We start from the raw sequence: 56404 nt of genomic DNA on the forward strand, positions 1-56404 counted from the left end.
TGCTGGATGATGCCGAAGACCACCCGTCGGTCGAGGTCGTGTATGACCGCGCCCGCGCCATCGACCCGTCGATCAGCATGGCCACCGTGTACCGCACGCTGAACCTGCTGGACGAGCTGGAGCTGGTCACGCGCCACGACTTCAACGAAAAATTCTCCCGCTACGAAGTCAATATGGACCACCACCACCATTTGATCGATATCGAAAGCGGTGAAGTGATTGAGTTCCAGAACGACGAAATCGAAGCCATGAAACGCGATATCGCTGAGAAACTGGGCTATGAACTGGTTGAATGCCGGTTGGAGCTGTATGGCCGGAAACTCAAAAAAACCGGGTCCATGAACTAAGCATGGCCGACGACCGCCTTCCCACCTGGCTCTATCTCGAAGGCCATTTGAAAACGCTGGACCAGCAGGCGGTCTATTACTACATCCACCAGCGTGGTGCCCCGGCTTCGGGGCTGATCCTCTTGAAAATCAATCCTTTGGACGGCACGGCCCTGTTGATGACCCAGCAACGGGATCTGGACGGGGTCATGGGCTGGATGCGCCTGATGAAGGGCGAAGCCGTGCCGGATGCCGAGGCCGACGCCTATATCCGCCGGGCCATGGACCGCGACCCTGACCTCTGGGTCATTGAAATTGAGGACAAAAACAAGAAAAATCCCTTTGAAGGAAAGGTCTTTTGAGGGTATTGTGCCGTTCGCCGCAACGCACAATAACTTGATTAAGAGGTTCCGTTTCCATGTTCCTGTCTAAAATCTCCGTTGGTCCCAACGCCCCGGAAGAAATCCATGTCGTTATCGAAAACCCGCTGGGCGGCGTTCCGGTGAAATACGAACTGGATAAGGAAAGCGGCATGATGTTCGTGGACCGCTTCCTGCACACGGCCATGTATTACCCGGGCAACTACGGTTTTATCCCGCACACGCTGTCGGGCGATGGTGACCCGGTCGATGTGATGGTCATTGGCCGCACACCGGTTATGCCGGGCGCGGTCATGGTGTGCCGTCCGGTTGGCGTGATGCTGATGGAAGACAATAACGGTCAGGATGAAAAAATCATCGCCGTGCCGGTGCCGAAACTGCACCCGTATCACGACAACATCGAAGACCTCACCGACATCCGCCCGATCCTGCGCGAACAGATCGAACATTTCTTCGCGCACTACAAGGATCTGGAACCCGGCAAATGGGTGAAAACCAATGGTTGGGGCGATGCTGAAATGGCGAAGAAAATGATCGTCGAAGGCATCGAGCGCGCGAAGAAAGACAAAGCCGCTTAATTAAACGAACAGCAGGACTGCCAGCGTCACAAGCGCGGGCAGTCCCTGAATAAAGAAGATTCTCCGGTTCACCGAATACCCGCCATACGCACCCGCCACGGCCACGCAAGCCAGGAAGAACAGGGCGATTTGATGCCCGGTTTCCGGTACGGGATGCACCACCGCCCAGATCAGCCCAGCCGCCAGAAACGCATTATACAGCCCCTGATTGGCGGCCAGCGTTGCGGTTTTGGCCGCAAAATCCGCATCCATCCGAAATGTTTTCCGCCCCAGCGGTTTGGTCCATAGGACCATTTCCAGCACGCAGAAATAAACGTGCAGGGCGGCAATCATCAGGATGAGGATGGTCGCGATCATAGTTTCGGATATTCCTGACGCAGAAGTTTAAACGCCTGATCACAATTGCGCGCTTTGTCGGCGATGGGGCGCAGGTCAATTGTTGCGTTCGTATGCGGGCGTTTAAATGTCTGGCTTAACTTCTCTTGAATAAGCGATCCATCGCTGCTGTATCCATCGAATGGAATGCGCGAAAGTGTGACGTACGATCCCTTGGCAACACAATGGAATTGGCCTGAAATGTGCGGTGTCTCAGGCGCTGCAACGTCTTTGCTGGACGAGGACCCGCCCGTTTTTGCATCGTAGACCAAGACGCCAATGAACGCGCAGAAAGCCAGAAATTTGAAGAAGCCGTTGCCGCTGTCTGTTTTCCCCTCTTTCTCGGGAATAAACACGGGGTCGGGTTTCTTCTTCGCTTTGGGCATGCTGTTGCGGATGGTTCTCTCGAGGGCTTCCTGATCTCTTCTCGCCTGATCAGCGCCCCCGCGTTGCGCCGTTGTGGATGGGGCGCCGAGGCCCGTTTGGTGATCGCGGTAGCCTTTGTTAAAATCGCCTGACATGATAAATCTTGTCCCTAACAAACTTTTTAGTTGTTCTGAAAAACGATGCAATTTTTAGCAGAAATTTTACAGAACAGCAAATTAGCGCCGCCAAGGCGCAGAAACCTTGGCTTTTCAGTTTTCAAATGATACAAACCCCGCCATGAGCGCCTTAAACGAACAGATTGATAAACGCCGCACTTTCGCGATCATCGCGCACCCGGACGCCGGTAAAACGACGTTGACGGAAAAATTGCTGTTGTTCGGGGGCGCCATTCAGATGGCCGGCATGGTCAAGGCCAAGGGCGACCGTCGTCGCGCACGATCCGACTGGATGAAAGTGGAACAGGAACGCGGTATTTCCGTCGCGTCATCCGTGATGACGTTCGACTATGCGGGCCAGACGTTCAACCTGCTGGATACGCCGGGCCACGAAGATTTCTCCGAAGATACATACCGCACGCTCTCGGCTGTCGATTCCGCCATTATGGTGCTGGACGCCGCCAAGGGTATTGAATCGCAGACATTGAAATTGTTCGAAGTCTGCCGCATGCGCGACATTCCCATCATCACCTTCATCAACAAGCTGGACCGTGACGGGCAAGACCCGTTCGACCTGCTGGACGAAGTTGAAAACCGCTTGGCGCTGGATGTTGTTCCGGCCAGCTGGCCGATCGGCATGGGCCGTGATTTCAAGGGCTGCTACGATCTGTTCAATGACACGCTGGTGCTGTTTGATCGCAGCAAGGGCGAGGAATTGCTGTCCAGCGTTGAATGCTCGGGCCTTGATGATCCGAAGCTGGATCAATTGCTGCCCGCCGACCAATTGGCGAAATTGCGCGAAGATGTTGAGATGATCCGTGGCGTGTACCCGGAATTCAACCATCAATCCTATCTCGAAGGGCACATGACGCCGGTGTTCTTTGGCTCCGCCGTCAATAACTTCGGTGTGCGCGAATTGTTGCAGGGCATTGGCCGTTACGCACCGAAACCGCGGTCCACCAAGGCTGTTCAACGTGAAATCCAGCCGGATGAAAACAAGGTCACGGCCTTCGTTTTCAAAATTCAGGCGAACATGGACCCGAAACACCGCGACCGCATCGCCTTTGCCCGTATCTGCTCCGGCAAGTTTAAAAAGGGCATGAAGCTTCTGCACGTGCGCCACGGCAAGCAACTGGTCATCCATAACCCGCTGATGTTCTTTGCCCAGGACCGCGAAACGGTGGAAGAGGCCTTCGCCGGCGACATTATTGGCATTCCGAACCACGGCAATATGCGCATTGGTGATGCCTTGACCGAAGGCGAAACGCTGACATTTACCGGCATTCCCAGCTTCGCGCCGGAATTGCTGCAACGGGCGCGGGCCGATGATCCGCTGAAGGCGAAACATTTGTCCGCCGCACTGGAACAATTGGCGGAAGAGGGCGTGGCCCGTATTTTCAAACCCTCCATCGACCCGAACTGGATCGTTGGCGTTGTAGGGTCGTTGCAGTTTGACGTTCTGATGGACCGCATCCGCAGCGAATACAACATCCCGGTGAAATTCGAACAGGTCGAAGTCTACGCCGCCCGCTGGGTCAGTTGTGACGATCCGGCCGAAATGAAAAAATTCGTCGATGCGATGGGCAGCGCCGTGGCCAACGACCATGACGGCGACCCGGTCTTCCTGGCCCGCAATTCATGGCATCTGAACGATACGAAGGACAAGTTCCCGAAGATCAATTTCAGCGCGACGAAATAAAGATGCAAAAAACCCCGCCGAAGCGGGGTTTTTTATGAATTACGCCGGGTTCATGCCAAAGCGCAAAGCTTTATAAACCTTGGCAATCGTCGGGTGATTGTTCATGAACGCGATCTTGCGATCTTGGTCGCAATACGCAAACCCGTAATATGCGTGTTTGATAATGTCGTTCAGGTTATGGCGCGTGGCATTCGGTGCCGCGTGCGGCAGGATGTGGATTTCACGGTCAACGACGGATACGCCGCTGATCAATCCGCAATCCATAAAAATCGAAAACCCTTGCGCGGATGTTGCGGCGGATAATACGCCGCGGATCTGGCTTTGCAGGGCCCACATTTCCTGTTCGTCTTGTTCGCGCCAGCATCCGGTGAATCCGGCCTGTCCGGTGCTGGTAATCACCATGTGATTGGGCACAATCGCATCTTCGGCGGCTTCGCGGAAGCATTGTGCATGCTGGCCAAAGGTGAACATCAATTCACGTTCCTTGTTTCCGGGAATAAAACCTTTCAATTGGCCGTACATATCGGCCTTCACCGCATCAACAAACGTCGTGCCGGGCAAACGTTTGTTCATGTCGACGACGTTCACGCGCACTTGTTGATCGGTCTGGCCAGCGGCGGCACCGTCAACGGCGGAAATCAGAATGCGGGAGGACTCGCCCTCGAAATACATATCGTCGCGGATTTTCATGGCCTGCGCCCACAGTTTGGCCTCGGCCTGCGTGGATGCCTGATCCAGACGTGTGATCTTCGGGTTCGCAATGGTCACCAAAGAATGACCATTGAAGTGTTTGTTGAGTGTGCCCATGCCCGTTGTCCTGTTCTTGGTGATTTGAATTGCGGGGTGGTTATAGCGCGGAGAGGGTGGGGTCGTCAAAATTCACATATTGCGCCGCAGCAATGTTCGTGCATGCCGCAAAAAAAGCCCCGGATTTCCCGGGGCTTTTGCCGTCTCATGGAAAATATTACGGTTGGTGGATGTTGACGAGCGAAAGAACCTTGTTCTTCTGTTCTTCGGCTTGGGCGCGCAACGCCACTACCTTTTCCCATTCTGTAACGATCTCTTTTTGGTTGGTCATCAGCACCCGTCCATAAACCGGGTGTGCTGTCACCGCTGTATAGGGGGTGGCCTCTGTGGCGGCCCTGAACAGGTCAGACAAAACGCCGCCTTGTTTGTACGGCTGATTGCCAACGATTTCTGTATTCGCTGTGACGAATATTGGTCGGACGGCAGTTTTTATTTCTACCCAGTTCCGGCTTTTTACGGCCTCGACCAATGCATTATCCATGATCTTATCTATATTTTGTGGATCAAGGCATTCGAGAATGTGCTGTTCACCAGAGGATGATGGGCGATAAGTGGGTGGCACGATATCCGCAATACGGCGCGCAATAATAGATTCTGCGCCTGTTTGCGTGATGGGAAGCCGCTTTTTGCTTGGATCAATCGCGTGGTAAAACGTGGACAGGAAATGATCTTGAATGCTCTCAAAGGCAACCTGTTTTCGTAAATTTGTTTTTGTATCCCAGATATCATTGATCTGTTGGATCAGGTCGCATTGCTCCAGATAGGCAATCGTTAGAATGGCCGTGTCCTGACAAAGGGCGGGAGTTGCTTCTTTTAATAAATGATTGCCGATGGCTCTTGCTGAAATTACAGGAAGATTAGAGCGTGCGATCACATCCCCTTCATAAACATCCTTAAGGGGAACGATCAGCCCACGAAGCGTGTCACGGGTCGTTCGTGACGATCTGTCCTGCGCAACAATCAAGGCCGCACGACCCTGGTCTTTCAGCAAGCCATGGGTGGCCACACCTCGCTCTGGTTTAAGAAGTGTGGCACGAACCAAAAAGGCCTTTGCCGCGCTGTTCAGGATATCCTGCCGTTGTCTAGGGGTGAGGAGATGCATCGCATTACGTCCAATGTTATGTTAACCAATGCGGACAATTCCATAATATTGATGGTTGTGTCAATAAAAAACGGCCTGACAAAAAGCCTTGGTTCGGGGTAGTGTTTTCGCAAAATAACGCAAAAATAGGGGGCTTTATGCTGCCAGTCATTCCAATTATCCGCGATGCTGATACGCCGCTGGATCTATTCCACCGGGAATGGCCGCGCGCGGAATCCGCCGTGCGGATTGGTCAGAAATTTTATGGCGGCACCATGTTGGACGCGGCGGGCATTATCTCGCGTGCGTGGCTGCACCGGAATGATCACATTCCCTATGCCAAGGAAATCGATGCCATCGCCACGGCGTTGGGCAGCCGCGCGGTCTATACCCTGAACCTGTCCTATGAATGGGGCTGCACCACGGCGTTTAACGAAAGCGCATCCGGCAAGGACGGCGTGCGCATGTTCCGCGCCATGGATTGGCCGCTGGATGGGTTGGGCGATCATCTGGTGCTTGCGCGGCAGGTGGGCCCGGCGGGAATTTATTGGGCGATGACCTATCCGGGTTTTGTCGGTGTGTTACAGGGCATGGCCCCGAAACGTTTCACATTGGCGATCAATCAGGCCCCGAACCCCGACCGGGGGTTGGGGCATGCGGGCAACTGGTTGTCCGCAAAAATCGCAATGAACCGCAGCAACGGCCTGCCACCGCCGTTCCTGCTGCGCCGTGTGTTTGAACACTGCGCCACCTTTAACGATGCTGTTTCCATGATCCGCGATACGCCCTTGTGCGCGCCTGCCATTATTTCCGTGGCCGGGGTGAATGCGAGCGAACATTGCATTGTTGAGCGCAGCCGCAACCGCGCCATTGTGCACAAGGATGCGATGTATGTCGGCAATGAATGGATGAACACGCGGTGGAAGGGCGCACCCAGCCAGACCAGCAGCAAAGAACGCGTGGCGCAAATGGCATCGGGCATTGAAACCTATCAAGGCAATTTCGATTGGCTGAAGGGCGCAATTCTGTGCCCGCGCACGCGCCTGGCATTTGAAGCCAACGCCAAAACCGGACAATTGATGGTGCAGGGGTTTGAAGGCGAGAAACCCGCGACGCAAATCCAGTATCTGCACTGTATGTTGTAAGCAGCAAAAAGGGCCGGAAAAACCGACCCTTTTCTATCTGTTCATCATCTCGGCCTTAGTGACGGGCCGGAAACCCGAAACGGTTGCGCGGGGTGGATTCCGTGGCTGATGCTTCCACTGTTGCGCGCGGCGGGGCGTACCCACGGGCGGCCAGTTCCAGAACTTCCAGTTCTTTCAGGCGTTGGCGGTCGGATCGGCTAAGGCTGTTAAATTCGCTGGTTGGCATGGTTGTGGTTCCCTTGTGAAATCGTCGTTTTTTGTGAAACGGTATTCTTATTGTTTATTCTCTATTAATGACGCCGAAATGGTTAAAACGGGCTTAAGGCGAGGCCATTTCGCGTCAAAATTATGACGGCAGATCAAAATCTTATGCCGCGCCGCAAAATAATCCTATATAATTAGTACTGAAACAGTCCTGTATTGAGGGAAAAACCTTGAAAAACGGGACAAAGACTGGCATTGAATGCGGACCTTATCAGTCCGATTTAGGGTTTTGGGAAATGATCCGTCTGTCGCGCTTTACCGATTATGCCGTTTTGATGCTGGCCGAACTGGCCCGCACCGAAACCGTGCGCGCGTCCGCCGCCGATCTGGCCACGCGCACCAATCTGGCCGAACCGACCGTGGCGAAGATTTTGAAAATTCTGAACCGTGCCGGACTGGTCGTGTCCACACGCGGCGCCACGGGCGGATACATGATCGCCCGTCCCGCACATGAAATGACCGTATCGGATATTATTACGGCCGTGGAAGGGCCGGTGGCCATTACCGCCTGCGCCGATGGGCATGATGATGATTGTTCATTGTCGGGCGTGTGCGCCATGAATGGCCGTTGGGGCGAGGTGAACGCCGCCGTGCGTGGTGCGTTGGAATCCGTCACGCTGGCCGACATGATGAATAAGAAAATTGTTGCGCAGGCCGCAATGCCCGCCCGCGAACAGGTTATGGAGTAAGTAACAATGTCATCCATCACACAAGACACCATCGATACCGTCAAATCCCTGAGCCACCAGTACGAAGCCGGGTTCGTGACGGATATTGAATCGGAAAAGGCCCCGAAGGGCCTGAGCGAAGACACCGTGCGCTTTATCAGCGCGAAGAAGGGTGAGCCCGAATGGTTGCTGGAATGGCGTTTGAAGGCTTTCCGTCACTGGCTGAAAATGCCGGAACCAAAATGGGCGAAGGTGCATTTCCCTGAATTTGATTATCAGGATGCGTATTATTATTCCGCGCCAAAAACCGCCGATGATCGCCCGAAATCGCTGGACGAAGTTGACCCGAAATTGCTGGAAACCTATGCGAAGCTGGGCATTCCACTGCGCGAACAGGAAATGCTGGCCGGGGTCGCGGTGGACGCCGTGTTCGACTCAGTATCCGTGGCCACCACGTTCCGCGGCAAGTTGAAGGAAGTGGGCGTTATTTTCTGCTCCATCTCCGAAGCGGTGAAGGAATATCCGGAACTGGTGCAAAAATATATGGGATCGGTGGTGCCGGTTTCCGACAACAAACACGCCTGTTTGAACTCCGCCGTGTTTACGGATGGATCGTTCGTGTATATTCCGCCCGGCGTGCGGTGCCCGATGGAACTCTCCACCTATTTCCGCATCAACGAAATGAACACGGGGCAATTTGAACGCACTTTGATTATTGCCGATAAAGGCGCGTATGTGAGCTATCTCGAGGGCTGCACCGCTCCGATGCGCGACACCAACCAATTGCACGCCGCCGTGGTCGAATTGATCGCGCACGAAGATGCCGAAATTAAATACTCCACGGTGCAAAACTGGTACCCGGGCGATGAAGACGGCAAAGGCGGCATTTACAACTTCGTCACCAAACGCGGCCTGTGCGAAGGGGCCAATTCCAAAATTTCATGGACCCAAGTGGAAACGGGTTCCGCCATCACATGGAAATACCCGTCTTGCGTTTTGAAGGGTGACAACAGCCAAGGCGAATTTTATTCCGTTGCCATCACCAACAATTACCAGCAAGCCGACACCGGCACCAAAATGATCCATATTGGTCGCAACACAAAAAGCCGCATCATCGCCAAAACCATTTCGGCGGGTAAATCGGATTCCACCTATCGCGGCTTGGTCAAAGTGATGCCAAAAGCCGAAGGCGCCCGCAACTTCACCCAGTGCGACAGCCTCCTGATCGGCGATCAGTGCGGTGCGCATACGGTGCCGTACGTCGAAAGCCGTAACCCGAAAGCGCATTTGGAACACGAAGCCACAACCAGCAAAATCTCCGAAGACCAGTTGTTCTATTGCCAACAGCGCGGTTTGAGCGAAGAAGAAGCCGTGGCCCTGATCGTCAACGGGTTCTGCCGCGAAGTCCTGCAAAACCTGCCGATGGAATTTGCGGTTGAGGCGCAGAAATTGGTGGCGATTTCACTTGAAGGGAGTGTCGGATAAATGACAAAACTTTTCGAATTTCTAGATTCAAAAATTAATATTGTGCGGATTTTGCAAATCTGCGCGGTTGCGATCTTTGTGTTGGGCTTTCCTCATGCTATTCGGCCATTTTTTGAAGTGGCGGGGCGTGATTTGGATGCCGGAACGATTTTTTCTTTTGTAACGATAACCGGGATGACAATTGCAAACATGCTGTATAGCCCGGCGTTGTTGTTGGGTTTGGCAGAAATTATCAAGCTGATGAGAGTAAAAAATGCTGCAAATTAAAAACCTCCACGCCAATATCGATGGCAAAGAAATCTTGAAGGGTCTTTCGCTGAACATCCCGGCGGGGGAAGTTCATGCCATTATGGGGCCGAACGGGGCGGGGAAATCGACCCTGTCTTACATTCTGGCGGGGCGTGAGGAATATGAAGTCACCGACGGTGAAATTATATTCAACGGCGTGAACATGCTGGACCTAGCCCCGGAAGAACGTGCGGCCGCTGGCCTGTTTCTGGCGTTCCAATACCCGGTTGAAATTCCGGGTGTGCAGATGACCAATTTCATGAAAACCGCCCTGAACGCCATCCGCAAGCAACGGGGCGAGGCGGAACTGGACGCGCTGGATTTCCTGAAATTGCTGAAAGCCAAGCAAAAGGATCTGAGCATCAGCGACGACATGCTGAAACGCCCGGTCAATGTCGGTTTTTCGGGTGGTGAGAAGAAACGGAACGAAGTGTTGCAAATGGCAATGCTGAACCCGTCTTTCGCTGTTCTGGATGAAACAGATTCTGGTCTGGATATTGACGCCCTGCGCATCGTGGCCGACGGCGTAAACCGCCTGCGCGGGCCGGAACGGTCTTTCCTGGTCATTACCCACTATCAACGCTTGCTGGATTATATCGTGCCCGACCATGTGCATGTTCTGGCCAACGGCAAAATCGTAAAATCCGGCGGCCCGGAACTGGCCAAGGAACTGGAAGCCAAAGGCTACGCCGATTTTATGGGAGAGGCGGCGTAACCTTAAAAGCCCTCTCCCTCCGGGAGAGGGTTGGGTGAGGGAGCAGGGCGATGAACATCATAAACCGCGCCAGATCATTACGGTTTAACCAGACAGAAGCCGAAAAGCGCCTCTGGTCCGTTCTAAGAAACCGGCAGTTTATGAATTTAAAATTCCGTCGTCAGGAAGCAGTGGATCAATTTTACGCGGACTTCCTGTGTTACGAACCGCGTTTGATTGTTGAACTGGATGGCGGGCAACACGATGAACGCCAGAAACGAGATGAAGAGCGGACGCAGATTTTAAAAACCCATGGTTTTTGCGTGCGCCGTTATTGGAACAATGAAGTGATGCAAAATATGGATGGTGTTTTGCAGGATTTGGAAACGACTGTGAAGAATTTGATGAATGAGAACACCCTCACCCCAACCCTCTCCCTTGAGGGAGAGGGGGTTAATCAAGAGGCTCTGAAATGACAACACAAACCGCAACCATCACCACCCTTGAACCACGCACGCCGTACCAACCGGAAACGGCGAACGGGGTTTTGGCCGCGTATGATGGGTTTTCCGATACGTTGTTGCATGAACCGGATTGGCTGGCCGCGTGCCGCGATAAATCGCGTGATGTCGTGGCCCGTCGTGGTTTGCCGACGGCGAAGCTGGAGGGGTGGAAATACACCAACATCCTGCCGCTCGTGAAAACGATCAATCAATCCGGCACGGTGAAAATCACCCATAAAGAAGGCCACGGCATTGTCGTGAATTCTCTGGCCGGAATGCTGGGCGAGGACTGGGTGCAACAGGCCATTTCCGCACCGTTGTCGGATAAAGAATACAACGCCGAAAACACGCTGTGGCATTTGGGCAATCTGTTCCTGCGCGATGGGTTGGTCATTGATGTGCCCGCCAATACCGAAGCCAAAACGCCGCTGGATTTAACCATGGTCGCCGATGGTGGCTTGGCGAATGCGCGGCTGATTATCCGTCTGGGCGCGAATGCGCGTTTGACCGTGATTGAACATCACACTGGCACGGGTTCGTATTGGAAGAATATCCAGACGCAGATCATTCTGGCCGATGGCGCGCATTTAACCCATGTGCGGTATCAGGAAGACAGCGAACAGGCCGTCCACACCCAATTGACGCACAGCGTTCTGGGCAAGGATTCCGGGTATGAGGGCATTGTGTTTTCCACCGGCGCCCGCCTGTTCCGCAACCAATTGCACGGCGTGATGAACGGAGCCGGAGCGGTGTGTTCGCTCAGCGCCGTCAACCTGTTGACCGGGCAACAACATGGCGATACGACCATTCTGGTCGATCACATGGCCCCGAACGGCAATTCAAACCAGAATATCCGCACCGTTTTGGACGGCACCGCCCATGGCGTGTTTCAGGGCAAGGTGCATGTGCATCAACCGGCGCAGAAAACCGACGGCTATCAACTGTCCAAATCCCTGATCCTGAATGAAGGGGCGGAGATGGATACGAAGCCGGAACTGGAAATTTACGCCGATGATGTGAAATGTTCGCACGGCGCGACCACCGGGCAACTGGATGAAGGGCCGCTGTTCTACATGCGCGCCCGCGGTATTCCAGAGGCGCAGGCTCGCGCCTTGCTGATCGAGGCGTTCGTAGACGAAGCATTCGACCGCGTGGCCGATGAAACCATTCAATCCGTGTTGAAAGACAAAGTGAAAGCATGGCTGGTGTCGTAAAAATGCCATCGCAGAATGATTTTGCGCGGTACCGGGATGATTTCCCGGTGCTGGCCCGCCCCATGAATGGCCAGAAACTGGCCTATATGGATACGGCGTCCAGCGCGCAGAAACCGCGTGCGGTGATTGACGCATTGCGTGAAGCGCTGGATCGCGATTACGCCAATATTCACCGTGGCCTGTATGCGCTGTCACAAACCACGACGCAGAAATTCGAAGCCACCCGCCGCAAGGTTGCCGATTTCATCGGTGCATTATCCGAAAACGAAATCGTTTTCACCCGCAACACGACCGAGGCCATCAATCTGGTCGCGCAAAGCTGGGGCCGCACCCATTTGAAGGCTGGGGATGAAATCATCATCTCCGGCATGGAACATCACGCCAATATTGTGCCGTGGCAATTGCTGCGCGATCAAATTGGCATTGTCCTGAAAATTATTCCGGTGTTGCCCAATGGCACGCTGGATATGGTTGCGTTTGACGGGCTGTTGTCCGACCGCACGCGGTTCGTGTCGATTGTGCATGTGTCGAACGCGCTCGGCACCATCAACCCGGTTGAAACCATCATCTGCAAAGCCAAGGCCTATAACGCCGATATTCTGGTTCTGGTCGATGGGTCGCAATCGGTCACGCATATGCCCGTCAATGTCTTGGGACTGGGCTGTGACTTCTTCGCCTTTACGGGGCACAAACTCTATGGCCCGACCGGGGTTGGGGTTCTGTATGGCCGCGCGGCCTTGCTGAACGCCATGCCGCCGTATCAAGGGGGCGGGGATATGATCGAAACGGTCAGTTTCGCCCACACCACCTATAAACCCGCTCCGGCCCGGTTTGAGGCCGGAACCCCGGCCATTGCCGAGGTGATCGCTCTGGGCGCCGCCATCGACTATGTCGCGTCCATCGGCATGGGCAATATTGCGGCGCACGAGGGTATGCTTCTGGCTAGGTTGGTGGACCAACTGGAAACCGTGCCGGGCCTGACCTTTTACGGGACCGGGCCGGACAAGGCCGGGATCGTCAGCTTTACCGCCGATTGGGGTCATCCATCTGATATCGCTATGATTTTGGACCAATGCGGGGTGGCGGTGCGCACCGGGCACCATTGCTGTATGCCCCTGATGCAGGGGCTGGGGGTTGAGGGCACGGTCCGGGCCTCGTTAGGGTTATATTCAAACGTAGATGACATAATCTCTCTGATGAATGGGGTGACGAAAGCACACAAACTTCTCGGAGCGTAGAGTATGGGGATCTTAAAATTTTCGGCGGCTGTCGGCGGGGCAGTCGGGACTTTCTTAGCTGTTTCAACGTTTTCCAGTCCGGTGAAAAGCACAGAAAGGTTCGTCAATAACTGCATATCGGGGTATGAAAAAGAAGGCGAAAGCAACCCGTTACTGGACGGTGTTGATAAAGCCGGTTTCTGTGGGTGTCTGGCGGAAAAGAAAATTGATGATAATTTCACCTATGACACTATGAAACCGTGCATGGACGCCCATATGAAGGAACCAGTGGTCCGGTTTTGTGAGGACGATCTGTCCAAGCAGATGGAAGGTTACGTGAATTGTGAATGTATATATGATCACACGGCCCAATGGGTGTTCAAAAGCGCGGCGGCGGCCAGCCACAAGGGACCACAATTGAGTAAAGCGGACGAAACGCAAGCGTCCATCACCATGATACAAGAATGTGAATTCAGATGAGTTTGACGAAACCAGTAGCCGATGAAAGCATGTTGCGAAACGCCTTAGGCGATGAAGGATTTGACGAATTGGCCGAGCCGCCAAACGTCGAAGCAACACGCGCGCATCCGCTCTGGCCGCAAATCGTCAAAAACCTGCGCGCGGTCTATGACCCCGAAATCCCGGTGAATATTTATGAACTGGGCCTGATCTACAAGGTCGATATTCGTGACGGGCTGGATGGCAAGGCCGACGTGTTCGTGGAAATGTCGCTGACATCGCCCGGATGCCCGGTGGCCCAGGAAATGCCCGGCATGGTCCAGGGCGCGATCTTCCCGGTCGACGGCATTGGCAATGTCGATGTTGAAATCGTCTGGGACCCGACCTGGGACCCGTCTTTCATGGCGGAAACGGCGAAACTGCAACTGAATATGTTTACGTGATGATGGCCATGGCGAACGATCCAATTATCCTGACCGACGGGGCCGTAACGGCGATCAAATCCAAAACCGCGTTGAAAGACGGCGCGGTCGGCCTGCGCCTGACCATCAAATCCACGGGCTGTTCCGGCAACAGTTACAAAATGGAACATGTCACGGAAGCATCCGCGTCCGATGACCGCTTTGAACGCGACGGCGCGGTGCTGTTCATCCCGAAAATCCATTCATGGATGCTGTTCGGCATGACGATTGATTATGAGGACGGCGAAATGCAATCCGGCTTTACCTTCAGCAACCCGAATGAAACGGGCCGCTGCGGCTGCGGTGAATCCTTCACCATTGATCCCGCCAAACGCGCGCCGGGGTAGGGTGATCAGATCTTGATGATGTATTGTTCTTCTGAATCCCGATATTTGTTGTAATCGGCGGGTTTGGCGGGGGGCTGCGCGGTTGCAAACCCCATATTGTTTGGCGTGTTTCCGCCTGCCCCAAGATGTATTTTCGCAATTCCCGCTTTCTGCGCCACCTTGGCAAAGGTCGCGCATAGTTTTTTCCATTGCTTCACATCCATCTGGCTGGGTAGATATTCTAGGGAATCGAGGACCAGCTCGCCCTTCTTCCCGCGCCAGGCCCAGCTTTGGGCAACGATTTGATCGGTTTTGTTGTTGGTGACAACGTAAAACGCGGCCTTGGGCGAGAGGAAACCGTGTTGCGCGCATTCACGACCCGCGCCGCCAATATGCTGGCAACAGGCGGTAAAGGCCCCCAACGCCAATCCGCGTATATCCCCATCGGGCAGGCGGTGGAACGTAAACCCATCTTTGTCAAACGTGGCACCATCGATCGTAATATCCGGTATGGCATCACCGGGTTTTTTATGGTCGTTGGCGGCGTATGTCTTTTGATATTTTTTGATGGTTTTTAACGCCGTATCAAAATCTTCATCATCCCACGCGCAATCCATGGCGATGAGGGATAATTCCGGATTTTTGTGCGCATTTTTATACGCATAATCGGCGATTATTTCTTTCGTATTTTTCAGGGACCAGAACCGTCCCGATTGATCCTGTGCCGGACGGGGCAGGCGATGGGAAAATTTTACAAATTTCGCCATCTCCGGCCCGCATTGCAAAACCGCATCACCCCATGATTTTAAATCCAGAGATTGACCATCCTCAATAGCCTTTGGCGAAGGAATGGAAATCATCTGGATGACATTGTGCAAAGGTTGATTGCCATGTGCGCCCCATTTTTCCAGATATTGTAGGATGCGTGATTCCGTACCAAACAAGGCGGCGGCGTTATACGCATAGGAGTAAGCCATATATTCGGGATAACCCTCTTGCTCCAGAATTGCGGCAACGGTATCCAATACGGATCGTTTTATCAGGGTCGGGTCTTTTGCGGTGATGGATGTGGGGATGGTTGCGTATCCATGAATATTGCCCCACCGCATTACGCCCTGAATCTGTTCCTGTGTCTCTTGTGGCAAGCATTCGGTGCGGGCCCCGTGCGTGATCAATAATTTTATAAGATCCGGGGTGTTTTTCTGAGCGGCAATGCGCAAGGGGGCTTCGTCACTGGTATGAATATCGGCCCCGTTTTCGATCAGGATTCGGGCCACATCGGCTGTGGCGGCAACGCGCAGGGCTTCCTCATTTTCTGCATGGACGTTGGCACCATGTTTAATCAACAATTCCGCAATATCCGCCCGGCCGATTACGGCCGCCGCCCGTAAGGCTTTATCATCGTTCGCCCGAACATCGGCCCCGTGTTTGATGAGAAGTTTGATAATATCGAAATGGCCGCCTTCAACGGCCCCTCGCAGGGCATCGTCATTTTTAGCGTGGATATTGGCGTTGTGTTTTATCAGCAGTTTAACAATGGCGGTATGGCCATTTCCCGCAGCAGCGCGCAGAGCCCAATCATCGTTGGTGTGGGGATTGACTCCGTGTTTGATAAGCAAACGGACGATGTTGGTGTGGCCGTTACTTGCTGCCCACTCTAGGCCGCTTCTTGTCGTCCATTCCCGCGTCAGTTCGCAATCATTGTTAGCAGTATGGCCTTTGTGTTTGGCGAGATGGCTTTTGTGTTTGATGATGAGCCGAACAATATTGATATGACCACTTGCCGCGGCAGTTGACAGGATTGCATCACTGATGTTGGCGTTGTGTTTTATCAGCAGTTTAACAATGGCGGTATGGCCATTTATCGCCGCCGCCCGCAGGGCCATATCATGGTTGGCGTGGATGTCGGTATTATGCTTGAGGAGCAATCGGACAATTTTGATGTTGCCATTTTCCGCAGCGGTCAACAGGACTTCATCACTGATGATGGCGTTGTGTTTTATCAGCAGCTTGACAATGGCGATGTGGCCATTTTTTGTCGCCACCCGCAAGGCCCAACTATTTTTGGCGTTGATATCGGCCCCGCGTTTGACAAGCAACCGGGTAATTTTGATATGACCGTTTGCTGCAGCCTCTCGCAGGGCCCAACTATCGTTATCGTTGATATCGGCCTCGTGTTTGATAAGCAGTCGGACAATATCGATCTGACCATTTTCGGCCGCATGGCGCAGGGCCGCGCCATTGTTAGCGTGAATGTTAACCCCGCGTTTAATCAGCAGGCGGACGATGTCGATGCAGCCCTTTGCCGCGGCGCATCGCAGGGCGGATTCGTTGATACTGTCGATCGCGGCGTCATGCGCGATCAACAATCGAACGATATCAATATGCCCGTTTGATGCGGCATAAATCAGAGCAGTTCCGTAACAAACCCGATCATCGGCGGTAAAATCAATGGCGCCTTTTTGAATGATGGATTGAACGCGGTCCATATCGCCGTTTTGGGCGGCGTCAATAAATTGCTGTTCGATCGGCAAGGGGAAGGATTTGACAATGTCTTCGTATGTTTTTTGTTTCTGGTTTTTCGGCGGCGCGCCAAGCGATTCATACAGGTCGCGAACATGATCCACTCCCTGATCCGCATGGGTGCAGAGTGTTTCAATCGACGCGTCCATTCCATTCCGCGCCAGCCGTTGCGCCAGCGGGGGCAGGGCTTTGGCGAGGGCGTCAAGGTCACGGTCCGGCGCGTCCGCGCGCAGGGCCGCGATCACGGCCAGCGCGTTGGATATTTCGATCGGCGGTGGGGATTTTGCAGCCATGACCCATCCCTTTGATTATGCCAAGTGGTCATCATTGTCATAATGAGCTGTGGTGGTCAATCTTTTTCGGGGTGTTGTGGCTGGCCGGGGTGGTGCGGGGCATGGTCAAAAGAATGGCCCAAAAAAGGGCCAACAAAAAAGCCCCCAATGGGGGCTTCTTGTTATTCGATCTGTAAGGGCAACGTCTTAGTTGTTGTCCAGGTTCAGTGCAACAAATGCCAGCGGCATGAAGCCGTCGCAAGAGGCGGAGATTTGCGGAACCAAACGTTTCGTCGCAGCGCGAACTTCGTCGCTTTTCTTAACAGCGGCTTGAACGTTCAGGAAGGCCTGCAGTGCATTCAGATCGTTTTTCATGTTGTAGTCCCCTCTTATTTTTTTTGTTCGAGGTTTTCAAAATATAGATCCGTCAGATGGTCGCCCGGTCCGTTGGATACATATGCCTCGTATATATCACCGTGCCCGAAGGATTTGAGGGAGTCAATAAATTCTGACCCATTACCCACAGCTTCAAGCTCTTGGGCAATTTTACACATTGTGACGATTATGTCAAGCATTTTGGCGTGGTATTGGGCTTCAAAGGCGACGGGGTCCATATCCGCCGTGGGGGTGCCGTGGCCGGTCATTTGCTGCTGCGCCTGACGCAGGGCGCCGCCCAGTTCCAGCACATGCGCGGGGCTTATCGTATTGATATCGCTGGATATTCCCAGATAAACAGCGCGATTTTCGGGGCTGAAGGCTTGGCCCGATTTATGGCGTAACACCTTGATTTGAAGGTTATTTTGGTACGCCCAGCGCACCAGTTTCAGACCTGTGGCGCACCGTTCCAGCATGGTTTCGGCGGCATGGCGCAATTTATCGGCCTGCGGGTGGGTATAGTCGATGGAGGCGGTTTGATCCTTGCCGGTGCCAAACGCACCCTGCAGCTTGCCAAACGGGGAATCAGATGTCGAAGCCATGATCGTGTATCCCTCTTCAATAAAATTCTTAGCGGGCCATGTCGCCAGCGCTGTACCCGGACGGGCTGATGGATGATGACATCAGCATTTGTGTGTCCAGAACATTGACGCGGCCGCGTTTATCAACGGTGATGACGGCGCGCACCAGCGTACCCAGATACACCATCGATGTTTTAATCGTGAAATCACCCGCAATGTTGGCATTGATTTCGGGTGGTTGATGATGCACGGCAATCGCGGCCACCTGATCACCGGACAACGCGTCCAGCGCCGGGTGATCCTGCATGCGGTCGATCACGAAAATATCGCCATCGGGGCCGGACACATGTTCAAAGAAGAAGGTGAGGTAATCCATCACATTCGATGAATCAAGAAACAGATGCCCCGCATCATTCGCCGCGTAAATCGGCATCACCGATCCGTCGAGATAGAAATAGGTTTTCCCATCGCCCAGATAGTCAAACGAGAATGAGGGCAAGGATGCATAGTTGGTCAGACGGTAGAGCAACAGATTGCGATAGAAGGACAGCTTGTGGCATTTGGCTTCGCTGGTCGTCGGCGCAAACAACCCGGAATCGCCAGCGGTTTTCACGCTGTCGATCATGGCGATGGTGCGGTCACGGTCCAGACGGTGCCATTGCATGTTCAAAAATCCCTGATTGGGCGAAATGGATGCCCCTTAAAAATGCGCGACAACTATACCGTTAAATGGGGCTGGGCCATACCAAAAAAAGCTATTCTTTCTGTGTCATCCCGGCGAAAGCCGGGATCTTCTTCCATTATGGCTGGAAGACCCCGGCTTTCGCCGGGGTGACGGTCATGAGGGGAAGGGGCTGTTACGCCGCAATCCATTCCGGCCCGACGGCCTGATCCACGGCGGCGAGGGCGGTTTCGATAATGGTGCCGGTTGTGCCCGGCAAATGGGCTTCGGTGGACAGGATGCGGCGCCAAATCCGTCCGCCGCGTTGTCCCTGATACAGGCCCAGCATGTGGCGGGTGATGGATTTGACCGGGGTTCCGGTGGCCCGGCGGTCTTCGATATAGGGGATCATGGCCCGGGCGATGTTGGCCCGGCTGGCCGTGGTGGTATGGCCGTACAAAGCCTGTTCAATCTCGGTCAGCACCCACGGGTTCTGGTAGGCCTCGCGCCCGATCATGACCCCGTCAAAGGTTCCCAGATGGGATTGGGTTTCGGCCAGAGTTTTCACCCCGCCATTCACAATCACCCGCATATCCGGAAAGGCGGTTTTAATCCCGGCGGCAATATCATAGCGCAGCGGGGGGATTTCCCGGTTTTCTTTCGGGCTGAGGCCCTTTAACCAAGCCTTGCGGGCGTGGATAATGACCTTGCGGCATCCGGCCTCGTGAATGGATTTGACGAAGGCGTGCAGGAATTCCTCGTCCTCACAATCATCAACGCCAATGCGGCATTTGACTGTGATTTCAGTATTTTGCGCGGCGTTGATCATGTTGGATACACAATCGCCAACGCGCCCCGGATCCTTCATCAGGCAGGCCCCGAACGCGCCGTTCTGCACCCGGTCACTGGGGCATCCGCAATTCAGGTTGATTTCATCATACCCGTAATCCGCACCAATGGCGGCACACTGGCCCAGATGCGCTGGGTCCGATCCACCCAGTTGCAGGGCGACGGGGTGTTCGGCGGGGTTAAACGCCAGATACCGATCCCGGTCGCCAAAGATAATGGCCCCGGTCGTCACCATTTCCGTGTACAGCCGCACATGCGGCGCAATCAGGCGCAAAAACACCCGGCAATGCCGGTCAGTCCAATCCAGCATCGGGGCGACAGAGATTTCAGGTGTTTGTTTCACGTGATACATGAGGGGGAGAGGTACAGAAAACCGCCGTTTATGTCAATCTTTGTGCTGTTTGCGAAAACTGTTGATCTGCATCGCCGAGCGTGTATTTTCCTTATCCATCATGATGATTTGTTTCCGTGTTCTTATTCTTGCTTTGGGGCTGGCCGTGTTTGCGGGCGGGCCTGGAATGTCATTCGCCAAGGATGAGGAGCCGAGCTTCAATTCAACGGGGCTGGCGCTGCCACGCTTTGTTTCGCTGGCCGCAGAAGAGGCGCATGTGCGCGCTGGGCCGGCGACGCGGTATCCGATAAAGTGGATTTACAAGAAGCGCGGATTGCCTGTTGAAATTGTTCAGGAATTTGATGTTTGGCGCAAGGTTCGTGACCGCGACGGCGATGAAGGCTGGTTGCATAAATCGCTGCTCTCCAGTCGCCGTAATGTTATTGTTTTAGGTGAGGAAGGCGTCGCAATCCGTTCACAAGACAATGAAAATTCCCGTACCATTGCGCGGCTCCAACCCGGAGTGATCGCAACGGCCAGCGAATGCAAAAAAGCATGGTGTAAAATCACCGCTGGCGGGTACGAAGGGTGGGCCGAAAGAAAATCACTTTGGGGTATTTACGCCACCGAAGAGTTCGACTAACCTGATCCTAGGTCGAGTTATCCACACTCTATCCACAGACTGATCCACAAAGTTTTTCACAGGGTTGCGGCGGTTCATCCGATTCGTCGTACGCTCTGATTCCCTCTCGATTCTCTCGCTCTGAAGTACCCATGACCTTTGATTCTGCTTCGATTTTGACCGACAAGGCGGCCTTTACGGGCCAGTTTGTCCATGCGCTGGTGTCCAAATGCCGTGACAATAATGGTCGCGGCGTTGATGGCATGCGCCTGATTCAGATGATGGCCGGGGCGATTGTTGAATTTACCCTGTTGTTCGATGAATCCGACCGGGGGGTTGAGGCCGTTTACAAGCATTTGGCGACTATGCTGGGCTGTGAGCCGCAGGAAGGCCCGATTTCCGATCTGGCCTTGCCGCCGTCTTATATCATCGATTTCCGGGCCGAGCAGGGCCGTGAACTGACCCGCCGGATGTTCGAGGATTGGCTGCATTGCGCCTATGAGTTCCAAGACGTCCTGTTGTTCGTGTGCCAGCAAATGATCCTGAACATGGAGGAAGACGGCCAGAATCGCCGCGACCTGTTCCGCCTGCTGATCGAATGCACCAACCGGTGCCTGGGCTATGAAATCGCGGCGCAGGAGCTCTGCGATATCGTGATTGAGCAGAAAATCGGTCTGGAGGGCTGGAGCCTGCCGGAAAGCATTTCCGGCCTGTCCGCCGTCGCCGGACGCGCGTTGGCCTTGTCCTTGAACGCGTACCAGCAAACGGCGTTCCGGGGGGCTGACCTGCCGGAACATCTGGACCGCCTGACCTGTGTAATGACGCAGGAAGCCGTGCGTCTGGGCCTGCCTGCGGGCAGTGACTGGCGCTTTGGGCTGGCGGCCAATGACCGCCCGCTGGATGCGCCGTATGAATTGATTGCCTCACTGGAACCGTTGGCCCGTGATTTCTTCCGTGTGATCCGGATGCATAATCTGATGGATCAGGCGGTGGCCAGCGCCAAAGCCACAGGCCGGATGCTGGCCGTGGCCGCCGGTGGCGACCGCCCAGAGGTTGAGCCGGTGATTGCCAAGCCTTTGGCCATGGCAGCGATGACGGAAACCTATAAGACGGTTTGCACCCAGTACGCCATTATGTCGATGTAGGGTTGGGTGGCCTCTTACTGAGGCATACGCTTGCGCATTTCCATGCGTTTGCACATGGCGCTGATATCCTTGCCATTGGCCAGCTTTCCACCACTCGCGCAGATTTCTTCAACACGGTTGTTCAGCTTTTCCTGTGCGCCTTTACGGTCGCTGGCGGATGGGGCTTGGCCTTGCGCCGGGGCTTCGCCCGCGCCGTTTTTGTGATCTTGAACCTGTAATTGCCGTTCGCAGGCTTTTTCCGCACTGGCGATCAGGCCGGGGGACGGGTTGGCTACGCGGTTCAATGTTTGTTTGATGCAGCTTTCCATCCGGTCGCTCTGCGCTGGGGCCGCTTCGGCCTCGGGGGCGTTCAGGCCAATGGTCGCGGCGCTGGCCAACAGGAAGGCGGCGGTTGTGGTCTTTATTGAGGATGCAAATTCCATGGCAATCTCCTGTGGCGATGATCTGGGGGCATTCTAGCCAGATCGTTGCGTTATGTCAAATTGTGGGTTATGGCTGAATTCCGGCTAGACGAGGGGCCTGATCCATCGTAAAAAAGGCCCCATGACTCAAACAGCAGAAAAACAGCCAATGTCTAATGTACAAAAATCGAGCTACAGCTACGACGATCTGATCGCTTGTGGCAAGGGTGAACTTTTCGGTCCGGGCAATGCGAAACTGCCGGCCCCGCCGATGTTGATGTTCGACCGTATTACCGAAGTATCCGCCGATGGTGGTGCCCATGGTAAGGGGATCATCAAGGCCGAGCTGGATGTGAATCCGGATCTGTGGTTCTTCCAATGCCACTTCCTGGGTGACCCGGTGATGCCGGGCTGCCTTGGTCTGGATGCCATGTGGCAATTGCTGGGCTTCTATCTCGGCTGGACTGGTGCGCAGGGCTCTGGCCGGGCGCTGGGTCTGGGCGAACTGAAATTCACGGGTCAGGTTCTGCCGGAAGCCAAACTGGTTTCCTATGAAATCAACCTGAAACGTGTGATCAACCGCAAGCTGGTTCTGGGGATTGGTGATGGCACCGTATCCGTGGACGGCAAGGTGATCTATGAAGCGACCGATTTGAAAGTCGGTTTGTTCGATAACCCCAAATCTTTGTAAAACATCATGAGCAAAACAATTACGCAACGCCGCGTGGTCGTGACCGGCCTGGGCGTCATTTCCTGCATCGGTAATTCCACGACGGAAGTTCTGGAATCCTTGAAAGCTGGCAAATCCGGTATTACGTTTTCGCAAGATTACGCCGACCGTGGTTTCCGCAGTCAGGTTTGGGGCAAGCCCGAGGTCAATTTTGAAGAATTGATCGACCGCAAATTGCGCCGCTTTATGGGCGATGCCGCGGGCTATGTGCATTTGAGCATGGAGCAGGCGATTGCCGATTCCGGTTTGACGAAAGAGCAAATCAGCAACCCGCGCACCGGCATCATTGTCGGTTCGGGTGGGGCGTCCGGCCGGAATCAGGTTGAATCGGCCGACATTGCCCGCAATTCCGCACCGAAACGTGTGGGGCCATATATGGTGACGCGTTGCATGGGGTCCACCACATCGGCAACCGCCGCGACCAATTTTGAAATCAAGGGCGTGAATTATTCCATTTCGTCCGCATGCTCGACCTCTGCGCATTGCATCGGCAATGCCGCTGAAATGATTCAGTGGGGCAAGCAGGACATTATGTTCGCTGGCGGTGCCGAAGAATTGGATTGGACCATGTCCGTTCTGTTCGATGCCATGGGCGCGATGTCATCCAAATATAACGACCGGGCCGCAACCGCGTCCCGCGCGTATGACAAAAACCGCGATGGTTTCGTGATTGCCGGTGGTGGTGCGATGCTGGTTCTGGAAGAACTGGAACACGCCAAGGCCCGCGGCGCGAAGATTTATTGCGAATTGACGGGTTATGGCGCCACATCCGACGGCGCCGACATGGTCGCGCCGAGCGGCGAGGGTGCCGTTCGTTGCATGAAACAGGCGCTGGAAACCGTTGAAGGTCCAATCACCTATATCAACAGCCACGGCACCAGCACGCCGGTCGGCGACATCACCGAACTGAACGCCATCCGCGAAGTGTTTGCGGCCCGTGGTGAAAAAGTTCCGGCGATCAGCTCGACAAAATCCATGACTGGTCACTCATTGGGTGGAACCGGGGCGCAGGAAGCCCTGTATTCCATCTTGATGATGCACAACAATTTCATCTGCCCCTCGATCAATATCGAAGAGTTGGATGAAGGCGCCGCCGATGTGGATATTGTGCGTGAGTGCAGAAACAATGTGGAACACCAGACTGTCGTGTCCAACAGCTTCGGCTTTGGCGGTACGAACTGCACCCTGGCTTTCTCGCGTTTGAAAGACTAGGGGCAAGGTAGCGTTATGACACTGGAAAAAGGTTCTAAATCCAACATTATGGCCGGGAAACGCGGTTTGATCATGGGCGTCGCCAATGATCACTCCATCGCGTGGGGCATTGCCAAAACCCTGTATGAACACGGGGCCGATCTGGCCTTCACCTATCAGGGCGATTCCCTGAAAAAACGGGTGGAGCCGCTGGCAAAATCCGTTGGGTCCGATATTTTGCTGGGCTGCGATGTGACGCAGGAAAGTGAAATTGATTCCGTCTGTGCCGGTTTGGGCAAGGTTTGGGACGGTCTGGATTTCGTTGTTCACGCCGTGGCCTATTCGAACAAGGAAGAATTGAAGGGGCGTTATCTGGATACCAGCCTCGAAAACTTCCTGAACACGATGCACATTTCCTGCTACTCCTTCACCTCGGTTATGCGCCGCGTCGCGCCGATGATGAAGAAGGGTGGCTCGGCCATTACGCTGTCCTATTACGGGGCGGAAAAAGTCATGCCGAATTACAACGTGATGGGTGTGGCCAAGGCCGCGCTGGAAGCATCCGTTCGCTATCTGGCCGCCGATCTGGGCCCGGAAGGCATTCGTGTTAACGCCGTTTCGGCTGGTCCGATGCGTACATTGGCCGGGTCTGCTATTGGCTCCGCGCGCACCACGTTCAAGTACAACAACATGACCGCGCCATTGCGCCGGGGTGTTGAACTGGAAGAGCTGGGTGGAACGGGCCTGTACCTGCTGTCCGATCTGGGTGGCGCGGTGACGGGCGAAGTTCACTATGTCGATTGCGGTTTCAACGTTTTGGGCATGCCCCAGAATTTGAACGAAGTTCTGGCCGTGATGGGCGGGAACGGGAAAGACAAGGAATAAACACTTTCCGTCATACCGGCGAAGGCCGGTATCCATCGGATGGAATGTATGGACCCCGGCCTTCGCCGGGGTGACGGATGGGAAAGTTACTAAAAAAGCCGCTGTTTCCAGCGGCTTTTTGTTTATTTGTTCTTCAACAAATCGCGAATTTCTTCCAGCAGGACTTCCTGCTTCGGCGGCGGGGGCGCATCGGCGGCGCCCGCATCCTGTTTGCGTTTCAGGGTGTTCATGACCTTGATAATCATAAACATGGCCCACGCGACGATAACGAAGTTCACAATTGCCTGAATGAACAGGCCATAGTTCAGCGTTACGGCGGCGGCGCTGTCTGTGGCTTCGATCATGGTCCAGCTCAGTTTGCTGAAATCAACCTTGCCCAGAAGAACGCCGATCGGCGGCATAATGACGTCCTTCACCAACGAGTTGGTGATAGCCCCGAACGCCGTCCCGATCACAATACCGACGGCCAGATCGATGACGTTACCGCGCATGGCAAATTCGCGAAATTCGTTAATGATTTTCATGGGTTATGCTCCTTTGATTTGATCCTGTTCAATCTGTAGCTGTCGAATCGGAGGGGTTCAAGGTTTAGTGAACGTGAAACATCGCTTCACGAATAACATCCGGAACATCGGTGAACACCGTATCCACGCCCCAGCCGCGCAATTTGCGGGCTTCTTGTGCGTCATTGACGGTGTAGACCATCACGGCTTTTTCCATGTCGATGATTTCTTCGACCATTTCGCGCGTGGCCAGTTGCTGGCTGATATTCACGGATACGACATCCAGATAATCGGCAATGTCGGCCCAGTTGGGCGGCAGATCATCGTGCCAGAGGAGGAGGCCGCGATACCAGTCCGGGGCCATTTCCTGCGCGGTTTCCAAGCTGACCAATTGGAAGCTGGAAATCAGCAGGCGGGAATGGTCGTCCCAGATGCGGGACAGAACATCCAGCGCCACTTCCGCCGTTTCTTTCTCACGCCCCGGCGTCGGTTTGATTTCGAGATTGAGGCCCAGATTTTTTTGGATAATCACATCCAGCGCATCTTCCAGCGACGGAATTTTTGCCCCGGCAAAACTTTCACCGAACCAGCTTCCGGCCTCCAGTTGTTGCAAATCCGCCCACGTGGCATCGGCCAGATTGCCAAAGCCATTGGTGGTGCGATCCAACAGATCATCATGGAAAATCACCGGCACATTGTCGCGCGTCAGCATGACATCCAACTCAACCCATTCCACGCCCATTTCAGCAGCGGTCAGGATGGATTCAATCGTATTTTCCGGCGCATATCCGCATGCACCGCGGTGACCAATGATTTTCGGGATTTTCAGGGCCATGATGTTTCCTGTGTATCAGAAGGGATAAAGAAAATTGGATGACTGGAATAACCCAATCATCCAATTTCCAATCATTTAGTTATCCAGCAATTAGCCAGCTTCGCGTTCGCCGCGCGGTTTGCGGTCTTCTACTGCGATTTGTTCGCCGGTTTGTTGGTCAACGCGTTTCATGGACAATTTGATTTTGCCGCGGTCGTCGAAACCGATCAGCAGAACCTTGACCATGTCGCCTTCTTTCACCACGTCGGTGGTGGCGGCAACGCGTTGGGTGGCCAGTTCGGAGATGTGAACCAAACCGTCTTTGCCCGGCATGAAGTTCACGAAAGCACCGAAATCGGTGGTTTTCACGACTTTACCGTCATAAACAGCGTTCACTTCCGGGTCATCAGTGATGCCGCGGATAATGCGAATGGCTTCTTCAATCGCTTTTGCGTCGGACGCCGCCACTTTAATCGTGCCATCATCTTCGATGTCGATTTTGGTGCCGGTTTTTTCAACGATTTCGCGGATGACTTTACCGCCCGTGCCGATGACTTCGCGAATTTTTTCTTTCGGTACAGTCAGCGTTACGATTTGCGGTGCGAATTCGGACATTTCGGTCCGTGCGTTTGTCAGTGCCTTGGACATTTCGCCCAGGATGTGCAAACGGCCTTCGCGGGCTTGTTTCACGGCAATGGCCATGATTTCTTCGGTGATCGAAGTAATCTTGATGTCCATTTGCAGGGCGGTGATGCCCGTTTCCGTGCCAGCCACTTTGAAGTCCATGTCGCCCAGGTGATCTTCATCACCCAGAATGTCGGACAGAACAGCGAAGTCAGCGCCTTCTTTGATCAGGCCCATGGCAATACCCGCGATCGGGCGTGCCAGCGGAACACCCGCATCCATCATCGCCAAGGACGAACCGCAAACGGACGCCATCGAGGATGAACCGTTGGATTCGGTGATTTCCGACACGTTACGAACGGTGTACGGGAAGTCCTCAGCCTTCGGCAGCAGCGGGTTAATCGCACGCCATGCCAGTTTACCGTGACCGATTTCGCGGCGGCCCGGGCTGCTCATGCGGCCGGCTTCACCAACGGAATAGGGCGGGAAGTTGTAGTGCAGCATGAAGCGTTGTTTGTATTCGCCTTCCAGCGCGTCCATGATCTGCTCATCCTGACCGGTGCCCAGCGTGGTCACAACCAACGCCTGGGTTTCGCCACGGGTGAACAAAGCGGAACCGTGCGCACGCGGCAGAACACCAACTTCGGCCACGATCGGACGAATGGTTTTGGTGTCACGGCCATCGATACGCATGCCTTCTTTCAGAATGCGGCCACGGACCACGTCGGCTTCCAGCGTTTTGAAGGCTGCAGCAACGGTTTCCTTGGACAGATTTTTCTCTTCGGAAACAAATTCCTCAACGGCTTGTTTCTTCAGTTCGCCAACCAGTTCATAACGGGTTTGCTTGATCGGCTCCAGATACGCTTTGGACAAAGGCGCTTCGAACTTTGCCTTCATGGCTTTGGTCATTTCGACCACTTCCGGGCGGGCAACGGGAACATCCCATGGCTCTTTCGCGCACATTTCGGCCAGGCTGATGATGTTGTTGATGACCGTCTGGAAACCGTTCCAGCCGAACATAACCGCACCCAGCATCACTTCTTCGGACAGTTCCTGAGCTTCGGATTCAACCATCAGAACGCCTTCGTTCGTACCGGCCACAACCAGATCCAGAACCGAGTTCGCACGTTCGGACAAGGTCGGGTTCAGAACGTATTGGCCGTTGATGTAGCCAACGCGTGCGCCACCAATCGGGCCCATGAACGGGATGCCGGAGATGGTCAGAGCGGCGGAAACACCGATCATTGCAACAATATCCGGATCGTTTTCCATGTCGTGTGCAACAACCGTTGCAATCACCTGAACTTCATTCAGGAAACCTTCCGGGAACAGCGGGCGGACCGGGCGGTCGATCAGGCGGCTGGTCAGCACTTCCTTCTCGCTCGGGCGGCCTTCGCGTTTGAAGAAGCCACCCGGGATTTTACCGGCGGCGTATGCTTTTTCTTGGTAGTGAACGGACAGGGGGAAGAAATCCTGACCATCGCGCAAGGAGCGCGCGCCAACAACGGTACACAGAACGGTCGTGCCGCCCATTGTCGCCATTACAGCACCGTCAGCCTGACGGGCGATTTTGCCAGTTTCGAGAACGACTTTTTTGCCGCCCAATTCGAATTCTTTGCGATAGATATTAAACATTCAACGTTCCTTTTGTTTAGACTTCGTGCGCCATACCAGCCCTTGCCAGTACGACGTGTTTGTAGAAAGACGCAATTTTTGCGCGGGGGAGGGGTTCGGTGGACAATAAAAAACAGGAGGGTCCGACGGGATGGATAACCTGTGCTTTACAGTCGACCGCACGCCGCCTCCGGACCTTGCGCCAACTGGTGTTTTTAATGCCACGGGGGGCGTGGGAAGTCAAAGAAAAACAAGGGTTTTTGAGCCAAAACCCCCGCCATTTACGTCTTTTGGCGGGGGATATGGCAATTATGGGTTGGCCTTTGGAAGTTTGACTGGCGGACGGCCCCGCAGCAGCAAGTCAAAATCGCCATTTCCCAGCATCAAGGCGCTCAGATAGAGCTTGCGTTCCAGATCCGGGCGGCGGGCTTTGTCGCCATGGAGGTCTTTGCGCCATGCTTCCAGCTGATTGAAGACTCCTTGCCGGGCGGTTTGCCCCTTGCTCAACGCGGCGGCGATGGCGGTTTGCAGAGCGGTTGAGACAATCTGTTTTTCTGCTCTGGATGCTTTGGCTAGAACGACCTCTATTTTGGGTGGCAGGGTGTCGGTGTAGGGCAGAACGCGTTGCCGGGTTTCCGTCATGATTCTGGCGCGTGCTACATCGGAACGATTTTGATAGGCGGCGATGAAAGGCGATGTGCCTTTTCCGGTCTTCAGGTAGTCCGCTATAGCCCGGAATTGCATTTCGTTCAGCTCATGCGCGGTCGTGATGTCTGTGGCGACACGTTCTATGTCGTTCATCGTATAACGCTTGATTCTCTCGATGCCAGTTTTTCTGATATGTGCCAGTAGAGCGTCGTGCATCGGTGTAGTGTAGTAAGTGGAGCCAGTATAATAATCCGCATCATGTTCCGGTGAGTAATTGACCATCATCATTTTGGGTCCATTCCAGCGGGATGAGATGGCGCGGGCATCGGCGGTTTGTTGCAGGATTTCGCGATCACCCCGCACAAACATGGTTAGCGTGGCGGCCACATCCGCGAATGCTTCTGACCGGTGAATAGCCCGTGCATATTCAAAAGCATTGCTGCGGTTTGCACGGTTAACGGCATGTACAAACGTACGGTCCAGACAATGCCAGACCTCGTGCCATAGGGCGCGTTGTAACATTTTGTATGGCCCCGGATCAATCGCGGCATGTAATTCCCTCGGCCCCGCTTCACCCACCCATTTTTCCAGCAGACTGCGTGATGACAGATCGGGCGTGTCCGTTGTGACGATGCAAACGTCATCGGTCTTGCGTGTATTTTCCTTGGTGCTGGCGGCCACGGCTTCCGGTTTGTATTGCGTGGGGCCATACATGCTGCCCATCGACAGCCGAACGGATGATGCGTCTTTCGTTTGTAATTCCAGTCCCCGGCTTTTCAGATAGTAATAGAGTTTATTGCCGAATGCTTCCGGGTTTTTGCGGGTGAATGTATTGATCTGATCAATATCGACAATATAAACACGCGGCATTGCGTTTTTGGTTTGGGCATAGGCATTGGCCTGTGATTCAATATTCACCAGCATTTTTGAAAATGTTGTCGCGGGTTCATCCGCCATGGCCGGAACGATGCCCGCAGCCATAGAAAAACCAAGCGACAAAGCGCCCAATGTCCGGCGCAGGGTTTTTGACCCTTTGGATAAAGTGTGCATACGCGGTGTATCCCCAACCCTGGTATTCTTTTTATGATTTGGACCAAAAGTGTTATATAAAAACGGCGCGCATGTCATGGTTTTATGGCATGTCATTGATTTTGCAGAATTATTTACGTCAGATAGGGGTCAAATATGAACACACTCGTCCTGCTCCGCCACGGCCAAAGCCAATGGAACCTGGAAAACCGTTTTACGGGGTTCCACGACATCGACCTGAGCGATCTGGGTCGTGAGGAAGCACGTCAGGCGGGTCTGCGCCTGAAAGCGGCGGGTATTCAGTTTGATCAGGTGTTCACCAGCACATTGCAACGCGCCGGCCACACGGCGGAAATTGCGCTGACCAATGCCGGACAGGCCGATTTGTTGAACAGCATGATCCGCCACGATGATCTGCGCGAGCGCGATTACGGTGATCTGACCGGATTGAACAAGGATGAAACCCGCGCGAAATTCGGTGACGAACAAGTGCATATCTGGCGCCGGTCATATGACATTAACCCGCCGGGCGGGGAGTCGTTGAAAGACGTGGTCGAAAACCGCGTGCGCCCGTATTACAACGCCAATATCAAACCGTTGGTCGATAGCGGGAAAAACGTTCTGATCGCCGCCCACGGTAATTCACTGCGCGGTATCCTGATCGTTCTGGGTGCAGAAACGCCAGACACCATCAACGCCGCCGAAATGGAAACGGGTGTGCCGTTGGTGTTTGAACTGGAAAACGGCAAGATCCTGAAACGCTATGCGTTGAAAGAAGCGCTGGCGGCGTAAAACGCATAACCCCCAATACGTCATCCCGGCGCAGGCCGGGATCTTTTTCCATTGTGTCTGGAAGACCCCGGCCTGCGCCGGGGTGATGGTGTGTTATTTAAGCCGGAGCCGGCCCGCCGGGGCCTGTTTTCTTCACGGGTGTTGGTGCGATTGAAACAACGCCGCGGACCAGTCGGTTGAAATCATCGGCCAGTGTATCGACATTGTAACCCGCTGGCTTGATCTGGCTGAATGTCGTTTCGGCCAGTTTTTGCAGGGCCAGCAATTTCGTGCTGTCGTGAGGATGTTTCATTTCCCACGCGGCTTCACGCGCCATCAGGGCGTAGGTGAGAATATCGGCCGCGGCATCCAGAATATCATCCGCAACAAATTCCGCCGTTTGCGGATTTTTGACCAGATCGCCCATCATTCCGGCAATCTCCGTCGTTTTACGTTTCAGCAACGCGCGTTCGGTTTTCATTTCCGGCGGTAAGGCTTTCGCAATGGCATGCAAGTTTTTGATGAAACTTTCCGCGCCTTTTTCCGGGCCGAGGATCACACGGGTCAATTCCAGTGCCTGAATTTGCCGCGGCCCTTCCCACACTTGTAAAACCAGCGCATCGCGCATCAACCGTTCGGTCGGCCAATCGGCGGTATAACCGTTTCCGCCGACCATTTGCACGGCGATATTGGCGGATTTCACGGCCAGATCGGCGGTGCGGTATTTGGCAATAGCCGTGACCATACGCATCCAGCTCTGCGCCGTTGCATCGTTGCCTTGCGACACATCAAAACTGTGCGCGGCTTCGAAGGCGAGGGCGCAGGCGGCCATCCAATCCACGCTCATCCCGATCATGTGTTTCTGGTTCATCGGGCGGTCGGACAGGGCTTTGCCAAAGGTTTCGCGGTTATCCATCCAGCAGCGCACTTCCAGCAAGGCCCGGTGCGCGACACCGGCGGCGGACATGGCATTGTGAACGCGGCTATAGCCGAGCGCTTCCATCATCACGCGCAAGCCATGCGGCGGCGGGACCAGTTCGATGGCATACGCATCGTCCAGCAACAATTCCGCCGTGGCCAAGGCGCGCGTGCCCAATTTTTCTTTTAATTTTGTAACGTGATAGGAATTCGGTTTTGTCCAATCCTTATCAATATGACTGGGCACCAGATACAGGCCCAGCCCTTTGGCCCCCGTCGATCCTTCCGCGCGGGCCGTGGCAACGGCGAGGCCGGATGAGGCGTTGGAGGCAAACCATTTCTGGCCGTTCAGGCGGTATGATCCGTCAAAATGCTTGCGCGCGGTTGTTGTGGTGTTGGCCACATCGCTGCCGCTGTGTTTTTCTGTGGCCCATGTGCCGCCGGTTTTGGCCAGCCCGTCCATGCGCGTGGATTCATGCAGGAAACGCTTTTTCACGTCATCGCTGCCATATTTATTGACCACATACGCAACGGCCCCGGTCATGGTGACGGGGCAGTGGGTGGAAATATCCGTTTGTGACAGCAGATAGCCCATGACGAAAGACAGGCTGTGCGGTTCCGGGTTTTTGTCCTGAAAGGCGAGGCCAATCACGCCGCGGCGGTAAATTTCAATTTGGGCATCTTCGTATGCCGGGTTGAACACAACACGGCCCGTGCGTTCACCAGGTTTTCCGGCGGCGGCAATGTCATGCACCAATTTCGGTGGGGCGTGGCGGTCGCTGTATTCCGCCTGAACATCCAATGCGTTGCCAACCCATGCGCCCAGATCGGTCAGGCGACCTTGCTGGCGTTTCAGCATTTGCGGGTTTGTACGCTCCAGAAAATATTTCACGTTCTGGTCCAGCGCATAAAAATTCAAACCCCGCACAACCGGGGGCATTGTGTTGGATGCCATGACGACCTCTCTGCCTTATCCATTATAGCCCCTTTGCGGGGTCTTATTGATCAAATATGCCCGATATTGTTCATGGATAGGGGGCTGAATGCAACCCGGTTTAGACGGGGCGCAAAATCATCTCCTTGGTCGCTTTCTTCCAGCCGCTGATGACATAACCTTGATCCAGCATGGATTTTTGGGTTTCGATGTCGTGCATGGGGCAGGTTTTGCATCCGTCTGCAACCTCGTTAAAAGCCTGCGTGAGCCGCTTTTTCTGAATATTCGGCAGGGTTTCGTGCAGGTTGTAAACAACCGTACCGTCCGACGGGTCGACGCCGATGCTGGGGATTTCCATGCCTTGGTCCAGGAACGTGGCCCAGCTCGCGATGTTGTTCACGTCCACTTCGGCCAGCGCGTGGCCTTTGTTGGCCTGAATGCCGTGGTTCAGCCATGCTTTCACCATGCTGTGCATCAACCCGTTATTCCGATAGGTGGGCAGAACGGTGACGCCTTGCAGCAACGTAATGTCATCCGCCGCACCGACCGGGGGCATGTCGACCATGCCGGTTTTGGGGTGATCGATGGATGGGTTCAGGACAATGGCCTCGCCAATCAATTTGCCCTTATGTACGACGCCCACGACCGTGTTGCCGTGGTTCCGGTTGAAATGATCGACGAAGAACGATGCCGGTTTGGGCAGCATGAAGGCCTTTTCCGCTTCGGTCAGCATTTGAATGGCTTTGTTATGCAGGCCGATAATGTCGGACAGGTGCGATTTATCCAGCTTTACGACCGAATAAACGCTGTGGTCCCGCAACGTGCCTTTGTACAGAACAGGGCAATCATTAAACGCGGTTTTTTGTTTTTTGTTGGTATTCGCTGGCATCGTTTTGTCCTCGGGACGCATTGGATTGAAACGTGAGTAAAGCGTTCATCCGCCTGATCCAGTTGGATCAAGGTGCGAGGAGGAAAGGGAGATGTCAGGAAGTCCTAAAAGGCCTGCACCGCACGATCCGCAACGCCCTGAGCCAACAGGGGGCGGTTTGTACGTCGTGCGCGTCGGATCGCGCTATGCGGTGCGGTTGCGTTTTGCATGGGGTGATTAAACACCAAATGGCGGGCCTTTGAAAAGGAAAAAATAAAACGGCCCGAAACCATGCGGTTCGGGCCGTTTAAATTCTGTAATTCCAAAGGAATTAGCGGCGGATGCCCAGCTTTTCGATCAAAGCTTGGTAGCGGCCTTCGTCCTTTGCCTTGACGTAGTCCAGCAGTTTACGGCGCTTGGCAACCAGAGCCAGCAGGCCACGGCGGCTGGACATGTCTTTTTTGTGCGATTGCATGTGTTCGGACAGGTAGCTGATACGGTCCGTCATCACTGCAACTTGAATTTCCGGTGATCCTGTGTCGCCTTGTTTCGTTTGGTTCTTGGCGATCACGTCCTTTTTACGGGCGGCGGTATTTGTGTTAGTCGACATCGTTTTCTCCGATCATTGTTTTAAAGGTTCAGTACGCGTAGCGGCTGAATATCGATGCCGTCGATGTTCACAAGGGCAATAGGTTTGCCATCGAACACCGCCAGCGCCGTCACGGGGTTGGATTTATCGGGAACCACGCCGGCCCGGTGGAGTCGCTCCACATCAGGGCGGGAGATGAACGATAAAACCTGTCCGTTCTTCAACCGTGCAGCTTCCCTTTCGTTCAGATCCAGAGCCGGGATGTCGTCTAGCACTGTTTGAACAGGAAGCAGCATGTCTTCAAGGGGCGGAATTTGGCTGGAATCCGCTGAGAAATCAAGAGAAATCGCATTGTTTACGGTAAAAGGTCCCACCTGATCCCGGCGCAGGGCGGAGATATAGCCCACAGACCCCAGTTCCAGCGCCAAATCCCGGCCCAGAGAGCGTATATAGGTGCCCTTGCCACAGACACAGCGGAAATCGGCCTCATCCCCGCGCAGGGCCAATAATTCAAGGGAATCAATGCGGACGGCCCGGGGGGCCAGATCCACGACCTCGCCGGCGCGGGCCAGGTCATAGGCGCGTTGCCCGTCGATTTTCAGGGCGGAGAAACGGGGTGGTAATTGGTCAATGGTGCCGATAAAGCGGGGCAGGATGGCGCGGATCGCGTCTGCGGTCGGGCGAATATCGGATGTGGCGATCGCCTCACCCTCGGCATCGTCGGTGGACCGTTGTTCCCCGAACCGGACCGTGAAACTGTAGGTTTTCGTGTGGTCCATACAGAAAGCGATGGTTTTGGTGGCTTCGCCCAAGGCAATCGGCAAGATGCCGCTGGCCAGCGGGTCGAGTGTACCGCCATGGCCGATTTTTTGGGCGTTCAACAGCCAGCGCAATTTCCCCACGACCTGAGTCGAGGTGACGCCCAACGGTTTATCAACCGCGATCCAGCCGTGAATGGGAATGCCTTTTTTACGTCGGGCCATCGGCGTTATTGGTCGTCGTCGGATTCTTTGTCCGCGGCTTCTTCACCCGGGGCTTCATACCCGTAGCGGTCGGTTTCCGGCAAGGCACCAATCAACGTTTCAATACGCAGGGCGTAGTCAAAGGTTTTGTCCATGATGAACCGAACCTTTGGCGTGAATTTCAAATCCAGTTTCCGGCCAATATCGCGTTGGAAGACGGAGGCAGAGTCATTCAACGCGGGCAGCATTTCATCCATATTGCCGCCGCCCAACGCCAGAACATACGCCGTTGCGTGTTTCAGATCGGGGCTGACGCGCACTTCGGTCACGGTGACGATTGCGGAGGCGTCGAACAGCAGGGGGTCGTCAAAACGCCCCTGCCGCAACGTTTCCGAAATCACGTGGCGAAGCTGTTCGCCAACACGCAACATGCGTTGCGATGGTTCCGATGCTTTTTGCTTCCGCATGCTGCTTAACCCACCGTCCGGGCTTCGGATACGATATCGAAGCATTCAATAACGTCACCGTCTTTGATGTCGTCATAGTTTTCGAACGCCATACCGCATTCCATGCCCTCTTTGACTTCTTTGACTTCGTCTTTGAAGCGTTTGAGGGTTTTGAGCGTGCCTTCGTGAATAACCACGTCGTCGCGGAGCAGGCGGACTTTGGATCCGCGCTTGACCACGCCGTTGGTGATCATGCAACCCGCAACCTTGCCCACCTTGGTGATGTTGAACACCTGACGGATTGCAGCCTGACCCAGATATTCTTCGCGCAGGTTCGGTGCAAGCATACCGGACAGCAAGGCTTTCGCATCATCGATGATGTTGTAAATGATGCTGTAGTAACGGATGTTCACGCCGTCGCGTTCGGCCAGTGTACGGGCCTGTGCGTTGGCGCGGACGTTGAAGCCGATGATCATGGCGTTGGATGCCTTCGCCAGAATGATATCGGATTCGGTGATCCCGCCCACACCGGAGTGCAGAACGCGGACCAGAACATCCGGGTTGTCTTCGGAAATTTTCTGCAATGAACCGGCAATCGCTTCAACCGAGCCATGCACGTCGCCACGGATGATGACGGGCAGGGTGGTTTTTTCGCCTTCTTTCGCTGCGGCAATCATCTGCTCCAGCGAGTTGGTGCGGCGTGCGATAGAGGCGGCAGCCTGTTCGCGCTTCTTGCGGGCACGATAGGCGGCAATTTCACGGGCGCGGGCATCGTCCGCAACCACGTTGATCTTGTCACCGGCTTCCGGCGCGCCTTGCAGACCCAGAACCTCAACCGGCTGACCCGGCAGGGCTTGTTTAATCTGGTTCCCACGGTCATCCAGCAGCGCACGAACGCGACCGGATTCCGCACCGGCGACGAAAATGTCACCAACGCGCAGCGTGCCGTTTTCGACCAGAACGGTGGCCACGTTACCGCGCCCTTGTTCCAGTTTCGCTTCAACCACCGTACCGTTTGCAACACGGTTCGGGTTGGCGCGCAGGTTCAGGACCTCGGCTTGCAGAAGGATGGTTTCCTCCAGCTTGTCCAGGTTTATTTTCTTTTTCGCGGACACTTCGACGGCCATGGTGTCGCCGCCCAGCTCTTCCAGAACGATGTCGTGCTGGAGCAAGTCCTGACGGACCTTGGCCGGGTTGGCGTCGGGCAGATCGACCTTGTTGATCGCAACGATAATCGGAACACCGGCGGCCTTGGCGTGGTTAATCGCCTCGATCGTTTGCGGCATGATGGAATCGTTGGCGGCAACGACCAGAACCACGATATCCGTGACGTTCGCGCCACGGGCACGCATTTCGGTAAACGCGGCGTGACCCGGTGTGTCGAGGAAGGTGATTTTGTGACCCGATGGCATGGTGACCTGATAGGCACCAATGTGCTGGGTAATACCACCGGCTTCGCCTGCAACCACGTCGGTGGAGCGCAGGGCGTCGAGCAGGGAGGTTTTACCATGGTCAACGTGACCCATAATGGTGACAACCGGCGGACGCGGCAACAGATCGCCTTCGGCATCCGTGTCGCCTTCGATCCCGATTTCAACGTCACCTTCGGTCACGCGTTTAATCGTGTGGCCGAATTCGGTCACGATCAATTCAGCGGTGTCGGCGTCAATCGTTTGCGTAATGGTGGCCATCACGCCCAGTTTCATCAGGGCCTTAACCACGTCGGAGCTGCGCTCCGTCATACGGTTGGCCAGTTCCTGAACGGTGATGAATTCCGGCAGAACTACTTCGCGCAGAACTTTTTGCTGCGGCTCGGCGGTCATGGACCGGTGGGCTTTGGCGCGGGCGCGGCGTGTGGCGGCCAATGACCGGCCACGTTGTTCCATCACGTCTTCGCTCAGCGCTTTTTGAACGGTCAGGCGGCCCGGGTTCCAGTTACGCTCCTGCTCGGTGCGGCGTGACGGCGGGGCCTTCACGCTCGCCTTTTTCATGCGCTCGCGATAGCTCTCTTCTTCGCGTTCGTCTTCGCTGAAGCTCGGGCGGCCAGCGGCCCCCGGGCGTGCGGATTCACGCATAACATCTTGGGTCGCAACATTGGCTGGACCGCGGGCTTGTTCGGTGGTCGAGGCATGGCGACGCTCATCGGCGCGCTTTTTCTGCTGCTCTTCGTCCTCGATGCGTTGCAATTCTTCCAGTTCGCGTTGACGCGCGGACTCGGCCGTTTCTGGCTGGGTCACAATGGCGGGCGCGGTCGGGGAACGGTATTCAACCGTTGTGCCGATCATGCTGCGATCTTCATCGTCTTCCGCTGCATCGGCGCGGCGTTTGGATTCTTCTTCGGCGGCTTGCAGCGCGCGGATACGGGCTTCGCGCTCTTCGCTGGTCAGCTTGCGCAGCTCGGCCATCGTTCCGGCTGTATGATCTTCGGCCTCGACGTTGGCTTCGGTCGTTGGGCGGCTCATGGGCGCGGTGCTGGACCCGCTGCGTTTGCGGCGGACTTCAACGGCAACGGTTTTTCCGCCGCGTGTTGGCTGGGCTGCGCCTGCGCGCGCCTGTGCTGCGGCGCCGCCTTTCAGGCTCAGCGTGCCCTTGGCACCAAGGCTCAGGGTGGATTTCTTTTCCCCGCCCTTGTCGTCCGTGCCTGTGTCTTTTTCTTTGCTATCGGTCATTCCTGTGCCTGTACTTTCATCATCAGTCATTATTAAATTTGTTCAGTCGATCAACCGCGTTCAAAAACGGCTGACAAAGGGGGCCTCTCCGGATCACGGCATGCCACACATTCTGGGCGCCGCTGTGGGTGGAAAGATCTGCGCTGGAAAATTGGTCGATCACGGGCAAAGAACGGGCCAAATTGACCAGTTTTCGGCGGGTGACGGCGCTTTCTTCCGCGGCGGTTACATATACACCACCTTTACGCGATCGCAAAACTTGCTCGCATTTATCGGCCCCGGTGATCAAGTCGCCGGCTTTGCGTCCCATGGACAGCATATCCAGCGCCTTGCGGGTCAGGGCCTTGGTGATGATTTCGGTCATATTTTCGGGGATAGTTACCGCCTTTTGATCGGCGGTAACGAACAGACCATCGCGTACAGCCTGCGCCAGTATGCTCTGGCCCAGCGTGATCCAGAACCCGGTGCCGGGCAGTTTGGCATCCAGATCGAGATACAGCGTGGAATCGGGGCCGATGACCAGACGGATCATCTGGTCCCGGGGCAGCGTTTCACCGCTGACCACACAGGTTTCTGTTTTGATTTTTTTGACGGGGGCCGCAGGCGGTTCGTCAGGGGTCTGCGCGTCGGGGGCAGGTGTAGAAGATTCTTGACCTTCGGACGTGACAATGCCCGACGACAGCAGATTATCATCTGCCATCGGCGGGATCATGTCATCGGTGTGATTGTCCTTTGTAAAGGTCAATACTGTTCCTCTCTACCAGCATGGAATTAACCATTGCTGGCGGCCTTTTCTTCTGTTTCTGCGGTTTCTTCTTCCGTGAACCAATGCTCACGGGCTTTCATGATCAGGGTGTTGGCGTCACGGATATTGATGACTTCCTCACCCAGAATTTCGACCAGCTCGTCACCAGCCAGATCGGCCAGATCGTCAAGGTTTTTAACGCCTTGTTCCGCCAGTTTCAGGATGTGTTCGGCCTTCAGACCTTCGAAGGTCATCAGGTCGTCCTGAATACCCAGTTCGCGACGCTTGGTTTCCAGTTCAACGCGCAGTTTTTCCAGCCATGTATTGGCACGGGCCTGCAGTTCACCGGCAACGTCTTCGTCGAAGCCTTCGATCGTGGCCAGTTCCGGAATCGGCGTTTCGCTGATTTCTTCGATGTTGATGAAGCCTTCGGCGACCAGCAGGTGCGCGATGACATCGTCAACGTCCAGAGCTTCCATGAACAGGCTGGAGCGTTTTTTGAATTCTTCGGCACGGCGTGCGGATTCTTCGGCTTCGGTCAGGATGTCGATATCCCAGCCGGTCAATTGCGATGCCAGACGCACGTTCTGACCACGGCGACCAATCGCCAGGCTCAGTTGCTCTTCCGGAACAACAACGTCCAGACGGTGTTTTTCTTCGTCCAGAACAACCTTCGCCACTTCGGCCGGGGCCAGAGCGTTCACAACGAATGTTGCGAAATCTTCGGACCAAGGCACGATGTCGATTTTTTCGCCCTGCAGTTCGCCAACAACGGCCTGAACACGGCTACCGCGCATACCAACGCACGCACCAACCGGATCGATACCGTTATCACGGGACCATACGGCGATTTTCGCGCGGGAACCCGGGTCACGGGCAACGGCTTTAATCTCGATCACGCCATCATAAATTTCCGGCACTTCCTGTGTGAACAGTTTGGCCATGAATTCCGGGCGGGCGCGGGATACGAAAATCTGCGGGCCACGGGCTTCCTGGCGTACGTCGTAGATGTAGGCACGAACGCGGTCGCCGACTTTCAGGTTTTCGCGCGGCAGGGATTCATCCCGGCGCAGCAAAGCCTCGGCACGGCCCAGATCGATCGTGGTGTTGCCGTATTCGGCGCGTTTCACGATACCGTTGATCATTTCGCCGACGCGGTCTTTAAATTCCGTGAACTGGCGGTCACGCTCGGCGTCGCGCACTTTCTGCACGATAACCTGTTTCGCGGTTTGGGCGGCAATGCGGCCAAAATCCAGCGGGGGCAGGCTGTCGATCAGGAATTCGCCAACCTGTGCGTCCGGCTTGATGCGCTGTGCTTCTTTGACGGTCAGCTGTTTCGCTTCGTCTTCGATGGTTTCAACCACTTCGCGATAGCGTTTCAGTTCGATCTGGCCAGAGCGGCGGTCGATGATCGCGCGGATATCGTGGTCGTAGCCGTATTTGGAACGACCAGCCTTTTGAATGGCTTCTTCCATCGCGACCAGAACGATATCACGGTCGATATTTTTTTCCCGGGCAACGGCATCTGCAACTTGCAACAGTTCCATAGTTTTCCTCTTTTTGGCTTTGCCTGTTTAAACCAATTAACCTGTTAGTTCGTCTTCAATTAAACTGCTTTTTTGATGCGTTTCTGCATCGCGTCGATCAATTCGTCGTTCATGACCAGTTTCGCTTTCGCAATGCCACTCATGGGCAGGGCGATGCGGCCTTGGTCTTCGGTTTCGAGGATCAATGCGCCATCTTCGATTCCTTGCGTGACACCACGGAAACGTTTCTGCCCGTCAATCGGCATATCCATTTCGATCTTGGTATCCAGTCCGCAGAAATCGATGAAATCTTTTTCACGGGTCAGCAGGCGGTCAATGCCCGGCGAGCTGACTTCCAGACGGTAGGCGGCGCTGATCGGGTCTTCGACTTCCAGCAGTGCGTTCAGTGCGCGGCTGATGGACGAGCAATCATCAACGCCGATCGTGCGGGTGGCCGGATCTTCGACCATGATCTGCAGAATCTGCATTCCGTCTTCGCTCAGCATACGCACAGCCACCAGTTCAAAGCCCTTTTCGGCGATGACCGGTTCGATCAGTGCGGTAATCTTTTGTTCCTGCGGCGTTTGGCGCATCGTTTGTCCTTAGTTGATTCCGGGCAACAAAAAAGGCGGGCTTTTTCGGCCCACCCCTCTACTAACCTGGGATTTTGCAAGGGTTATAGGTCTGATTCCCCTGTTTGGCAAGACATTTTTGGGGTTTTATGCGGGAGAGGGCCGCGTTCCCCACCGCACCAGCTTGATATCCACGTGCAGGGCCCCGTGGGTCAGCATGTCGATGACCAGCAATCCCTGGGCCGCGGTATCAAAAACGATGGAAATATTGTTGTTGTTCGGGGCGATGGCCCGGGCCTTTAAAACCGCAAATTCCTCTTTCTCCAGAAGGTGATAGGGCAGGCAGGCCAGCCCAATATTGTTCACCGGAGCGGGTTTGCGCCCCTGACGACGCAGGCGGCTGGGATATTGGTTTTGCGGCTGTGGTTGCCCGGTTTTCAGGAAAAACCCGTATTCCGGGTAATCAAAAACCTGTTCAGGCCGTGAATCAAATGGGGGCGATGCCATGGCTATTGCTCGATTACGCAGTGTACTTTACGTAATTCTAATATAACCAGCAAGCGAAAGGCAAGAAAAATGCCTTTATATCCAAAGGGATATGGCGTCCTTTAGGTCCGTTTGTACAGCAAATAGGTCTGTATCCGCCCCGCCGCACGCCCTTTTTCCTCGTACCGTGTCGGGATCCAGCCTTCGGGCATCGTGTGCAGATCGGCCGGGTGGCCGGTCCAGACGAAGGCCGGGTGGGCTTCGGCCTGATCGCGCATCCATCCCGCCAGATCATCCACATCGGTGGCCATGATCAGCATGCCACCGGGTTTCAGGACACGGGCAAAGCGGTCCAGATTGTCCGGATTGATGATGCGGCGTTTGTAATGGCGTTTCTTCGGCCACGGGTCCGGGTTCAGAACGTAGATGCCGTCCAGCGTTTGGTCGGCCAGCGCATTGACGACCAGAATGGCATCGTCCATCCAGACGCGGACATTCGAATTATCATCGTCCTGAATATCTTTCATCAGTGCCGACATGCCGTTGATAAAGGGCTCGGCACCAATAAATGCGGTATCGGCGTGTTGGCGGTGCAGGGCGGCGACGTGTTCGCCATTGCCAAAGCCGATTTCAAACCACATGCCGCCAGTGAAGGCGCGCCCGAATAAATCCACATCGTGCAGAGATGCAGGTTTCAGCGTTTCGGGCTGAATTTGCAGGGGTGGCAAGATGCTGTCCAGAACGCTGGCGCGTTCGGGTTTTAACGTGCGCCCCTGACGGCGGCCGTAAAGCCGCCGCTTGTCACGGTCAACATCCGTATGCGGAATGGTCAGGTTTGTGTCGGTGCGTTGTTTGTCTGTGCTCATGCGCCCAGTTTTTGGCGCAAAGCATCGACAAGGTCAATCTTTTCCCAACTAAAACCGCCATCGGCCTCTGGTTCACGGCCAAAATGGCCATAGGCGGCGGTGCGGGCATAGATCGGACGGTTCAGGTGCAGGTGCTCCCGGATGCCGCGCGGGCTCAGGTTCATCAATTCCTGCAGGGCGGCGGAAATGCGGGCTTCGTCCGCCAGTCCGGTGCCGTGGGTGTCGACGTAAACGGACAGAGGCTTGGACACGCCGATCGCGTAGGAGAGCTGGATCGTGCATTTGTCGGCCAGACCCGCCGCCACCACGTTTTTCGCCAGATAGCGCGCAGCGTAAGCGGCGGAACGGTCAACCTTCGTCGGGTCCTTACCAGAGAATGCGCCACCACCATGCGGGGCGGAACCGCCGTAGGTATCAACGATGATCTTGCGTCCAGTCAGACCGGAATCACCAACCGGGCCACCAATCACAAAACGACCCGTCGGGTTGACGTAGAAATCTTCTTCCGGGCACATCCAGCCTTCGGGCAGGACGTTCATCACATGCGGGCGAACCATTTCGCGGACATCGGCTTGCGACAGTTTTTCGCTGTGCTGGGTCGATACGACGATGGATGTGGCGCGAACCGGCTTGCCATCGCGGTATTCCAGCGTGACCTGTGATTTCGCATCCGGGCCCAGTTCGGCCAGCGTGCCGGAATGGCGGGCTTCGGCCAGAGATTTCAAGATGTTGTGCGAATAATGCAGGGCGGCGGGCATCAAGACTGGCGTTTCCGTGCAGGCATAACCGAACATAATGCCCTGATCGCCGGCGCCTTCGTCCTTGTTTCCGGCGGCATCAACGCCAACGGCAATATCGGCGGACTGGCTGTGAACGCGGACATCAACGTTGACCGTGCGCCAGTCGAATCCCTGTTGTTCATACCCAATGTCGCGGATTTTGTGCTTGGCGATCTCGCGCAGGACGTCATGCGTAATATCCGACGGCCCGCGCGTTTCACCCACGATGATGACGCTGTCGGTTGTGACAACGGTTTCGATTGCGGTGCGCGCATACGGGTCGGATGTCAGATAGCGATCAACGATGGCATCGGAAATCTGGTCGCAGATTTTGTCCGGGTGGCCTTCGGATACGGATTCACTGGTGAACAGGAAGTCTTTCAGCCGGGTGTTGCCTTGCGGGTGGGTGTTTTCGTTCTGGGCTGGTTTCAACATGGCGCTTCCTGTTCCTTGCATGACGGTCTTCCTGATTAAAATAGTTTCTTAAAATGCGGCGCACAGAATACCCGGCATTGTGGCAATTACAAGGTGTTCGGCGTAATTGTATGAAAAAAAGCCGGGGAAACCCCCGGCTTTTTAAAAGAAATACTCAGATTTTCAGAGGATTAAACCTCCTGATAAAACTCAACCATATTACGCAGAGCCTTCATGATGTTACGGCGGGCGTTTTCATCATCCAGCGTATAGTACAGGCGAACCAGTTCCAGCGTTTCTTTGCGGCTCAGGATGTCACGGTCGTCTTCGAAGCCGAGCTGTTCGCTTTCAGCCAGACCGGATGCCAGTGTTTTGGCGCGGCCCTTGTCGCTGAAGCCTTCGAAGAAATAGCTGACCGGAACGTCCAGCACGTGGCAAGCTTGCCACAAGCGGCTGGCGCTGATCCGGTTGGTTCCGCGTTCGTATTTTTGAACCTGCTGGAAGGTCAATCCCAGAGCGTCGGCCAGTTTTTCTTGGCTGAACCCCAAAATGCCCCGGCGCTGGCGCAAGCGGGCACCAACGTGAACGTCAACGGGATCGGGGTTGTCCGATCCGCCACCGCGCCCACGACGTGGCGTAAGCAGTTTCTTAACCACCTTCTCCGCGCTTTTCTTTTCAGTCGTTATCTTTGCCATATTTTTTTACCTGCTTTATTTCCGTCCCGAAATCACAATGGAATGGTTTCGTGGATTAAGGAGCATTCGATAATATGAAATACTCCACAAGGATTTGCACAAAAGCACGCGCGATGCAAAGGTGCAACTAACCGGAAGTATTGGAAAGTGGTATTCTCTACCCCTTGGCGTACTTGTGCAAATAACGCTTATAAACGGCGTCTTATTGCACAGCACAAGATTATCAAAACCAATAAAATAAGGACCGGACCGTCCCGCCAGACGACATAAAAGGGGGCTTCGGATGACGCGGCGGGGAGAATCACATCAACACTGCCCGGTTTATCGTATGGGATTCGGGTCAAAATTCGACCGTAGGGGTCAATGATGGCGGAGATGCCATTGTTGGCTGAACGCACAACCGGAAGTCCTTCCTCGATCGCGCGGAACATTGTTTGCGCCAGATGCTGATACGGGCCGGGACTGTTGCCATACCACCCATCATTGGTGACGTTCACGATCCATGCGGGGCGATGATGTGCATCGGTGACCGCGCCGGGAAAAATGATTTCGTAACACACCAGCGGGCTGAATGGCGGGACAACGGATTCAAAACCGGGCAGCGTCAATGTCTGCGGCCCCGGGCCCGGAGCGAAGCCGGAAAATTGCACGAGCGGTGTGAGCGGCAGAAGAGATTGCAACGGTATGTATTCACCAAACGGCACCAGATGCGCTTTATCAAACCGTGCCAGTGCCTGTAAATCCGCATCAAAGGCGACCAGCGAATTGCCGTAGGAGGGCGTTTCGTCCCCTTCGCGGATCAATATGCCGGTCAGCAAAAGGGGATTGCTTCCCATCAATTTCATCGATGATGCAATCGCCAACCGGACATCGGGAATGGACATGAGCCGCGTGCTGATCGCCGTTTCCGGCCAGACGGCAACCACGGTGCGTTCGGCCACAGGCGGATTGATGGTGAGTCCATCAATCAGTTTTTGCAGATTGAGTGTTGTCTTCTCCGGATCCCATTTGTCCGCTTGCGGAATGTTGGGCTGGATCAAGCGGATGATTGGCGCGTTTTCGGCGAAGTGTGTCGGGTTGGTATGCAGGCGGATTGCGCCCCAGCCATACAAAGCCGCCATGGTGATGATGGTGGAAAGTAACGCCGTTATCACGACGCGGCGCTTTGGCTTTGCAGCGAACAAAAACCCGGGCAGGGCCGCCCAGGTCAATGTTATCAGGCTTAAACCATACGGCCCCACCAGCGCCGCTATTTGTGCCATGGGCAACATTCCGGCCCAGGCATAGCCGTACAAATTCCACGGAAACCCGGTCAGGATATGCCCGCGCAAATATTCACCGCCAATAAGAACGGCGCAGAAAAACGCAAACCCATCCCATTTTTTCAAGTCGGCAAAGCGCCAGATTATCCATGCCGACACGGCGGTAAACAACGCCAGCGCCATGGGCAGGCCAACAAGCGCCAGCGGCCAGACCCAGATAAACGGGTTACCGGGGACCAGCAGGGCATTGCTGATCCAGAACAAACCGAACAGGAAAAACCCAAAACCGAACGCCCAGCCGGTGAAGGCCGCATCGCGCCATGTCCGGGTCCCAGCCAACGTGATGTAAAACAGGGACAGGCAAGGGAAGAGGAGCGGCCACCATGATGTTGGTGCCATGGTCAATGCCATCAGCGACCCGGCCAGCCACGCCAATCCCGCCCGGGCAAAGACAGGCAGGGTGATCATGCGGTCAGCAATGGCGTGCAGGCGCGATAAAGTCATGCTCGGACAATAAAAGGGAAAAAACGATTGATCCAGAGGGGATCGCACACATCCGACGAATTATCAGTCGGATGTTGCCGTAGATTTGATGTTTTTCACGCGCAGGCGTTTCACCCGGCGGGCATCGGCGTCAAGGATTTCAAAAATAATCCCGGATTCTTCGTGGGCCAGAATTTCACCGCGGCTGGGCACGCGGCCCGCAATGGCAAAAACCAGACCGCCCAGCGTGTCGATGCTTTCGCGTTCTTCTTCGGTCATAAATTCACCGAAGCGATCTTCAAATTCCTCAACATCAAATCGGCCGTCGGCGATGATGGATCCATCCTGATTGACGATCAATGCCGGGTCGGCGCCCATGGTGTTGTGTTCGTCCTCGACGTCGCCCACAATGGCTTCGATAATGTCACCGATGGTGACAAGGCCATCAATGCCGCCAAATTCATCAACCACCAACGCCATATGACGGCGTGTTTCCTTCATTTCCAGCAACAAATCCAGCACATGCATGGACGGCGAAACAATCGGCACATCGCGGACAAGATTCTCCAATGCCAGCGGTTCTTTGCGCAATGTGGTGCTGAGAATATCCTTGATATGGACGGTGCCGATCACGTCGTCCAGCGATTCACGAAACACGGGGAAACGGCTGAATTGCTTTTCTGACAGCAGTGAAAAAAGTTCGGATTCCGATATGCCAATGTCGATGGCCACAATATCCACGCGCGGGATCATCACGTCGATGGCGCGCATATCGCGCAAATCCAGCACGTTGGAGATCAGGGTGCGTTCGTGGTTGGCAACGGACAGGGTGGCGTCGTCTTGCGTATTCGCAACATACTCGGCCAGATCATCGCGCAAATGCGCGGGGGCCTTGGTAGAGCCTAAAAGGGACCTGATGTGTGTCAGGATTGATTTTTTCGGATCGCCAGACGGTTCATGACGGGAAGGGTGCGATCCGTATCCGGATGATCCTGTCCCGCCGGGTCTACTTCCGGATGGGTCGTTATCGTCGTTTTGGGTCATTTCAAACATGGCCTTAATATATTATGCCACACTGCAACATGCTAGTCCCCATGCGTGCGGCGGTATGCTTAATCCCCATCGGGCAAGAGATAGGGGTTTTTTATCCCTAAGTCATTGAGAATATTGATCTCTAGCCCTTCCATCTCCTCCGCCTCATCGTCCTCAATATGGTCATAACCCAGCAAATGCAGGGTGCCATGAACGATTAAATGGGTGAAATGGTCGGCAAAGGCCTTGGCCTCATCGTCCGCCTCACGGGCGACGGTTTCCTGCGCAATCACCAGATCACCCAGCGTACAGGGGATGCCCGGTGTGGGGTATTCCCACCCGTCTTCCGTATCCTGCATGGCGAAGGACAGGACATTGGTGGGCTTGTCCTTGCCCCGGTAATCACGGTTCAGGATGCGCACGGATTCATCATCGCTCAACGTAATGCTGATTTCGATGGATGGAACGCTGTCCTTGATTTCGCCCGCAACGGGGCAGGCGGCGAAGACGGCATGAATAGCGCGTTCAATCACGGCTTCATAATCGGGCAGTGCTGTATCCCAGCCGGGATTTTCGGATGTGATTTGCAGGTCGATCATAATGGCCGCTTAACGCTCGCGCCCGTCATGGCGGTCATAGGCGGTCACAATCTTTGCCACCAGATCACTACGGACAACGTCTTTGGAGCCAAAGCGGATCAATCCGACTTCGGGCAAGCCATGCAGAATATCCACGGCCTGTAACAGCCCCGATGTTTCTCCGCTGGGCAAATCGATCTGCGTCGGGTCACCGGTAATCACCATGCGCGATCCTTCGCCCAGACGAGTCAGGAACATTTTCATCTGCATGGCGGTGGTGTTCTGCGCTTCGTCCAGAATAACGAAAGCCCGGTTCAGCGTGCGCCCGCGCATAAAGGCCAGCGGCGCAATCTCAATATCCTTCGACAAAATGCGTTTTTCTGCCTTTTCCGCGCCCATCGTGTCGTACAGCGCGTCATAAAGCGGGCGCAGATACGGGTCGATTTTTTCTTTCAAATCACCGGGCAGGAAGCCCAGACGTTCCCCGGCCTCCACCGCCGGGCGGGACAGGATAATGCGTTCAACCTTTTCCTGCTCGAACAGGGACACGGCCTGCGCCACGGCCAGATAGGTTTTACCCGTACCGGCGGGACCGATGCCGAACACGGCTTCGTGTTTTTGCATCGCTTCGATATAGGCCGCCTGAACCGGGCCGCGCGGCGCAATCGTCTTTTTGCGCGTGACAATCTGGCCCTTGGTTTCGATCAGCTCTTTCAAATTGGTCGGGGTGCTGGATGTCATGGGTTTCCCATCTTTGTGATGATCGGTTTTGCGGCGTTGGTGGTGATGCTGTGGGCTTGCGCGCTGTCCTTCTGCGTGTTCGTCCGAAAAACGCAGGGCGGCGCTGACCGTGTGAATGTCCACGTCTTCGCCGCGTTTCAACTTGCTCCACATTAAATTCAGGATTTCACGGCCCAGCGCGATTTTTTCAATGTCACCGATCAGGGTGATTTCATTGCCACGGCTGATGATTTCCAGCCCCAAAGCCTGTTCCAGAAAGGACAGGTTTTCATTCTGCCCGCCAAACAAGGCCGGCAGCAGGCGGTTATCATTGAAAACCAGATGGTCGTGTTCAAGCTGTGTGGCTATGGGCGCTCTCCGTACTCTGCCCCCAATTATAGCACAAGTAATTGTAAGGATAAGGTAAATAAGGGGCGGTGCAGCAAAACGCGGGGTGTTTCCCCAGTTTTCTCCATCGTCATCCCCGCACAAGGCGGGGATGACGAATAAAGGGAACAAAAAAGCGGCGTAAATTTTACGCCGCTTTTTGAATGTATCTGTACCTGAAATTATTACGGTTGCGGTGCCGGAGCAGACTCGCGGATAACGGCGCCGAGCGTATTGTTCTGCTCTTTATGCCCTTCCAGTTCCGGGATCGGCAGATCGTCGCCACGTTCCATCATTTTCAGGATCAGCGGGTGACGTTTGCAATCGGTTTTCGGGATCTGCACCTGACCAATTTCACGCTCATAGGCCGGATTGGAGAAACGCTCCATGTAAGCCGTGAAGGCTGTGCGTTTTTGATCTGTGCGGTCATTCTGCGCATCATCACCCATGTAGATAAAGGTGGAGCCTTTACCAATACGGGTAAAGGATGTGCGCAATTGGCGGGCCGATGCGTTCTGGCATTCATCCAGCAGGTAGTACGTGTATTTGTATGTGCGGCCACGGTTGAATGCGTGCGGCGCAATTTCCAGCACGCCTGCCTGCATCAATCGTTCACGCAGTTGCTTGCCGATCAGTTCATCAATGGTTTCAACCATCGGGCGAACGTGCGGCATCATTTTTTCATTCAAGTCGCCGGGCAGGAAACCGATTTCTTCATCCGCCGTTACCGCCGGGGTTGCCAGACAGATGCGGTCAATTTCACCCTTGGCCAGAGCTTCCAGCGCCGTATAGGTGCTGAACAATGTTTTCCCTGTACCGGCCTTGCCATTGACGAAGATAATGTCCTTGTGCTGGGCTTCGTGTCTGATTTTCTTTTGGGCTTGGGTCGGCGTAATTTCTTCGCGACCCAGTTTGAAAGAGCCACCATCAAAAGCGGGCAAAGCGCGCTCAACAGCGGCTTGGGCCTCGGCAATGGTCATGGTGCGGTTGGCGTTGTCGTTGGATGCGCCGCCAGCCTCGTTGAATTGGGTTTGTGCGTTTGCGCCCTTACCGCGACCGCCACCTTTACCGGAGCTTTTTGTGTCGCGTGAACCTTGCGTTTGTCCCTGTACCATTTATTTATCTCGCTTTCTTGCGGGTTCCCTGGCCGGAAAAATCCGGGTATGGGTCACGTTTTTATGTTAAGAGTGCCAAGAATTGCAAGGAATTACTGGACCAGCTGCCCGGTAATTGATGTTGCAGTTGCGTGATCCACCCGGACATTGGCGATTTTGCCAAAGAATTCAGGGCCCGCCATGACATACAGGGCATGGTTCCATGGGGTCCGGCCAAAAAGCTGGCCGGGTTTCTTGCCCCGCCCGTCGAACAAAACCGGGATAATCTGGCCAATCATGGCGTCGTTAAACTCTTTCTGCTGCTCCATCAGCAGGGTTTTCAGGCGCTGCAGCCGCTCATCCATGACCGCTTCATGGACCAGCCCCTGCATATTCGCCGCCGGGGTGCCGGGACGGGCGGAGTAGGTAAAGCTGTAGGCCGACATAAACCGCACATCGCGGACCAATTGCATCGTGGCCTCGAAATCTTCTTCCGTTTCGCCGGGGAAACCCACGATGAAGTCGGAGGAGAAGGTGATGTCGGGCCGCGCCGCGCGCAGTTTGGCAATGATCTCGCGGTAATGATCCGCTGTGTGCTTGCGGTTCATGGTTTTCAAAATGGCATCCGATCCGCTTTGAACGGGCAAATGCATATAGGGCATCAACTTGGCCACGTCGCGGTGCGCGTCGATCAAATCCTGATCCACGTCGCGCGGGTGGGATGTCATGTAACGAATGCGTTCAATACCATCAATGTCGGCAATCCCCCGGATCAGACGGCCCAGCGACCATGTTGATCCGTCCACCGCGTCGCCGTGATAGGCATTGACGTTCTGGCCCAGCAGCGTGATGTCCTTGACCCCGCGATCCCGCAGCATTTTGGCTTCATCCAGAATGCGTTCCGCCGGGCGCGAATATTCCGCACCGCGTGTATAAGGCACGACGCAGAAAGTGCAGAATTTATCGCACCCTTCCTGAATAGACACAAAAGCCGATGGGCCGTCTTGTGTTGCGTGATCGACGGGCAGGGAGTCGAATTTTGATTCAATCGGGAAGTCGGTATTGACCACGCGTTCGCCCAGCGCCCGCACAACCATTTCCGGCAATTCATGATAAGTCTGTGGCCCGAAGACCATGTCGACATAGGGCGCGCGATCCATGATCAATTCGCCCTCGGCCTGGGCCACGCACCCGGCGACGGCGATCAGTGTTTTCTTGCCGGATTTTGCGCGCAAATCCTTGTGCTCACGAATGCGGCCCAGATCGGAGAACACTTTGTCCGTGGCTTTTTCGCGGATGTGGCAGGTGTTCAAAATAACCATATCGGCATCATCCGGCGTATCCACCGCGCGGTAGCCAAACGGGTGGAGGATGTCGGCCATCCGGTGGCTGTCATAGACATTCATCTGACAGCCCCAGGTTTTAATAAAAAGCTTCTTCGTCGCGTTTTCGGTCATGGTTCGGTTTTAACCATGAAAGGGGTGGGGAGGCAAGGTTCGGTGAGGGTGTGTGTTGACATAATGCGTAGAGTATTCAGGGGTTTCCTTTCACAATCTCCTTGCCCATATCTATGGAATACCGTTAAAGACTCAGGTTAACGGTAACGGTTTAATGGATGGTGGGCGCATGCGCGTTTTTGGTTTTGGTGTGATGGTGTTTGCGGCCTTGATGTTGGCCATACCGATGGCGCAGGCCGCGGGTAAAAATTGCTACACGCAGGCGGAAGCCGAGGCCGAGCAGGCCATCCGGATTCACAGTGAATTGATGGTGATTGGCCTGAATTGCCAACACATGACCCCGGCGGGGCAGAAGAACCTGTACCAATCTTACCGCGAATTTACCGACAAAAACGTGGGCTTGTTCGCGGCGTATGAAACGACGTTGCTGAACTATTTCAAACGCACCGGTGCCCGCGATGCCGAGGCCGAGATCAATTCCCTGCGCACCGCCTTTGCGAATAAGATTTCGCTGGATGCGGCCAAAATGCGCCCGGATTTGTTCTGCAATCACTATATGCCGCGTATTCAAAAGGCATCGGTGATGGGCCGGAATGATATTCAGAAATGGGCTGCAACCTTCTTCCCGTCCCATCCGGTATCCCATCCGATTTGCGGAAAATAAGTTCCTTTCCCCTGTGAACAAAGTGGCCGGGTGGCTTGTTCCCGGCCCTTTCGTGCGCCTATCCTGTACGGATTAGGTCAAGTGATTCAATTTGATAAACAGGGAATTATAAGAAAATGACGGCACACGCCCCCTCCGGGATCGACAAAATGATCGACTCCGCTTTCGTTGGATTGGCCGATTTTTTTGATAAAACGCTCTTTTATGGGTTGAAATTCGACATTCCCGGCGCGGCTGGGGAAATTGTGACCAAGGAAGCACCGCTGATCCTGATCTGGCTGGTGATGGCGGGGGTGATCTTTACCCTGTATTTCCGTTTTGTGAATTTGCGCCTGTTCAAACACAGCTTTGACATTGTGGCTGGCAAATTTGAAGAGCCGGGGGCACCGGGCCAAACCAGTAATTTTCAGGCTTTGATGGCGTCGCTGGCTGGAACGGTCGGGCTGGGGAATATTGCCGGGGTGGCCGTGGCTGTGTCCGTCGGTGGGCCGGGGGCTGTGTTCTGGATGGTGGTGATGGGCTTCATCGGCATGTCCACGAAGTTTATCGAGGTCGCCGCCGGGGTGAAATATCGCCGCGTCTTTATCAACGAAGAGGGTAAAACCGATATTTCCGGCGGGCCGATGTATTACCTGCAGGATATTTTCAGCGCACGCGGCCTGCCCGCCGTGGGCAAGTTTCTGGCGATTGTGTTTGCCATTTTCTGCATCGGCGGTTCGCTGGGCGGCGGCAACATGTTTCAGGCCAACCAGACCTTCATTCAATTCGTGAACGCCACAGGCGGGCCGGAGACCAGCGTGTTGGCGGGGCAGGGATGGTTGTTCGGGCTGGGGCTGGCCATTCTGACCGGCATCGTGATTATCGGCGGTATCCGGTCCATTGCCAGCGTGTCGTCCCGTTTGGTGCCGTTGATGGCGGTGCTGTACGTGATCGCGGGATTGTTCGTTATCGCCATGAATTACCAGCATATTCCGGCGGCTTTGTGGTCGATTATCCATGATGCCTTTACCCCCGCGGCGGGGCTGGGGGCTGTGGTTGGCGGGTTGCTGATCGGGGTGCAGCGGGCATCGTTTTCGAACGAGGCGGGCTTGGGTTCTGCATCCATTATCCAAAGCACGGCGCGCACCAACGAGCCCATTCGCCAAGGTCTGGCGGGCATGATGGGGCCGTTTCTGGATACGATTGTGATTTGTTCCGTCACCGCCTTGGTCATTACCATTTCCGGCGTGTACGAAAGCGGACAGGGAATGCAGGGCATTACCCTGACCGCCAAGGCGTTTTCAACGGCCATTCCGTTTGCGGATCATTTCCTGGCGTTGTGCGTCTTCCTGTTCGCATTTTCGACCATGATCGGCTGGGGCTATCTGGGGGTCAAGGCGTCGACCTTTATCTTTGGCGAACACATCCTTGTTGAAAATGCGTTCAAGCTGATTTTCTGTGGGTTCATTATTATCGGTTGCGCCTCCGACCTCAGCAACGTGATCCGGTTTACGGACTCGCTGATCCTGTCCATGGCTATTCCGAACATCATTGGCCTGTACATCATGGCGCCGGAGATCAAGAAAGACCTGCAAGCCTATCTGGCCGCAGGGAAACATCGCCGCCTGAAGGGTGAAGGTGTGGTGCAGGCGGCAGAATAGCGCCTGTTTCCATATCCAATCCAAAATGCCGTGCATAAGTCGGGGGATGAAGGGGTAAAACCCTTGAAGATCCGCCCGCTTCTATGGCCCTATTGTCGCATTCCAAAAATTGATTGCCAGCACTGCGCTCACACGCAGGGGAATGCCAAAGGGGTTTCGCATGACTTTTTCGTCCAACGCACCGGAAGATCAAACCAAAACCAAAGCCACCGATGATGGCGATAGCGTTTTGAAAACACCGTCACTGGACGGTTTGCGCGCACGCCGCCCTGGCGAGTACAACATTCAATCCGGGTTGAAACGCCTGCGCATCACCGCGGCCCCGGATATCGACAATATTCCGGATGAAGATGACGACACCGCGACGGCGAACCCCAGCCTGTCGACCTCGTCTTTGTCTATGTCGTCCTCCGTATCCACGTCCGGCCTGTCCGTGCGGGCCAGCCGGAATGATGCCGAGCCGACCACAGCCACCGAAGAAGTGGATGAAGAACCCGTTTTGATGCTGTCCCCCATGAATGGCAGTTCCTTTGGCAACGACAACCCCTTCAAAACCCCGATGGCCGTGCGCATTGCACAGGTTACCGGTGTGTTTTTCAGTGTGTTCTGGATCGTTTTGACGCTGGTTTATGCCGTGGCGCAGGGCATTTCCCTCAGCCCGGATGTTCTGGGCCTGTATCTGGCGGGGGCGTTGGCGCCGGTCGTTCTGCTCTGGACGTTGATCAGCATGGTGTCGCGCGGCAATGAAATCCGCCGTTATTCCGAAGTTCTGCGCGGCGAATTGCAATCCATCATCTATCCGACGGAAGAGCGCGCGCGCAAAGTATCGCACGACATCGAAATCCTGACGAAACAAGCAACGGAACTGGCTGGGGCATCCCGTGCGGTGGTGAAATCCATCAACCGTGCGCGCCATGGCCTGCGCACTGAAGTGCGTGACTTCGTTGGCATTTCCAAGAAAACCGAATTCCACATTGATCGTCTGGCCGAAACGCTGCACGAACGGGCGGACAAACTGTTGGTCCTGACCGATGAAATCGAACAGCGCACCAATGGCATCAATGCCAAGACGAAAGAGGGTGCGGCGACGTGGGATGATGCCACGGCAAAAATCCTTGATCGCGCGTCGGAAATTGAAAACTCCATGGGTCGCGGTGCGGACAAAATTCTGGCCGCCGCCGATCAAGCCAAGGATAAAACCAAGGACATCGAAACGCACCTGAACGGCAGCTATGACGGGCTGAACAAAGCCGTGGATCAAGTGGCCGAGCGTTTGAAGGCTCTGTCCGCGCAATTCGATGGTCATACCAAGGGTCTGGCCACCGCCGCCGATCATGTATCGGATGAAACACGCCGTCTGGCCGGAACGATTGAAAGCCAGATCCAGTCACTGGAAGAAACCACCAGCCGCACGCTGGAATCCATGGCGAAATCCAGCCAGTCGATCGAAGATCACCGCAAGGAACTGGACCGTGGTGCGGAATCCGTCGCGGCACAGGCCGAGAAGATTGCATCGACCCTGTCCGGCGGTATCGATCGTCTGGATCAGGCCGCGGATGATCTGGTCTCCCGCACCAACACGCTGGAAACTCGTCTGGAAACACAGGCCGAAAAACTGCACGACACCGTGCGCGGTATTTCCACCGGCGCGGATGCGATTGAAGAAGCTGGTGTATCGGCGGCCAACAAGCTGTCCGAGGCCATGGGCACGGCATTGTCGGGGGCTGAATCCATCAGCGCCGCCGTTCGCCGTTCCATTGAATCGCTGGAAAAATCGACCCAGTCGGCGAAGGAACAAGCTGTATCCCTGATTGAATCCGCTGAATCCAGCATAGCGAAGCTGAACGATGCCGGGGCCGGAAATGTCGAACATGTCCGCGATATCGTCAGCATGCTGGAAAAGAGCCGCAACCAGATCGCCGAAGCCAGCGCGCTGGCCGACGAGCAAGTGCGTAAGCTTTCTGCGGCTGTTGAAGAACAAGCCGAAACCATCACCGTATCCACCGCCAGCATGGTGGACCGCATTGAATCCGTCCGCACGTCCTTGTCCGAACCGTTGAAGGACATGACCCATGCCGTGGCCGAAGCCGATGCGAAGCATGAAGAAATTGAAAGCACACTGCGCCGCCGTGTGTCGGATTTGAACGAAGCCAGCGACAAGGCGAAGGATAGCGCGGAACATATCCGCACCATCCTGCGCGGTCAGGCGCAGGAAATTTCCACACTGGCCGGCCAGATCGCAGGCAATGCCCGCACCATCAACGACCAGATGGCCCAGCAAAGCGACCAGTTGGGCGACAAAGTCCGCAAGGCGCTGGACGATGTGGACTCGGTCCGCAAGGCGCTGGAAACGCAAGCCTCGCGCCTGCACAGCCTGTCCGAAACGGCTGTATCCGACATTTCCGAACTGGAAGGCCAAGTGGCCGCCCGTTGCAAGGAAGTGGAAGCCGCTACAACCAGCGCATTCGGCACATTGGAGCTGATGGACGCTAGCATGGGTGACCATGTCCGCACGTTGAAAGACCGCGCGGAAATTG

At 55.0% G+C, this 56404-nt stretch carries 58 protein-coding genes (2 of these 58 cut by a window edge); 24 read left to right on the forward strand and 34 right to left on the reverse strand.

Annotation, left to right across the window (positions count from 1 at the left end):
* The 3 genes in view from ACSC94_RS03090 to ppa are tightly spaced (at most 56 nt apart) and all read left to right on the forward strand, a layout consistent with a single transcriptional unit that may run on beyond the window.
* A protein-coding gene (locus ACSC94_RS03090) for a Fur family transcriptional regulator (protein ID WP_435641604.1) crosses the window boundary here: on the forward strand, positions 1-347 show its 3' portion. 100 nt of this gene lie to the left of the window's left edge; 347 of the gene's 447 nt are visible here — the last part of the coding sequence; the start codon falls outside the window, past its left edge; it ends in the stop codon at positions 345-347.
* Positions 348-349: 2 nt separating this feature from the next.
* Positions 350-688, forward strand: coding sequence for a DUF1491 family protein (locus ACSC94_RS03095; protein ID WP_014102622.1), 339 nt, complete (start codon positions 350-352; stop codon positions 686-688).
* A gap of 56 nt (positions 689-744) precedes the next feature.
* Complete coding sequence (ppa, locus tag ACSC94_RS03100; protein WP_014102623.1) at positions 745-1284, forward strand: inorganic diphosphatase; 540 nt, start codon at positions 745-747, stop codon at positions 1282-1284.
* Here the strand turns inward: ppa and ACSC94_RS03105 are convergent, their stop codons facing one another.
* Entirely contained in the window at positions 1285-1641 is a 357-nt protein-coding gene (locus ACSC94_RS03105; protein ID WP_435641605.1) for a DUF1304 domain-containing protein, read from the reverse strand. It lies immediately after the preceding gene.
* A complete protein-coding gene (locus ACSC94_RS03110) occupies positions 1638-2180 on the reverse strand; it encodes a hypothetical protein (protein ID WP_435641606.1) in 543 nt (180 codons plus the stop codon). The genes ACSC94_RS03105 and ACSC94_RS03110 overlap by 4 nt, the downstream gene beginning before the upstream one ends.
* A 142-nt stretch (positions 2181-2322) precedes the next feature.
* On the opposite strand from ACSC94_RS03110, the gene ACSC94_RS03115 reads away from it, so the two are divergent.
* Complete coding sequence (locus ACSC94_RS03115; protein WP_435641607.1) at positions 2323-3900, forward strand: peptide chain release factor 3; 1578 nt, start codon at positions 2323-2325, stop codon at positions 3898-3900.
* Positions 3901-3939: 39 nt separating this feature from the next.
* Here ACSC94_RS03115 and ACSC94_RS03120 read toward each other — a convergent pair whose 3' ends face one another.
* Positions 3940-4707, reverse strand: a complete 768-nt coding sequence (locus ACSC94_RS03120; RefSeq protein WP_435641608.1) for a hypothetical protein — start codon at positions 4705-4707, stop codon at positions 3940-3942.
* A gap of 157 nt (positions 4708-4864) precedes the next feature.
* Entirely contained in the window at positions 4865-5809 is a 945-nt protein-coding gene (locus ACSC94_RS03125; protein ID WP_435641609.1) for a hypothetical protein, read from the reverse strand.
* 137 nt (positions 5810-5946) lie between these two features.
* On the opposite strand from ACSC94_RS03125, the gene ACSC94_RS03130 reads away from it, so the two are divergent.
* Positions 5947-6933, forward strand: a complete 987-nt coding sequence (locus tag ACSC94_RS03130; protein ID WP_435641610.1) for a carcinine hydrolase/isopenicillin-N N-acyltransferase family protein — start codon at positions 5947-5949, stop codon at positions 6931-6933.
* A 55-nt stretch (positions 6934-6988) separates the two neighbouring features.
* On the opposite strand, the gene ACSC94_RS03135 is transcribed toward ACSC94_RS03130, so the two are convergent.
* The gene (locus ACSC94_RS03135) at positions 6989-7159 is read right to left on the reverse strand and encodes a hypothetical protein (RefSeq protein WP_435641611.1); all 171 of its coding nucleotides are present in this window, start codon (positions 7157-7159) and stop codon (positions 6989-6991) included.
* Between the two features lie 274 nt (positions 7160-7433).
* On the opposite strand from ACSC94_RS03135, the gene ACSC94_RS03140 reads away from it, so the two are divergent.
* From ACSC94_RS03140 to ACSC94_RS03185, 10 genes are read left to right on the forward strand one after another with little or no spacing between them, the layout of a single operon-like run.
* Entirely contained in the window at positions 7434-7886 is a 453-nt protein-coding gene (locus ACSC94_RS03140; RefSeq protein WP_435641612.1) for an SUF system Fe-S cluster assembly regulator, read from the forward strand.
* 6 nt (positions 7887-7892) lie between these two features.
* Positions 7893-9350 carry a Fe-S cluster assembly protein SufB gene (sufB, locus tag ACSC94_RS03145; RefSeq protein WP_435641613.1) on the forward strand — a complete coding sequence of 486 codons (1458 nt, stop codon included), beginning with the start codon at positions 7893-7895 and terminating at the stop codon, positions 9348-9350.
* Complete coding sequence (locus ACSC94_RS03150) at positions 9351-9617, forward strand: hypothetical protein (protein ID WP_435641614.1); 267 nt, start codon at positions 9351-9353, stop codon at positions 9615-9617.
* Positions 9604-10353: a Fe-S cluster assembly ATPase SufC gene (gene sufC / locus ACSC94_RS03155; RefSeq protein ID WP_435641615.1), complete on the forward strand. Its 750-nt coding sequence runs from the start codon at positions 9604-9606 to the stop codon at positions 10351-10353. Before ACSC94_RS03150 ends, sufC begins: the two co-directional genes overlap by 14 nt.
* Before the next feature lie 50 nt (positions 10354-10403).
* Positions 10404-10808 (forward strand): endonuclease domain-containing protein, encoded by a 405-nt coding sequence (locus tag ACSC94_RS03160; RefSeq protein ID WP_435641616.1) that lies wholly within the window; start codon positions 10404-10406, stop codon positions 10806-10808.
* Positions 10805-12049 (forward strand): Fe-S cluster assembly protein SufD, encoded by a 1245-nt coding sequence (gene sufD, locus ACSC94_RS03165; protein WP_435641617.1) that lies wholly within the window; start codon positions 10805-10807, stop codon positions 12047-12049. The genes ACSC94_RS03160 and sufD overlap by 4 nt, the downstream gene beginning before the upstream one ends.
* A complete protein-coding gene (locus ACSC94_RS03170; protein WP_435641618.1) occupies positions 12034-13287 on the forward strand; it encodes an aminotransferase class V-fold PLP-dependent enzyme in 1254 nt (417 codons plus the stop codon). The genes sufD and ACSC94_RS03170 overlap by 16 nt, the downstream gene beginning before the upstream one ends.
* Positions 13288-13290: 3 nt before the next feature.
* On the forward strand, positions 13291-13746 hold the full coding sequence (locus ACSC94_RS03175; RefSeq protein WP_435641619.1) for a hypothetical protein: 456 nt from the start codon (positions 13291-13293) through the stop codon (positions 13744-13746).
* A gap of 29 nt (positions 13747-13775) precedes the next feature.
* Positions 13776-14168: an iron-sulfur cluster assembly protein gene (locus ACSC94_RS03180; protein ID WP_049782171.1), complete on the forward strand. Its 393-nt coding sequence runs from the start codon at positions 13776-13778 to the stop codon at positions 14166-14168.
* Positions 14169-14176: 8 nt separating this feature from the next.
* Complete coding sequence (locus ACSC94_RS03185) at positions 14177-14533, forward strand: HesB/IscA family protein (protein ID WP_435641620.1); 357 nt, start codon at positions 14177-14179, stop codon at positions 14531-14533.
* Positions 14534-14538: 5 nt separating this feature from the next.
* Here ACSC94_RS03185 and ACSC94_RS03190 read toward each other — a convergent pair whose 3' ends face one another.
* The 5 genes from ACSC94_RS03190 to dusA form a co-directional block, all read right to left on the reverse strand.
* On the reverse strand, positions 14539-17328 hold the full coding sequence (locus tag ACSC94_RS03190; RefSeq protein WP_435641621.1) for an ankyrin repeat domain-containing protein: 2790 nt from the start codon (positions 17326-17328) through the stop codon (positions 14539-14541).
* Positions 17329-17514: 186 nt separating this feature from the next.
* Positions 17515-17682 carry a hypothetical protein gene (locus ACSC94_RS03195; RefSeq protein WP_435641622.1) on the reverse strand — a complete coding sequence of 56 codons (168 nt, stop codon included), beginning with the start codon at positions 17680-17682 and terminating at the stop codon, positions 17515-17517.
* A gap of 14 nt (positions 17683-17696) precedes the next feature.
* The gene (locus ACSC94_RS03200) at positions 17697-18284 is read right to left on the reverse strand and encodes a hypothetical protein (protein ID WP_435641623.1); all 588 of its coding nucleotides are present in this window, start codon (positions 18282-18284) and stop codon (positions 17697-17699) included.
* A gap of 28 nt (positions 18285-18312) precedes the next feature.
* Positions 18313-18927: a hypothetical protein gene (locus ACSC94_RS03205; protein WP_435641624.1), complete on the reverse strand. Its 615-nt coding sequence runs from the start codon at positions 18925-18927 to the stop codon at positions 18313-18315.
* 193 nt (positions 18928-19120) lie between these two features.
* Positions 19121-20125: a tRNA dihydrouridine(20/20a) synthase DusA gene (gene dusA / locus ACSC94_RS03210; protein WP_435641625.1), complete on the reverse strand. Its 1005-nt coding sequence runs from the start codon at positions 20123-20125 to the stop codon at positions 19121-19123.
* 61 nt (positions 20126-20186) lie between these two features.
* On the opposite strand from dusA, the gene ACSC94_RS03215 reads away from it, so the two are divergent.
* Together ACSC94_RS03215 and ACSC94_RS03220 are read left to right on the forward strand one after the other, a co-directional pair.
* Positions 20187-20747, forward strand: coding sequence for an SH3 domain-containing protein (locus tag ACSC94_RS03215; protein WP_435641626.1), 561 nt, complete (start codon positions 20187-20189; stop codon positions 20745-20747).
* A gap of 131 nt (positions 20748-20878) precedes the next feature.
* Positions 20879-21871 carry a hypothetical protein gene (locus tag ACSC94_RS03220; RefSeq protein ID WP_435641627.1) on the forward strand — a complete coding sequence of 331 codons (993 nt, stop codon included), beginning with the start codon at positions 20879-20881 and terminating at the stop codon, positions 21869-21871.
* Positions 21872-21885: 14 nt separating this feature from the next.
* Here ACSC94_RS03220 and ACSC94_RS03225 read toward each other — a convergent pair whose 3' ends face one another.
* Entirely contained in the window at positions 21886-22293 is a 408-nt protein-coding gene (locus ACSC94_RS03225; protein WP_435641628.1) for a hypothetical protein, read from the reverse strand.
* Between the two features lie 148 nt (positions 22294-22441).
* Here ACSC94_RS03225 and fabA point away from each other — a divergent pair, with 148 nt between their 5' ends.
* Genes fabA through ACSC94_RS03240 form a run of 3 tightly spaced genes read left to right on the forward strand, consistent with a single transcriptional unit; the run spans position 22442 to position 25078 of the window.
* A complete protein-coding gene (gene fabA, locus ACSC94_RS03230) occupies positions 22442-22963 on the forward strand; it encodes a 3-hydroxyacyl-[acyl-carrier-protein] dehydratase FabA (protein ID WP_435641629.1) in 522 nt (173 codons plus the stop codon).
* A 6-nt stretch (positions 22964-22969) separates the two neighbouring features.
* On the forward strand, positions 22970-24214 hold the full coding sequence (gene fabB / locus ACSC94_RS03235) for a beta-ketoacyl-ACP synthase I (RefSeq protein ID WP_435641630.1): 1245 nt from the start codon (positions 22970-22972) through the stop codon (positions 24212-24214).
* Positions 24215-24229: 15 nt separating this feature from the next.
* Positions 24230-25078: an enoyl-ACP reductase FabI gene (locus tag ACSC94_RS03240; RefSeq protein ID WP_435641631.1), complete on the forward strand. Its 849-nt coding sequence runs from the start codon at positions 24230-24232 to the stop codon at positions 25076-25078.
* 122 nt (positions 25079-25200) lie between these two features.
* Here the strand turns inward: ACSC94_RS03240 and mscL are convergent, their stop codons facing one another.
* The 4 genes from mscL to ACSC94_RS03260 all read right to left on the reverse strand — a co-directional run bounded on the left by mscL (position 25201) and on the right by ACSC94_RS03260 (position 30331).
* Entirely contained in the window at positions 25201-25602 is a 402-nt protein-coding gene (mscL, locus tag ACSC94_RS03245; protein ID WP_435641632.1) for a large-conductance mechanosensitive channel protein MscL, read from the reverse strand.
* Between the two features lie 64 nt (positions 25603-25666).
* The gene (locus tag ACSC94_RS03250) at positions 25667-26416 is read right to left on the reverse strand and encodes a glycerophosphoryl diester phosphodiesterase (RefSeq protein ID WP_435641633.1); all 750 of its coding nucleotides are present in this window, start codon (positions 26414-26416) and stop codon (positions 25667-25669) included.
* A 90-nt stretch (positions 26417-26506) separates the two neighbouring features.
* Positions 26507-28654, reverse strand: a complete 2148-nt coding sequence (gene pnp / locus ACSC94_RS03255) for a polyribonucleotide nucleotidyltransferase (protein ID WP_435641634.1) — start codon at positions 28652-28654, stop codon at positions 26507-26509.
* A 288-nt stretch (positions 28655-28942) separates the two neighbouring features.
* Positions 28943-30331, reverse strand: coding sequence for a hypothetical protein (locus ACSC94_RS03260; protein ID WP_435641635.1), 1389 nt, complete (start codon positions 30329-30331; stop codon positions 28943-28945).
* A 135-nt stretch (positions 30332-30466) separates the two neighbouring features.
* On the opposite strand from ACSC94_RS03260, the gene ACSC94_RS03265 reads away from it, so the two are divergent.
* On the forward strand, positions 30467-31102 hold the full coding sequence (locus ACSC94_RS03265) for a 2,3-bisphosphoglycerate-dependent phosphoglycerate mutase (RefSeq protein WP_435641636.1): 636 nt from the start codon (positions 30467-30469) through the stop codon (positions 31100-31102).
* A 97-nt stretch (positions 31103-31199) separates the two neighbouring features.
* Here the strand turns inward: ACSC94_RS03265 and ACSC94_RS03270 are convergent, their stop codons facing one another.
* The 19 genes from ACSC94_RS03270 to miaB form a co-directional block, all read right to left on the reverse strand.
* On the reverse strand, positions 31200-32954 hold the full coding sequence (locus ACSC94_RS03270) for an acyl-CoA dehydrogenase family protein (RefSeq protein ID WP_435641637.1): 1755 nt from the start codon (positions 32952-32954) through the stop codon (positions 31200-31202).
* A gap of 100 nt (positions 32955-33054) precedes the next feature.
* Positions 33055-33822 carry a GNAT family N-acetyltransferase gene (locus ACSC94_RS03275; RefSeq protein ID WP_435641638.1) on the reverse strand — a complete coding sequence of 256 codons (768 nt, stop codon included), beginning with the start codon at positions 33820-33822 and terminating at the stop codon, positions 33055-33057.
* Positions 33823-34132: 310 nt separating this feature from the next.
* A complete protein-coding gene (gene rpsO, locus ACSC94_RS03280) occupies positions 34133-34411 on the reverse strand; it encodes a 30S ribosomal protein S15 (protein WP_435641639.1) in 279 nt (92 codons plus the stop codon).
* Positions 34412-34431: 20 nt separating this feature from the next.
* A complete protein-coding gene (gene truB / locus ACSC94_RS03285; protein WP_435641640.1) occupies positions 34432-35373 on the reverse strand; it encodes a tRNA pseudouridine(55) synthase TruB in 942 nt (313 codons plus the stop codon).
* 5 nt (positions 35374-35378) lie between these two features.
* On the reverse strand, positions 35379-35819 hold the full coding sequence (rbfA, locus tag ACSC94_RS03290) for a 30S ribosome-binding factor RbfA (protein WP_435641641.1): 441 nt from the start codon (positions 35817-35819) through the stop codon (positions 35379-35381).
* Positions 35820-35824: 5 nt separating this feature from the next.
* On the reverse strand, positions 35825-38467 hold the full coding sequence (infB, locus tag ACSC94_RS03295; protein WP_435641642.1) for a translation initiation factor IF-2: 2643 nt from the start codon (positions 38465-38467) through the stop codon (positions 35825-35827).
* Positions 38468-38489: 22 nt separating this feature from the next.
* Positions 38490-39212, reverse strand: coding sequence for a DUF448 domain-containing protein (locus tag ACSC94_RS03300; RefSeq protein WP_435641643.1), 723 nt, complete (start codon positions 39210-39212; stop codon positions 38490-38492).
* Positions 39213-39238: 26 nt separating this feature from the next.
* Complete coding sequence (gene nusA / locus ACSC94_RS03305) at positions 39239-40759, reverse strand: transcription termination factor NusA (RefSeq protein WP_435641644.1); 1521 nt, start codon at positions 40757-40759, stop codon at positions 39239-39241.
* Between the two features lie 59 nt (positions 40760-40818).
* Positions 40819-41331, reverse strand: coding sequence for a ribosome maturation factor RimP (rimP, locus tag ACSC94_RS03310; protein ID WP_435641645.1), 513 nt, complete (start codon positions 41329-41331; stop codon positions 40819-40821).
* Positions 41332-41457: 126 nt separating this feature from the next.
* On the reverse strand, positions 41458-41817 hold the full coding sequence (locus ACSC94_RS03315) for a hypothetical protein (protein ID WP_435641646.1): 360 nt from the start codon (positions 41815-41817) through the stop codon (positions 41458-41460).
* Between the two features lie 101 nt (positions 41818-41918).
* Entirely contained in the window at positions 41919-42662 is a 744-nt protein-coding gene (trmB, locus tag ACSC94_RS03320) for a tRNA (guanosine(46)-N7)-methyltransferase TrmB (protein WP_435641647.1), read from the reverse strand.
* Entirely contained in the window at positions 42659-43876 is a 1218-nt protein-coding gene (gene metK / locus ACSC94_RS03325; protein ID WP_435642143.1) for a methionine adenosyltransferase, read from the reverse strand. The genes trmB and metK overlap by 4 nt, the downstream gene beginning before the upstream one ends.
* Before the next feature lie 170 nt (positions 43877-44046).
* On the reverse strand, positions 44047-44550 hold the full coding sequence (locus tag ACSC94_RS03330) for a helix-turn-helix domain-containing protein (protein ID WP_435641648.1): 504 nt from the start codon (positions 44548-44550) through the stop codon (positions 44047-44049).
* A gap of 188 nt (positions 44551-44738) precedes the next feature.
* Positions 44739-46316: an apolipoprotein N-acyltransferase gene (lnt, locus tag ACSC94_RS03335; protein ID WP_435641649.1), complete on the reverse strand. Its 1578-nt coding sequence runs from the start codon at positions 46314-46316 to the stop codon at positions 44739-44741.
* Between the two features lie 63 nt (positions 46317-46379).
* On the reverse strand, positions 46380-47339 hold the full coding sequence (locus ACSC94_RS03340) for a hemolysin family protein (RefSeq protein ID WP_435641650.1): 960 nt from the start codon (positions 47337-47339) through the stop codon (positions 46380-46382).
* 68 nt (positions 47340-47407) lie between these two features.
* Positions 47408-47926: an rRNA maturation RNase YbeY gene (gene ybeY, locus ACSC94_RS03345; protein ID WP_435641651.1), complete on the reverse strand. Its 519-nt coding sequence runs from the start codon at positions 47924-47926 to the stop codon at positions 47408-47410.
* Between the two features lie 9 nt (positions 47927-47935).
* On the reverse strand, positions 47936-48856 hold the full coding sequence (locus ACSC94_RS03350; protein WP_435642144.1) for a PhoH family protein: 921 nt from the start codon (positions 48854-48856) through the stop codon (positions 47936-47938).
* Positions 48857-49197: 341 nt separating this feature from the next.
* Positions 49198-50127: a PhoH family protein gene (locus ACSC94_RS03355; protein ID WP_435641652.1), complete on the reverse strand. Its 930-nt coding sequence runs from the start codon at positions 50125-50127 to the stop codon at positions 49198-49200.
* 92 nt (positions 50128-50219) lie between these two features.
* Positions 50220-51563, reverse strand: a complete 1344-nt coding sequence (miaB, locus tag ACSC94_RS03360; protein WP_435641653.1) for a tRNA (N6-isopentenyl adenosine(37)-C2)-methylthiotransferase MiaB — start codon at positions 51561-51563, stop codon at positions 50220-50222.
* A gap of 169 nt (positions 51564-51732) precedes the next feature.
* Here miaB and ACSC94_RS03365 point away from each other — a divergent pair, with 169 nt between their 5' ends.
* From ACSC94_RS03365 to ACSC94_RS03375, 3 genes are all read left to right on the forward strand, one after another.
* A complete protein-coding gene (locus tag ACSC94_RS03365) occupies positions 51733-52227 on the forward strand; it encodes a hypothetical protein (RefSeq protein ID WP_435641654.1) in 495 nt (164 codons plus the stop codon).
* Between the two features lie 116 nt (positions 52228-52343).
* A complete protein-coding gene (locus tag ACSC94_RS03370) occupies positions 52344-53867 on the forward strand; it encodes an alanine/glycine:cation symporter family protein (protein ID WP_435641655.1) in 1524 nt (507 codons plus the stop codon).
* 160 nt (positions 53868-54027) lie between these two features.
* On the forward strand, positions 54028-56404 hold the 5' portion of the coding sequence (locus ACSC94_RS03375; protein WP_435641656.1) for a hypothetical protein. The gene runs 1499 nt beyond the window's last position; 2377 of the gene's 3876 nt are visible here — the first part of the coding sequence; the start codon lies at positions 54028-54030; its stop codon lies off the right edge, out of view.

It is taken from the genome of Micavibrio aeruginosavorus (assembly GCF_051245535.1).
Lineage (GTDB): Bacteria > Pseudomonadota > Alphaproteobacteria > Micavibrionales > Micavibrionaceae > Micavibrio > Micavibrio aeruginosavorus_D.

Bases quoted from the DNA above. Each gene is read 5' to 3' on its own strand.
- ACSC94_RS03095 (WP_014102622.1), top strand. From the start codon at position 350: ATGGCCGACGACCGCCTTCCCACCTGGCTCTATCTCGAAGGCCATTTG.
- ppa (WP_014102623.1), top strand. From the start codon at position 745: ATGTTCCTGTCTAAAATCTCCGTTGGTCCCAACGCCCCGGAAGAAATC.
- ACSC94_RS03105 (WP_435641605.1), bottom strand. From the start codon at position 1,641: ATGATCGCGACCATCCTCATCCTGATGATTGCCGCCCTGCACGTTTAT.
- ACSC94_RS03110 (WP_435641606.1), bottom strand. From the start codon at position 2,180: ATGTCAGGCGATTTTAACAAAGGCTACCGCGATCACCAAACGGGCCTC.
- ACSC94_RS03115 (WP_435641607.1), top strand. From the start codon at position 2,323: ATGAGCGCCTTAAACGAACAGATTGATAAACGCCGCACTTTCGCGATC.
- ACSC94_RS03120 (WP_435641608.1), bottom strand. From the start codon at position 4,707: ATGGGCACACTCAACAAACACTTCAATGGTCATTCTTTGGTGACCATT.
- ACSC94_RS03125 (WP_435641609.1), bottom strand. From the start codon at position 5,809: ATGCATCTCCTCACCCCTAGACAACGGCAGGATATCCTGAACAGCGCG.
- ACSC94_RS03130 (WP_435641610.1), top strand. From the start codon at position 5,947: ATGCTGCCAGTCATTCCAATTATCCGCGATGCTGATACGCCGCTGGAT.
- ACSC94_RS03135 (WP_435641611.1), bottom strand. From the start codon at position 7,159: ATGCCAACCAGCGAATTTAACAGCCTTAGCCGATCCGACCGCCAACGC.
- ACSC94_RS03140 (WP_435641612.1), top strand. From the start codon at position 7,434: ATGATCCGTCTGTCGCGCTTTACCGATTATGCCGTTTTGATGCTGGCC.
- sufB (WP_435641613.1), top strand. From the start codon at position 7,893: ATGTCATCCATCACACAAGACACCATCGATACCGTCAAATCCCTGAGC.
- ACSC94_RS03150 (WP_435641614.1), top strand. From the start codon at position 9,351: ATGACAAAACTTTTCGAATTTCTAGATTCAAAAATTAATATTGTGCGG.
- sufC (WP_435641615.1), top strand. From the start codon at position 9,604: ATGCTGCAAATTAAAAACCTCCACGCCAATATCGATGGCAAAGAAATC.
- ACSC94_RS03160 (WP_435641616.1), top strand. From the start codon at position 10,404: ATGAACATCATAAACCGCGCCAGATCATTACGGTTTAACCAGACAGAA.
- sufD (WP_435641617.1), top strand. From the start codon at position 10,805: ATGACAACACAAACCGCAACCATCACCACCCTTGAACCACGCACGCCG.
- ACSC94_RS03170 (WP_435641618.1), top strand. From the start codon at position 12,034: ATGGCTGGTGTCGTAAAAATGCCATCGCAGAATGATTTTGCGCGGTAC.
- ACSC94_RS03175 (WP_435641619.1), top strand. From the start codon at position 13,291: ATGGGGATCTTAAAATTTTCGGCGGCTGTCGGCGGGGCAGTCGGGACT.
- ACSC94_RS03180 (WP_049782171.1), top strand. From the start codon at position 13,776: ATGTTGCGAAACGCCTTAGGCGATGAAGGATTTGACGAATTGGCCGAG.
- ACSC94_RS03185 (WP_435641620.1), top strand. From the start codon at position 14,177: ATGGCGAACGATCCAATTATCCTGACCGACGGGGCCGTAACGGCGATC.
- ACSC94_RS03190 (WP_435641621.1), bottom strand. From the start codon at position 17,328: ATGGCTGCAAAATCCCCACCGCCGATCGAAATATCCAACGCGCTGGCC.
- ACSC94_RS03195 (WP_435641622.1), bottom strand. From the start codon at position 17,682: ATGAAAAACGATCTGAATGCACTGCAGGCCTTCCTGAACGTTCAAGCC.
- ACSC94_RS03200 (WP_435641623.1), bottom strand. From the start codon at position 18,284: ATGGCTTCGACATCTGATTCCCCGTTTGGCAAGCTGCAGGGTGCGTTT.
- ACSC94_RS03205 (WP_435641624.1), bottom strand. From the start codon at position 18,927: ATGCAATGGCACCGTCTGGACCGTGACCGCACCATCGCCATGATCGAC.
- dusA (WP_435641625.1), bottom strand. From the start codon at position 20,125: ATGTATCACGTGAAACAAACACCTGAAATCTCTGTCGCCCCGATGCTG.
- ACSC94_RS03220 (WP_435641627.1), top strand. From the start codon at position 20,879: ATGACCTTTGATTCTGCTTCGATTTTGACCGACAAGGCGGCCTTTACG.
- ACSC94_RS03225 (WP_435641628.1), bottom strand. From the start codon at position 22,293: ATGGAATTTGCATCCTCAATAAAGACCACAACCGCCGCCTTCCTGTTG.
- fabA (WP_435641629.1), top strand. From the start codon at position 22,442: ATGTCTAATGTACAAAAATCGAGCTACAGCTACGACGATCTGATCGCT.
- fabB (WP_435641630.1), top strand. From the start codon at position 22,970: ATGAGCAAAACAATTACGCAACGCCGCGTGGTCGTGACCGGCCTGGGC.
- ACSC94_RS03240 (WP_435641631.1), top strand. From the start codon at position 24,230: ATGACACTGGAAAAAGGTTCTAAATCCAACATTATGGCCGGGAAACGC.
- mscL (WP_435641632.1), bottom strand. From the start codon at position 25,602: ATGAAAATCATTAACGAATTTCGCGAATTTGCCATGCGCGGTAACGTC.
- ACSC94_RS03250 (WP_435641633.1), bottom strand. From the start codon at position 26,416: ATGGCCCTGAAAATCCCGAAAATCATTGGTCACCGCGGTGCATGCGGA.
- pnp (WP_435641634.1), bottom strand. From the start codon at position 28,654: ATGTTTAATATCTATCGCAAAGAATTCGAATTGGGCGGCAAAAAAGTC.
- ACSC94_RS03260 (WP_435641635.1), bottom strand. From the start codon at position 30,331: ATGCACACTTTATCCAAAGGGTCAAAAACCCTGCGCCGGACATTGGGC.
- ACSC94_RS03265 (WP_435641636.1), top strand. From the start codon at position 30,467: ATGAACACACTCGTCCTGCTCCGCCACGGCCAAAGCCAATGGAACCTG.
- ACSC94_RS03270 (WP_435641637.1), bottom strand. From the start codon at position 32,954: ATGGCATCCAACACAATGCCCCCGGTTGTGCGGGGTTTGAATTTTTAT.
- ACSC94_RS03275 (WP_435641638.1), bottom strand. From the start codon at position 33,822: ATGCCAGCGAATACCAACAAAAAACAAAAAACCGCGTTTAATGATTGC.
- rpsO (WP_435641639.1), bottom strand. From the start codon at position 34,411: ATGTCGACTAACACAAATACCGCCGCCCGTAAAAAGGACGTGATCGCC.
- truB (WP_435641640.1), bottom strand. From the start codon at position 35,373: ATGGCCCGACGTAAAAAAGGCATTCCCATTCACGGCTGGATCGCGGTT.
- rbfA (WP_435641641.1), bottom strand. From the start codon at position 35,819: ATGCGGAAGCAAAAAGCATCGGAACCATCGCAACGCATGTTGCGTGTT.
- infB (WP_435641642.1), bottom strand. From the start codon at position 38,467: ATGACCGATAGCAAAGAAAAAGACACAGGCACGGACGACAAGGGCGGG.
- nusA (WP_435641644.1), bottom strand. From the start codon at position 40,759: ATGGAACTGTTGCAAGTTGCAGATGCCGTTGCCCGGGAAAAAAATATC.
- rimP (WP_435641645.1), bottom strand. From the start codon at position 41,331: ATGCGCCAAACGCCGCAGGAACAAAAGATTACCGCACTGATCGAACCG.
- ACSC94_RS03315 (WP_435641646.1), bottom strand. From the start codon at position 41,817: ATGGCATCGCCCCCATTTGATTCACGGCCTGAACAGGTTTTTGATTAC.
- trmB (WP_435641647.1), bottom strand. From the start codon at position 42,662: ATGAGCACAGACAAACAACGCACCGACACAAACCTGACCATTCCGCAT.
- metK (WP_435642143.1), bottom strand. From the start codon at position 43,876: ATGTTGAAACCAGCCCAGAACGAAAACACCCACCCGCAAGGCAACACC.
- ACSC94_RS03330 (WP_435641648.1), bottom strand. From the start codon at position 44,550: ATGGCAAAGATAACGACTGAAAAGAAAAGCGCGGAGAAGGTGGTTAAG.
- lnt (WP_435641649.1), bottom strand. From the start codon at position 46,316: ATGACTTTATCGCGCCTGCACGCCATTGCTGACCGCATGATCACCCTG.
- ACSC94_RS03340 (WP_435641650.1), bottom strand. From the start codon at position 47,339: ATGACCCAAAACGACGATAACGACCCATCCGGAAGTAGACCCGGCGGG.
- ybeY (WP_435641651.1), bottom strand. From the start codon at position 47,926: ATGATCGACCTGCAAATCACATCCGAAAATCCCGGCTGGGATACAGCA.
- ACSC94_RS03355 (WP_435641652.1), bottom strand. From the start codon at position 50,127: ATGGTACAGGGACAAACGCAAGGTTCACGCGACACAAAAAGCTCCGGT.
- miaB (WP_435641653.1), bottom strand. From the start codon at position 51,563: ATGACCGAAAACGCGACGAAGAAGCTTTTTATTAAAACCTGGGGCTGT.
- ACSC94_RS03365 (WP_435641654.1), top strand. From the start codon at position 51,733: ATGCGCGTTTTTGGTTTTGGTGTGATGGTGTTTGCGGCCTTGATGTTG.
- ACSC94_RS03370 (WP_435641655.1), top strand. From the start codon at position 52,344: ATGACGGCACACGCCCCCTCCGGGATCGACAAAATGATCGACTCCGCT.